Raw genomic sequence first — 57,671 nt, forward strand, 5'->3', positions numbered from 1 at the left:
CCAAATTATTGCTATTCCTGAAAGAGATAATGCCCTATTTATTTCACTTGCTTTGCCTGTATTAAAATAGTAATCTTCTTTGTAATCTTTTAATGTTTTCATTTTTAATGTTTTTTTCGTGGACCTCCATCGCCAGTACCTGTTTGTTTAATCAAACTGTTACTAGCCTTGAATTTTGGAACTTTTTTAGCAGCAATTTTGATTGGTTTTTTAGTTGCAGGATTAATACCTTGTCTAGCCGCTCTTTCAGCTACTGAGAAGGTGCCAAACCCTACAAGGGAGACTTTTCCGTCTTTTTTCTTTAAGGTGGAAGTTACATTTGAAATGAATGATTCTAAAGCAGCTTTAGCTGCAACTTTAGTGATTCCTGCGTCTTTTGCGATTGCATCAACTAATTCTGATTTATTCATAGTATTGTTTTTATCAAATTTAATTAAAATGTTTAAATTATCTGTATTTAATATAATTAATAAGCTTGTTTTTTGAAATAAAGAAATTGTTTGTTTAAAGTAAAATTGGAAACTCAATTCCTTCAGTACGAAATGTATGAGTGTATAAGAAATATATAGAAAAGTCTTCAGCTTTGTTACTTACATAGATCTTTAATTGATTAGATAAGGGCGGAAGGCACATGTCCATACTGCTTTTTGAAGGCCATATATATTTTGTTTAAAATGTCAAATTATTGTGTTGAGAGTTTCAAGGCCATTCTTTACATGTCTATTTAAGTTAATTTCTTTCAATAAGCTGTTAAACTGTTTGTAGATTCCTCAGCGAATAAGTAATTTTGAAAAATTTTCAATTTGAGACCTATTATTTCCATTGTTGTTGCTATTTTCAACCGTAAGGATGAACTTTTTGAACTGCTGAATTCTTTGACTTTTCAGACGGATAAAGAGTTTGAAGTGATTATTGTGGACGATGGTTCTTTTATTGATCTTAAGCCTACCATTCATAATTTTGAAGGAATATTGGATGTCAAATACTTCAGAAAAGACAATTCCGGTCCCGGACTTACCCGAAATTATGGAGCAAAAAGAGCGCAGAATGACTGGCTGCTTTTTGTCGACAGTGATGTGATCGTAGAAAAAGACTATATCGAAAATATTAAAAAAGATATAGAGACCATTCCATGTGATGCTTTTGGAGGAGCAGACAAGGCTCATAAGGGCTTTAATCTGATGCAGAAAGCCATTTCCTATTCTATGACCTCGGTTTTTACAACAGGAGGAATCAGAGGAAGCAAAAAAGCAGTTTCCAGATTTCAGCCAAGAAGCTTTAATATGGGCGTAAAGAAAGAGGTTTTTGAAAAAGTAGGCGGTTTTTCTGAAATGAGGATCGGCGAAGACCCGGATCTGTCCATGACGCTTTGGGAAAACGGCTTCACTACTGCATTTTTTGATGATATTGCAGTATATCATAAGCGAAGAGTGGATTTGGGTAAATTTTCGAAGCAGGTTTATCAGTTTGGGTGTGCAAGGCCTATTCTTAACCAGAGGCATCCCAATTATGTAAAGATCTCATTTGCTTTTCCTACACTGTTTATGCTGGGATATATTTTAGGCTTTATAGAATATTTTATTTTAGGAAGAGGCATTATTCTGGCGTTTTACGGGCTGTATACATTTCTTGTGCTGTTCCATGCTCTGATCGTAACTAAAAACATCAGTATTGCCGGAATGGCGGTGATCTCAACCTATATTCAGATGTTTTCCTACGGATACGGTTTCCTGAAATCCTGGGTACTCCTTAATATTTTCAGAATGAAGCCTGAAGATGCCTTTCCCAAGCATTTCCATATAAAATAGATCATGTTTTCTCATGCAAAGATGTATTTTCATAGTGTTAAGTCTAAGAAATGCAAAGATGAGAATCAATCTTTGATTGATTCGATTAAGTTGCCGGGTAAAGATGTTTCTGATTACTTAAATAAAAAAAATCGATTTCTTTATTATTGTTGTAAGTAAATTGGGATGTCTATTCTTGCAAGTGGCGGAATCGGGGCATTTAACGTTGCGATGAAGTATGGTTTTTATGACATTGTTTATTTCTGGGAAGAGTATCGAATTCGGAGTTGAAATGGATTGATGTATTCTTTTATCTCTCTTTCTTTACAGATTGCTATCATGCTGGTTATGGGATTGATCCCGATTCCAAAATGCTGGCAAAAGAAACAAATAGTATTGTTTAATAAGAAATTAAAGAATAATAGTGTTTTCTGCATGATTTATTATATTATATTGTTATTTTAGAAACCAAATAATTTTATTATACTGTTCAAACATAATATTTGGGGTGAAAAAGTCTATCATTTTTTTTCTAATAATTATACCGTTTTTTCGTTTTCATTCGCAGCAAAATAAGAGTATCGAAATAGACCTGCTGCTTAAGAAATTTGAAGAAGCTACCAAAACAAGCGATCTGAAATCTTTAGAATACGCTCAGAAAGCCTGCCTGATTGTTAAAAGTATAGGAGATGGTGAAATAAATATAAAATTTTGCAGTAAAATGCCCAAGCTTTTAGAAATGATATCAGAAACATTGGAATATAAAGTATTTGAAGAAAGCAAAAACCAGAATGCTGTGCACCCTGTATTGAATGAACAGCAAACCCTGAAACCTAATGAAGAAAATAAAAATCAGATAATATTATTCTCAACGATTGGACTATTATTGATCTTGTCTGTTTTATTATATACAAAATATAGGGATAACCTAAAAAAGAGGAGTTTAATTATTGAGGAGAATAAAGACCTGCTTTACAATAAGAATAAGGTTATCACAGAAAAAGACAGTCCTAATAACCAGTCGGAACAAAAATTAATCCTGACATTAGAGGAGTTGATTGAAGAAGCTAAAAACAACAGTCATTCATTTTATTTGAAATTTCAGGATTTTTACCCTGATTTTCAGATAAAGCTGTTAAAAATTCATCCTTATTTAAATTCAAATGATTTAAAAACCCTTGCCTATGTATATTTGGATTTTTCTACTAAAGAAATTGCACAATATACCTTCAGGTCTTCCAGGACCATACAGTCCAGAAAATATACCCTCAGAAAAAAACTGGGGCTTAATTCTAATGCTGACTTAGGGGTGTGGTTAAGAAAAATGACCTCATAAATATAAGCCTAAAATATTGACTTACTGTAAACCCTGCACTTCTACATTGTTTCTAATTATTATTTTAGAAAGATACTGCGTTTTCACTGCATAAATATTTTAAGTTGCAGAAAATCAGTGTATTATATTTTAATGCTTTTTAAGTATCTGTGTTTTCCTTTTTTACAGAATTAAGTAACATTTTTGTGTATAAGTAATGAAATGCTAAGTTTCCTGGATTTTGGAATTGTAAAAATTCGCAAGTGTAGGGATTTGAGTCTACAGATTAAAAGAAGATTTTCTAACTAAGAATGAAAAACAATGATGAAAAACTATAATTTGAGAAATGTATTTTCAGTAATATTTCTCTTTGCTTCAACTTTATTATGGTCTCAGTCTTTTGGGTGTACTTCTGCAATGTATCTCGCCCAAGGCCCTCCTACAGTATTGTATAGTATAAATACTGCCAGTAATCCGTTTACATATCCACCCATTGGTGGTAATCCTGGTTTTTCTTATAATTCAATAGGGCTAAATCCTTTGGATGGTTTCATCTATGGGATTCGAGGTAATCAACTTATACGCATAGATGCAAGCGGAACGTATACTACTCTGGGAGTTGTTTCAGGATTGCCTGTTACAGCATCAGGATATACTTCAGGTGAGATTGATGATTCAGGTAATTATTATGTGAAAGAAGGTGTTCTTGGTAATCAGTTATATAAAATAAATCTTACTACGCTTACGGCTACGCTCATTACTCTCAATGCAAACATTAATGTTGGGGATATGTGCTATAATGTTGTAACAGGCCTTTTGTACGGTGTGAATGGTGGCAACGGACGATTAGTTAGTATTAACCCTTCTACCGGGACGGTTGTGCAAATAGGAATTGCTCCAGGAGCTGTACAATTTGGAGGAATGTTTGGTTCCAATACCGGAGAAGTGTATGGCGTTAACAATAATGTAGGTGGGTTTTATCAGTTTAATCTGTTGACGGGGGAAAGAACCCTTATCTCCGGTGCTCCTGCAAGCTCAGGAAACGATGGAGCACATTGTGTTACGGCTCCTATCACTTTCGGAGCAGAGCTCTCTGTAACAAAAACCGATGGCAAGACACAATACATCCAAGGAACCACCAATACTTATACTATTGTGGCACAAAACAATGGTCCATTTGGGGTAGTCAATGCTTCTGTAGTGGATAATGTGCCGGCAGGTATTCCTGCTGCCAATGTAAGCTATACTGCTGTTGCATCTGCAGGGAGCAGTACAGGTGTGGTGGGTACACAAACAGGAGCTATTAATGATTTGGTAGCATTACCTGTAGGTGGTACCGTAACCTATACTGTAACTATTGCAATTCCCACCAACTTTTCAGGCGATTTGGTAAATACTGTAAGCATTGCTTCTCCGGTAAACTCTGCAGATCCGGATTTAACTAATAATACCCAGACCGATACTGATACTTTTGGATGCTACAGTGCTCCCAATACAGGCACAGCAGGTTTTGATACCAAATATGGCATAACACTGCTGAAAAGAGCAGGAGCAGATAGCGGCAACTGGCCTATGATCAGGAAATCCGCCCATGCAGTGCTGGAATCCAATACTAAGGGATTTGTAATTACCAGGATGGTATCGCCGGAAACTTCCATAACCAGTCCTGTTGAAGGAATGATGGTATATGATACGGATAATTTATGTTTGAAAATATACGATGGAACAGCATGGAGCTGCTTTACGACACCTGCATGCCCATAATCAGTAAACAATATATATATCCGGAGGAAGTGTACGGCTATTTTCTCCGGAATTTAAAATCAATTAAAATGAAAAAATTAATTACAATTATATTCATAATTTACTTTTCACGGGGATATTCACAGGTCATCATCGGTGATGCTACGGGAACTGCAACAAATAAGACATCTGTTCTATTAGAATTTGCCAATACAGGAAACAAAGGAATTATTTTACCCTATGTAAAAAACCTCCCAAGTGCCCCAACTCCCGGAACTATTGTTCTGGATGCAAGTACCCCTACATCTGCACGCGTAAAATACTACAATGGCAGCTGGATAGATCTAAGCGGACAAGATGCAGATATAAGTACGGCGCTGGTCAATCAGCCAGCCGTTCCGGAAACTGCTGCTGCAAAGACAATAATTGGCTCATCTGGATCCACAGCAGACGGAGTACTGGTATTAGAGTCTTCCGATAAAGCTTTATTGTTGCCTATAGTAGCAGATGTAAACAACATTCCGAGTCCGTCTCCTGGAATGATGGTATACGTGAATAAAGCAGGGGCAAAACGTTTGGCAGTTTTCAATGGGGCTATGTGGTCTTTTTGGAAGCCATAATGCTATCAATTTCTTTCATTTCCAAAACACAAATGGAATGATAGACAACCGGCAAAAGCATATTAGCAAGTAGAAAGACATGGTAATCCTGAGAGTTCGGAATAAGAAAATTAAGGATAATAGGCTGGAAGCTGGAAGAAAGAGGCTTGGAAGTTACTATCAGACCACAATTCTGGCATTATCGTAAAATTTGATGAAACAGTCTTTAAAGGAATAATAAATTATAGGGATGTAACTGGTTTTTCAACCTCAACTCACTTCCCTCTCCCTGCTTCATTACTTATTAAAAACAGAAATGGCTTAACCGGAATTTTAGGTCAAATAATTAAAAAAATAAAAGCTGTCAGAAGTTCCGGCAGCTTTTATCACAATAAATTAGGATATGAATATGGTTTCATGGTTGAGGACGCCTGTTTTTAGCATGCATTCCCGCATTTTTTCATAAGTTCTGGCGATATCATGATCCAATCCGATAGAAAACCTGATCAGCCCATCCGATATGCCCATTGCTTCACGCTCTTCTTCAGGAATTTCAGATGAAGTCGAACTTCCCGAGCATGAAAATAAAGTCTTGTAGAATCCTAAGCTCACTGCCAGGTAGCCTAAGTTTTCCTGCTGCATCATTTCCATCAGTTCATTGGCTTTGTCAGTGGTGCCCGCATCTATTGTCAGCAGACCCCCAAATCCGTATTCCTCGTGCATCATGCTTTTCATCAACTCATGATCCTTATGGGATTTCAGTCCCGGGTAAGATACTTTCAGTCCGTCTTTTTCAAATCTTTCTGCAAGGTACATGGCATTATGGCTGTGCTGCTTCATTCTGATGTGAAGCGTTCTAAGGTTTTTCAGGATACTTGCAGAACGGAAGCTGTCCATGGTTGGTCCCAATAACATACATGCTCCGTTATTTACATTCTTTGTATCATTAATGAATTCCTGTGTTCCGCAGTATACACCGCCTACCGTATCGCTGCTTCCGTTAATGAACTTGGTTAAACTATGAATTACGATATCGGCACCTAATAATGTAGGTGAAACAGAAAGAGGGGAGAAGGTGTTGTCTACGATAAGCTTTAGGTTGTGTTTTTTACAGATTTCTGAAAGTTTTCTAAGATCTGCCACCTCAAGTAAAGGATTGCTTACACTTTCACAGTAGATAACTTTCGTATGGGGAGTTATAGCGTTCTCTATAGACTCAAAGTTGCTGATGTCAACAAAAGTGGTATCAATATGGAAAGGAGGAAGGAAATTTTTAAGAAAAGCATAAGTTCCGCCGTAGATCGTTCGGCTGGAAATAATATGGTCACCGCTTTTACATACCTGCATTAATACAGACGTGATCGCTCCCATTCCGGATGCCGTAACATTCGCAGCTTCTGTGTTCTCCATTTTGGCCAGTGCCTGGGCAAGGTACAGATTCATCGGGGATGAGTGTCTGGAATATAAATAGCATCCCTCAGCATTGCCTTCAAAGGTATCAAACATGGTTTTTGCCGAAAGGAATGTATAGGTAGAGCTGTCAGAAATGGATGGATTTACTCCTCCGAATTCGCCAAAATACTGCAGATCCTGGATCTCATTGGCTGCATTAAAATTTTCCATAAGCATTAGATTTATTTGTCGGCTTAAATATGCTTTGTTTTCAGAATTATTACAAGATATTTTTAAATATGTAGAATATAAATCTATATTTTATGCTTTGAATAGAAAATATGTTTATTATATTTGAATTTGTTAAACTTTCTCCAAAAAAATATCTATGAATTTTGATGAAACGGATAAAAAACTGCTCCTTTTACTCCAGGAAGACTGCAAACAGACCACCAAAGAGCTGTCTTATAAGCTGAACCTGTCGGTAACGGCTGTTTATGAACGCATAAAAAAGCTTGAAAATCTGGGTGTGATCTCAAAATATGTGGCATTGCTGGACCGGCATAAAGTAAGCCGGGATTTTATTGTGTTATGCCATATAAAATTAACCCAGCACAAAAAAGAATTTGTGCTGCAGTTTGAAAGGGAAGTTATGAATCTACAGGAAGTCACAGAATGTTTTCATGTAAGCGGCGATTACGATTATATCCTTAAAATAGGTGTAAAAGACATGGAGGATTACCGTAATTTTATGCTCAGCAAACTCACGACACTTCAGCACATAGCAAGTACCCACAGCTCTTTTATGATCTCTGAAGTGAAAAATACAACAGCTATTGTTCTGTAAATTATACGAGGACTCCGTTCTTTGAAGCGATAGGTTCAGGAAGATCTTCATGTTCCCCGCTCATTTGTAGAAGGTCAATTTCTATAGCCCTGCAGATAGAAAGCATTGGAATATCAAACATTAGTCCGCCGAAAGGATTTTCAGAATAATCGCCTACCAGTTCCATAATAATATAGATCCATCCGATAATAATACAGAAAGGAATGGAAGTCCAGATTCCCCAGTCGCCCAATTTGGCAAATTCATTCACCAAACCTAGTGGAAGCAGAAGAATAAAAAGGATATTAAATACAAATGCAGTGCTTGCAAACTGTCTTGGAGAGGGAAATTTTTTAATCCTTTCTGCCTGTCCCTGATAATTGTAAAACTCGTTGAGGGTGTTTTGCAGCTGTACCTGGTTGAATTCAGAAATAATTTTTTCATTTTTTAATTCATTAATCTCTTTAGCTTGCTTTGAGATCAGATATGTTGCAAAATTTTTGTAATCAGACTGCAGCTCAAATTCTTCTTCGGAAAGATATTTATGCAAAAAGATAGGTGTTCTTCCGTAATCGGGAAAACCTGCTTTGATCATTCGGTGGCGCTTAAGATCAACATTTTTAGAGGTATCTTCTTCATTGCTGATGTGTTCCCATTCTGCGGGAACCAGAAGCTGCTCACGGAAAGTATACAGCCATGCAATATGGCGGTAAATAATTCTTTTTCTCCGGTCTTCCAGATCAAAAGTTCCGACTTCCTCATTCTGAGTATCAAAAGCATAGACCATGGCGCCGAAAGAGCGGCTTGAATTGACTATTCCGCCCCATATTTTTCGTGCTTCCCACAATCTGTCGTAAGCCTGGTTATTTTTAAAACCCACTAAAAAAGCTTCCGCAGTACCAATGAGTGCTACCGGAACCCAGGGAATAATCATCCAGTGCCAGTTGAAAAAGTAAAAGAGAGCGGTAATTAATGTGCACCAAACCGAAATCCAGATCAGATGTATCCCTGAAAGGTTTAGAACTTGTTTATAATTGACATATTTTGTGGTGATCATATTGCTGTATGGAATTTGGTGTGCATATAAACAAAAGAAATACCAAAATGAGCTATTCTAATGCTTATTAAATGTAATAAAAAAAACCTCTAAAAAATTAGAGGCTTCATATATTTAATATTGCTGATTAATATTGCAGCATTTCTTCAATCTTTTTACTCAGTTTTTCAGCATTTGGAAGCATTTCTTTTTCAAGGACCAAATTGATCGGAACAGCAGGCACATCAAGAGATCCCATTGTTTCTACAGGAGCATCCAGATACTTGAAGCAGTTTTTCGAGATACGGTGTGCAAATGCTTCGGCAAATGAATTGTTCAATTGTTCTTCGGTGAGAACGATACATTTTCCGTGTGCTTTTACTCTTTCAAAAACAAGCTCTTCATCCAGAGGGATTATCGTTCTCAGATCGATCACCTCAACTCTTCCGTTAAAGTTCTTCACTGCTTCTTTTGCCCAGTAAACCCCCATTCCATAGGTTACGACCAATAAGGTTCTGCCTTTTTCAGTTTCATTGCGGTCTGCTTCAATGATCACTTTACCTTTTCCGAAGGGAAGGATATAGTCTTCTGCAGGCTCAATGGTTTTGGCATCTTCAGTTCCAGGGACTTTACTCCAGTATAAACCTTTATGCTCCAGCATGATCACAGGGTTTGGATCGTAATAAGCTGCTTTTAACAAACCTTTGAAATCGGCTGCGTTACTAGGATAAGCGATTTTAATTCCTTTAATATTGGCTAAAATACTCTCAACGCTTCCGCTGTGGTAAGGGCCGCCGCCGCCGTAGGCACCGATTGGTACACGGATAATATTGCTTACAGGAAATTTTCCCTGACTTAAATAACTTGATTTTGAAATTTCAGTGATCAGCTGATTGATGCCGGGATAAATATAATCGGCAAACTGAACTTCTACGATAGGTTTTAATCCTACCGCACTCATTCCCACAGTTGATCCGATGATATATGCCTCCTGAATAGCCGTATTGAATACTCTTTTGCTTCCGAATTTTTTTCCTAAAGTCACCGTCTCTCTGAAAACACCTCCGATTCTTTCTCCTACATCCTGTCCGTAAAGAAGAGCTTCAGGATGTTTCCACATTAGTTCCTGAACAGCATGAATAGCGGCGTCTACCATGACGATTTTTTCACCGCCTACAGGTTCGCGGGTTCCTGTTTCCTCAGTAATAGGAGTAGGAGCAAAAACGTGCTGCATTACTGTTTCCGGTTTCGGGTCTTCTGCGTTTTTAGCTCTTTCAAAAGCTTCCTCAGCTTCCAGACGGGCTTTTTTAGTGATCTGCTTTAAAAGATCTTCATCAATTCCTGATTCAAGAAGCTGTTTTCTAAGAATCTCACCCGGATCTTTAGCTCTGTGTTTGGTTAAATCTTCTTCATCTCTGTAGAACTCTCTTCTTACTCCGGAAGTATGGTGACCTATAAGAACTGTTTTAGCACAAACTACTAAAGGTTTTCTTTCGGTTCTTACAAAATCTACAGCCTTCTTCATGGCTTCGAAGCTTTCCACAAAATCTGTTCCATCTACACGCATTCTGCTAAGGCCTGTGAAACCGGCTACAAAATCGTAGGCATCACATGTTCTTGCTTCTTCTTTAGTTACGGAGATTCCCCATTCATTATCCTGTACAAGGAATATGATAGGAAGCTGGTGAAGAGCAGCAAACTGCAAAGCTTCACTTACCTCACCTTCTGTCACCGAATTATCTCCCAGACTGCATACTACAACCGGGTTGTTTTCGAAATTCTGTAAATTAAAATCCTGAATATATTTTATCCCCTGTGCAACACCTGTGGTGGGAATGGTCTGCATTCCCGTAGCTGAGCTCTGGTGAATAATTTTAGGCTTGTTCTCATCTCTGCTCGATGGATGTGAGTAATACGATCTTCCCCCTGAAAAAGGATCTTCGGCTTTTGCGAGAAGTTGCAACATCAGTTGGTAGGGTTCAAAACCGATTCCTAGAAGAATACTTTCATCACGGTAATAAGGAGATACCCAGTCTTCTTTTTTTAACTGATAAGCTGTTGCCAGCTGGATGGCTTCATGGCCTCTTGACGTACTATGAACATATTTACAGATATTCCTGTTTTCTTCGTAGATATCTGCCATAGCTTTGGCCAGCATCATATGATTGTACGCTTTAAGCAAAATATCCTGAGAAACTTTTTCGTGAAGTGTATTTTCCATAGGAAGCAAATATACACAAAAAACAAAATACTAACAAGTGTTAGTATTTTGTGTAAATTCTATGTATTTTAAGGATTATTCCTTGATTACTTTTTTAGAGATAACATCTTTGTCTGTTCTTACTTCAATGATATAAATACCTTTGGTGTAAGTAGATAGATCTACAGATTCTTTCTCAGTATTGATGACTCCATTCTGTAATTTTTTTCCAGAAAGATCATAAATTACGAAAGTAGACTTTTTAGGGGCTTTCAATATATTAACAATGTCCTTTGTAATGGTTGGAGCTATTGCGAGACCGCTTAATGCGTTGGCTTCACCTGTTCCTAAAACAGCTTGCGTCTGGCCTGTAGCTATAATAGAGTAGTTTTGTGGAGCATTGGCGCCAGCATTGTTTTTTAAGGTTCCTTTGTTAGTAATCTCAATTCGGTAAGTTCTACCGGCAACAGGGGTATCTATAACCACTTGTTCTACATTATCTACTGTATTATCCGCCTTAGTTGCAGGGGTCATCGGAGAAGTAGCATTCAGTTTCCAAGGATAATAAATCGTATTGTTTGTTGTATCTATAATTCTTAAATCTAAATCATTTACTAATCTTGATGCTCTGTTGTTATATGCATCAGCCCACGTTAGGTTGGCAGGAATAACGTATTCAGGATCAATCCATGAAATTGTAACTTTCAACGGCTCAGTACCAGATGCTACAACATTCTTTGTGTTTGGAGTACCGCTGGTTAATGTTTCGTTATTAAATATAACAGTATTGTTAGCTTTTCCCACTAATAATTCAGCACCTTTTTTAGCATTGATGTATCCCCATCCAAACCATGGATCCGGACCTACATTCCCCGCTTCAGAAGCTGAATGAATCATTAAGGTTTTTGCACTTGCTGCATTTAATACCTGATTTGAGAAAAGTTCTTTATTTACTTGTGTCCATAGCCCGATAACTCCGGTCACTACCGGTGCAGAATAAGAAGTTCCACTTCCGTAGCTATATGTTGTACTGCCAACAGTATCTTCTGCTGTCGCTGCAGAGAATACATCAGTACCTGTAGTTGAAATATCCGGTTTAATTCCTCCGTCATCTCTAGGTCCTGCACTGCTGTAATCAGAATGAACAACATCAGAAGCAGTAGTATATTTAAAGTTATTGGTAGAAATTACATCCGTGGCTCCAACAACGATAATGTTTTTGGCTAAAGATCCAGGTCCGATACAATCAGCTCCATTGCTGCAGTTTGTTGTAGGAAGTGTATCTGTTGCTGCAAACTGAACTGGGAGACCATTATCATCGGTGTAATATTTAGGAAAAGCAGATGTTCCTGGATAATCAGGTCCGTAACCAAAATAATTACCGGAAGATTTCACAATGATATATGAAGGGTTGTTATATACAATCTGATCATAGTTCTGATCATTACTGAAATATGTTCCCTGTAAATCAAAAGCGGCAGAAGGAGCATCAAAAGCACCGTTCCATACCCATGCATTGGCACCATTAACTGTTTTTACATCCCATCCAACATTACTTCCGTAAGAGTGGTTAGATAGGTTAGGCTGAGCTACAAGTATTTTTTGAAATACAGTACTAGTGGTAGTATTACCAGGTAATGTAGTCGTTGCAAATCTGTAAGAATCCATTGTAGAATTTATAGCAACTCCTTTTGTATTTCCACTAAGACCACCACCACTTACGTTTATACTTTTACCACCGATAAAACTGGCTACACCTGTTGCGTGTGCACTGTAAATTTGTGTTGTAGCTTCTTTATTAGTAATTCTTCCTGCCATATTATCGAAAGCCAGGTGAGCAGCATACACTCTACCACCGTCGAAAATTGTATACTTAATACCTTCACCATTATAGGCGTTAGTTAATCCTGCTACGCCACCTGCTGTATTAAGATTATCAGCATTGGCATTCGCAACCTGTCTGCTATCTTCCTTTTGATAAAAGAAAGGCTTACCATTTGGAGTAAAACCCGCTAAGTTACTTCTCTGCTCTTCAATTTCTCTTAAAGTCTCCGAAGATCTGTCTGCTCCGTAATGCTTTGAAACATACGAGTCAAACTTTGCAGAATTCTCTTTGTTTTGTTTTTCAAACTCTCTTTTTAATCCTTCATTGTTTTGCGCACTTATTAATGTAATTGCTAAAGTGCTGACCAAAAGTAAATGTTTCTTCATAATGGTTCAGTAAAATATTAAAATTTATAGATTAGCAAATATATACTAAAATCTTTAATCGTCTTGTTTTTAGCCTGTAAAATTTTATTATTTTGGTTAATTTTAATAGATTTATATTGATTTTTGATGAATTTTTGTTTCTTTTTATATGTTTCATATTTTATGAATTTTAAAATTGAAATTCAAAAAAAGAAATTTTCCGATACCTTTTGAACCGAAATCATGATGTTCATTATTAGAAAAATTGAAGTAACTTTACATTCTCTTTTTTAAAAAAGTTAGAAATTTATATGTATTTAATTTTTGACACAGAAACAACCGGATTACCTAAAAATTTCAATGCACCGCTTTCAGATTCCGATAACTGGCCAAGAATGGTTCAGATCGCTTGGCAGGTTCATGATGATGAGGGTAATTTAATTGAAAATCAGGATTATATAATAAAACCTGAAGGGTATGATATTCCCTTCAATGCTGCAAGGATTCACGGAATTACCACAAAGATTGCGAATGAAGAAGGACGGGATCTGCAGGAAATCCTGGAAGAATTTTCTAAAGTTCTTGACAGGGTAAGAATAGTTTCCGGGCACAATGTAGAATTCGATTACAATATTGTAGGAGCGGAATTTTACAGGAAAAATTTAAAAGATAATCTTCAGGATAAACCTAAAGCCGATACAATGGTTTTGGGAACAGACTATTGTAAACTTGGAGGTGGAAGAGGAGGAAGATATAAGTCTCCGAAACTGGAAGAGCTGTATGAAAAGCTTTACGGGCATAAATTTGACGAAGCGCACAACGCTGCTGCCGACGTTAATGCGACTGCCAGGGTATTCTTTGAAATGATGAGGATAGGAGTAATTCCTGCTGAAGTACTGAAGATTTCCGAAGATCAGCTGAGTTACTTTAAAACTCTTTATCCGGATCCGATAAAGCCGTTTAATATTGTTATCAGAAGACAGGTTGCTGAATTTAATAATAAGAAAAAGCAGTCTGATTTTGGAAGTATAGATGAAATTGATCTCGGAAAATATTTCAATTTTAACAGTCACAGTGTTTTCTCTACGCTGATGGCCACTTCAAGCATTAATGATCTGATCAAAAAAGCTTCCGATGAAAACTTTCCCGCTGTGGGCATGGTAGATATCGGAAATATGATGGGTGCTTTTAAATTTGTTTCAGCAGTAGAATCTGCCAATTCGGACCGTTCAAAAAAGTACAAAGAGTTTCTCGCCAAAAAACAGGAAGCTGAAGAAAATGGAACAGAATTTACCGAGCAGGAACCTGTTTCAACGCCTCTTATTCCTGTCGTAGGTTGTGAATTTTATATTTCAGACCGATATGAGCAGAAGCAGTTTACAAAAGATGACCCGGACAGAAGAACCCAGGTAGTACTTTTGGCAAAGGATTTTAACGGCTATAAAAATCTGGCAAAACTTTCTAGTATAGGTTTTTTAAAAGGATTTTATTTTGGAGTTCCAAGGATCAGCAGAGAGCTGATCGCGGAGTATAAGGAGGGATTAATAGCCCTTACATCCGGTATTTTAGGGGATATTCCTGATGCAATTCTTAATACCGGGGAACAAAAAGGGGAAGAACTTTTTAAATGGTGGAAAGACACTTTCGGAGATGATTTTTATGTACAGCTTCAAAATCATAAATTGCCTGAAGAAGAGCACTTAAATGAAGTTTTATTGTATCTGGCAGATAAATATAATACTAAAATCCTGGCTCAGAATGAAACTTTTTATACTCATAAAGAGGATGCAAATATCCAGGATATTGTAAGCTGTATCAAAGATGGTGAAAAATTAACCACACCTGTAGGAAAAGGCTTCGGAAAACGTAAAGGGCTTACTACAGGAGAGTATTATATGAAAAGCAGTGATGAGATAAAGGAGGCGTTTCTGGCTTATCCGGATGCTTTTGAGGCTTATGACGAATTTCTCGCAAAATTCAGTCCCTATACTTTAAAAAGGGATGTTCTCCTTCCTAAGTTTGATATTCCGGAAGAGTTTATTCATGCAGAAGATGCTGTGGATGGAGGGAAAAGAGGGGAGATGGCATATCTTACCCACTTAACATATGAAGGAGCGAGAAAAAGGTATGTTATGACCGGAATTACAGACGAGATTAAAGAACGTTTGGATTTCGAACTTGACGTAATTGCGAATACCGGTTATCCGGGATACTTCCTTATTGTGCAGGATTTCTGTAACGAAGCCCGGAATATGGGTGTTTGGGTTGGCCCCGGAAGAGGTTCGGCAGCTGGTTCTGCAGTAGCTTATTGTATTGGAATTACCAACGTTGACCCCATCAAGTACGATCTCCTTTTTGAGAGATTCCTGAATCCGGAAAGGGTTTCGATGCCCGATATTGATATTGACTTTGACGATGAAGGGCGTGACAGAGTTATTAAGTGGGTGATTGAAAAATATGGACAGAGCCAGGTAGCCCAGATTATTACCTATTCGGTGTTGGGTGGAAAATCTGCCATTAAGGATGCCGGAAGAGTATTGGATCTGCCGATTCCCGATACGAATAATATCGCCAAACTGATTCCTGCCAGTCCAGGAATGAATATTGCCAAAGCTTTGGCTAAATATGATAAGCTGAAGCCTGAAGAGCAGATGCTGGTAGATGAGATGAGAATGGTTCTGGACAACCCGGATGATCCCCGTTTTGATGTACTGGCAAGTGCCAGGAAAATGGAAGGCTGCATCAGAAATACCGGGATTCACGCCTGTGGAGTAATCATTACTCCCGAGGATGTAAGTAATCTTGTTCCGATAACAATTGCCGCAAAAGACGCCGATATTTTGGTTTCCCAGTTTGATAACTCGGTGGCGGAAAGTGCTGGACTTCTTAAAATGGACTTCCTGGGGCTTCGAACGCTGACGATCATTAAAGATGCCATGAAGCTGGTTAAGCAAAGGCATAATGTAGATCTTGATCCGGATGAAATTCCGTTGGATGATACCAAAACTTATCAGTTATTTAAAGAAGGAAGGACGATCGGGATTTTCCAGTATGAAAGTCCGGGGATGCAAAAATACATGAGAGAGCTTAAGCCTACCGTTTTTGCCGACCTTATTGCCATGAATGCACTTTACCGTCCTGGTCCAATCAAATATATCCCGAACTTTATCAACAGAAAGCACGGAATTGAAGAAATTGTTTACGACTTACCGGAAACCGAAGAATATTTAAAAGAAACCTACGGAATTACTGTTTACCAGGAGCAGGTAATGCTTTTGTCCCAAAAGCTGGCCAACTTTACCAAAGGTGAAGCTGATACGCTGAGGAAAGCGATGGGTAAAAAGCAGATCGACGTTCTGAATAAAATGTATCCGAAATTCATTGAAGGAGGAAAGAAAAACAACCTTGATGAAGACCGTTTAAATAAAATCTGGAATGACTGGAAGGCTTTTGCCGAATATGCCTTCAACAAATCCCACTCCACCTGTTATGCTTTGATTGCCTACCATACCGCTTATCTGAAAGCCAATTATCCGGCTGAATATATGGCGAGTGTGATGAGTAATAACATTAACAATACGGACTCTATCACCATGTTTATGGAAGACTGTAAAAGTATTGGAGTTGATGTTTTAGGTCCGGATGTGAACGAATCCCAGTATAAATTCTCCGTAAACGAAAAAGGGCAGATCCGTTTTGGTTTAGGAGCAATTAAAGGAATAGGAGAAGGGCCAAGTGAGGCTATCACGCGAGAAAGGGCCAATGGCAGATTCAGAAATATCTATGATTTCTTTGAAAGAATCCCACCTTCCCAAATGAATAAAAGAGTAGCTGAAAGTTTAGTGCTTGCCGGAGCTTTTGATGAGCTCGGTTCCTATCACAGAGGGCAGTATTTTGATATTGATATGGCTGGAAAAACGAACCTGGAAAGATTGATCAGATACGGACAGAGCTTCCAGGAAAGCAAAAATGAAATGGAGCACTCTCTTTTTGCTGATTTTGCTGATGAAGTGCAGATTGAGCAGCCTAAACTGCTGCCATGTCCGGAATGGCCCAATATGCATAAGCTTAACAAAGAAAAGGAAATTATCGGTTTCTACCTTTCTGCTCACCCGCTGGATGAATTTAAATATCAGTTTCAGTTTATGCAGGGCAGGCTTTCCAAAAAGACTGTGCTTGAAAAAGACGAGGAAAAAGTGGTTCCGGATGAAGTTCCGATTTTAGAAAAAGATTCCCAAGATGAAACGGTGGATCTTATTGAGATTGTCTCGGATGATCTTTCGATAGGAGAAGAGGAAGTTATAGAAGAAGTAGTGAAAAAAGCTGAACCGAAGGGTAATTTTCTGTTTTTAAACCTTGATGAGGTAGATGCATACAAGGAGCAGGCTTTCTCCAATAAACAGGAAGAGCTTTTTGAAGAGAAAAAGAAAGATTGGAAAACGCTTCAGAAAGAAAGAGAGAACGGCGGTGGCGGAAAGGAATATACGGTAGCCGGACTGATCACTGAATATAGAGTACAGGATGGATTCAGAAGTGGTGAAAAAGTAGCTTTTGTTACTTTGGAGGATTATTCGGGATCCTATTCTTTCAGGCTAGGCGACAGGGATTATATGCGTCTGAAGGAGAAATTAGAAGTTCAGAGGTTCGTTATTTTTAAAATAAAATTTGCACAGGTAAAGGATGGACGGGTTTTTGTGAATGTGATTGATGTTATCGAACTTCAGGAAGCTTTTGAAAGATTTGCAAAAAGCATTTCCCTGGTTATGGATGTCATGGATGTCCGCCCTGAAGATCTTGATTTTTTCAAAAAGGTTCTTGACCGGAATAAGGGAAATCAGAAACTTAAATTCTTTATAAAAAATATTGAAGATGATTCACAGATTGAAGTTCAATCTATGAAACATTCCGTTGATCTGAATGGAGATCTCATTAAGGAAATTCAGCTCCTTAATAAATATGAGTTTTATTTGAATTAAGAAAAGGGAAATATGAAATAGAAAAGCGGCATTTTTGTCGCTTTTTTTTTATTGATTTTAAATCGTCAATTGGTGAAAAAATAAATATTTTTTTATGTTAAATCAAAATTTATCCACTATTTGGGATTTTTATTTATAATTTAATTCATTGTAAATCAATTATTTAAATTATATTCAATTATTGATGATTTAATGTTAAAATTAATCATGGGTTTTATTTTAGACAATAAAATTATTTATTTATGATTTTTTATTTATTGTTTTAAGATAATTTTTGATTTTATATTAAATATTGATTACTTTTACCGTCTAATTTTACTTTTACTACATATGAAAAAACTATTATTTTTGATTTTAGGTTTGCCAGCTTTAAGCTTTGGGCAATGGACTGAAAACTTTGACACAGGCACGACAATGCCAGCCGGTTGGGCCGTGATTAACGGAGGGGATACAAATGGCTGGGGCTTTGGAGTACCTGGAGCTGGAACTGCTCAATCAGGGAGTAATGTTGCTACTATTACATATGGATCAACAGCTCATGATGACTATTTAATCACAAAAGCTATTACAGTAACCAATGCAGTAAGTAATAGACTGTCTTTTTATGTAAGGTCCAGAAGCTCAAGTTTTCTTGAAAACTATAATGTTCTGCTTTCTACGACAAATCAGACACAGGCAGCTTTTACAACAACACTTAAATCTACAGCAAAGGCTCCGAATACTTGGACGAAGTTGACATTTGATTTATCTGCTTATAATGGTCAGACCGTTTATGTAGCTGTTCATGCTATAGATACGAATCAGTTTGAGCTATATTCAGATACATTCGTTGTAGATGCAATGCCAACAACACCTCCGGCTTGTACTACACTTACTACTCCTGCAAACGCTGCAACAGGTGTTTCTATAACACCAACACTTACTTGGAGTGCTTCTGCAGATGCTTCGAGTTATCTGATTAACTTAGGAACAACACCTGGAGGAACAGATATAATGAATGGAACAGATGTAAATAACGTAACTACATATACAGTTCCTTCTGCATCAGCTCTTATGTATAATAAAACATATTATGTTACAGTTATTCCTAAAAACAGTAATGGAAATGCAACAGGATGTACTGAGACATCATTTACAACTATTAATGTACCATGTCCTAGCGTAAGTGCTCCTTCAAACAATGCAACTGGTCTTTCATTGAAACCTACAATTTCTTGGTCTTCGGTTACAGGAGCAACAGGATATAGGCTTTCTGTTGGAACTACAACTGGTGGAACTGATATATCGAATAATATAGATTTAGGAAATGTTCTAAGCTATACATTTGCTTCTAATTTAAATGTAAGCACTATGTATTATTATACTGTAAATGCTTATCAAGGTGCAAATATTTCGGCTTCTTGTACTGAAAGAAAATTCACAACCGGATCAGTTACTCCTCCAGCTAATGATGATTGTGCCAATGCAGTAGGATTAACTGTAAACCCTGATCTTAGCTGTGGTACTACAACTCCAGGAAACACATTAGGAGCAACAAATTCTAATGTTTCTGTAGGAACTTGTAGCGGAAATCCTGATGATGATGTTTGGTATTCTTTTGTAGCTACAGGAACTTCTCATGTTGTGACTCTTTCTAATGTTGTTTCTACGGGAACAACTTCAACTACAGATATGTATTTTCAGGTATTAAGCGGAGTATGTGGTGCTCAGACAAGTATAACATGTTCAGATCCTGATACAGCTACTTTAACTGGTTTAACACCGGGGCAGAAATATTATGTAAGAGTATATACATTTTCTGGTGCCGGAAATAATGCTAGTTTCAATATTTGTATTGGAACGCCACCTCCACCTCCGGCTAATGACGAATGTGCAGGTGCAGTTGCTTTAACATTAGGCTCTACATTTGCTCAAAATCCTACTACAGGAACTAATCTTAGTGCTACTGCAACTACAGATGCTACAGCTGTGCATGCTTGTCAGCCAACGGGTTATAAGGATGTCTGGTATTCTGTTGTAGTCCCTGCAAGTGGAAATGTAACCATAGAAACTGCTGCTGTTACTGGTAGTAATGTTACCGATACTGTTATGGGAGTTTATACAGGTTCTTGTGGTACATTAACGTCAGTTGGATGTAGTGATGATATTTCAGCTGGGACAAATAATTTCTCTAAAGTTTCATTAACAGGACAAACTCCTGGAACTACACTGCTTGTAGGTGTATGGAATTATTCATCAACTACAACAGGGCAATTTAAAATCGCGGCTTATGATGCATCAGTATTAGCAACTTCAGAAGTTTCAGGTGCTAAAAATGAGATCAAAGCTTATCCAAATCCTTTCGCAGATGTCCTGAATATTTCCGATATCTCTAAAGTGAAATCCGTATCAGTTGTTGATCTTGCAGGAAGAGTTGTAAAAACTATCGAAAATCCTTCATCAGCTCTTCAGTTAGGAAATCTGAAACAAGGAATGTATTTAGTAACATTAAACATGAAAGACGGATCAAAACAAACGATCAAAGCAATTAAGAAATAGAATCTTATTAATCATACTTATAGAATAGCAGCTGAAAGGCTGCTATTTTTATGTTATATTATCTGTTCAGTGTTGATGATAGGTAGAATTGGCAGATGCATTTTCAGTTTTTTTGCTGATGAAATTGAAAGTTGAGAATATATCATTAAAGAGACAGATTTTTAACTGTCTCTTTTTCTATTTGATAAAGTTTTAATGTATTTTTTTTATTAGATTTGTTTAAACCATAAAAAAATATTACATGAAAAAGCTTTTACTTGTGAATTTAATAACGATTGGCGCATTTGCCTTTGCTCAGACCTATTGTACACCGGTATTTCCGAGCGAATGCAGTGGGGGAGATATGATCGACAGTTTTACGATTCCATCAGCAGGATTCAGCCATCTTGATACGGGATGCTCCCAAAGCTCATATGGAGACTATACGGCCCAGACAATTAACCTGAATGCAGGTCTCAATTACGCATTTTCTGTTACCCATGAATATTCCAGTCAATATGTACGTATCTGGATAGATTTTGACAATAACGGAACTTTTGATGATGCAGCCCCGGAGCTGGTAGCAACTGGAAGCAGTACGGGACCGGATGATAATTCAGTTACCAATGGCAATATAACCATTCCGGCAACAGTTACACCGGGAACTTACAGAATGAGAGTAGGCGACCGTTTTAATAATGAACCGGAGCCATGTAATACTTTAGGCTATGGAGAAGCACATGATTATACTGTAGTGATTGGTGCTGCACCGAGCTGTCTGGCACCAGGTAACTTGTCTGCGGGTACCCTGACTGCCAACTCAGCTGTTATTTCATGGGCAGCTTCTACAAGTATAGTAGGAGTAGGTTATGAATATTATTATTCCTCAACGAATACAGCTCCAACAACTACTACTGCACCATCAGGAAGTGTAGGAGCCTCGGTTTTATCTGCACCTTTATCCGCATTAACTCCTGCCACCACTTACTATGTATGGGTAAGGTCTGTATGCAGCACTTCCGATAAAAGCGCATGGTCTTTAAGTGCATCCTTTACAACTGATTGTGCTGCAATAGTTCCTACTGTTGCCTATACCAATGATTTTTCAACCTTCCCCGGAAATTGCTGGGAACAGGCTTCCGGTGGAGACCCGGCTACAGGGCCTACTGATGCAGATGAATTATGGTCTGATGGAGACTTCCTGAATGACGGAAATAATAACACTTCTGCTAAAATAAATCTTTATTACAACGAAACCAAAGCATGGCTAAAGACAGTACCTTTCAACCTTTCAGCAGGAGGATACAGAGTAAAATTCGATTATGGAGTAACAGAGTATTTAGCTACCACTGCTTCCGCTATGGGATCTGATGATGTGGTTCAGTTCTTGGTTTCAAATGACGGAGGCACTACATGGACCGTTCTGCAGACATGGAATGCAGCTAATGCACCATCCAATACCTCTACTACCTATTCTTATGATCTTACATCCTATACAGGAGCCAATACTGTATTTGCATTTTATGCTTCCGAAGGTACTGTAAATGATTCTGAAGATTATGAATTCTTTGTTGATAATTTTAAAGTAGAGACTGCAACATTAGCAACATCCGAAGTTTCCAAAGCAAAAGAGGAGATTAAAGCATACCCTAATCCTTTCACTGATGTATTGAATATTTCAAAAGCAGATCTTGTAAAATCACTTTCTGTATCTGATGTTTCCGGACGACTGGTGAAAACTGTTGAAAATCCATCTTCTGCTCTTCATTTAGGGGATCTTAAACAAGGATTATATTTCATTACTTTAAACATGAAAGATGGCTCAAGGCAGATGATCAAAGCGATCAGGAAATAATAAAATAACCATATTAAACTAAAAAGACGGCAATTGCCGTCTTTTTTATATTACTGTCACTTGTTGGGTACTGGTTGTATATCTCCTGTGTTCATTTGTTCAAAGACGGCAGGGAAAAACATCACGAGTATAAAATAAATAATGATCATTAATACAACTAAAGAGAAAAGAATAATGACGAGGCTGTTAGGCTTGTTTTTCTTTTGTGGTTCCATGATTTTTTTGGTATTTGGTTAACAGATTAATATCAATACCAAATACTAAGCTAATTTCTTGCCACACTGTTTACAGTATCGTGCATCATCATCTATATCTTCATTGCCGCATTGGTCGCAGATCTTCTCCAGATTCTGTCTTTTGTTGCGCATTTCTGCTGTTACAATTCCAGTAGGAACTGCAATAATAGAATAACCTGCAAGCATTAAAATAACAGCAAAAAATTTCCCCATCGGAGTGATAGGAGAGACATCTCCATAACCAACGGTAGTTACCGTAACCACTGCCCAGTAAATAGACTGTGGAATCGTTTCAAAACCAGGTCTTCCGCCTTCCACCATAAACATCAGCGAGCCTACGATCACTGAAAAGATAATCAGGAACAAAAGGAAAATATAGATCTTTCTGGAGCTGTTCTTTAAGGCTCGGACTATAAGGTAGCCATCGTTCATAAAATCCAGAAGATTGAAGATCCTGAAAATTCTCAGCATCCTCAGCATCCTGAAGATTAAGAAATACTTGGTAACAGGAAAGAAAAAACTAAGGTAAAAAGGAACCAGTGCAAGAAAATCTATAATTCCGAAAAAGCTGAAAATATAATTTTTTTTATTCTTCACAACACTGATGCGCATCCAGTATTCAATTGTGAAAAAAATAGAAATAATCCATTCCAGGATCAGAAATGTATAGTGAAATTTTTTGTCAAGCTGAGGGACACTCTCCATCATAATAATGGCAGTGCTTATCAGGATAAGAGATAATAATGTAATGTCGAATAACTTTCCTAACCTGGTATCTGCACGGTAGATTACCCTGTAAAGAAATCTTTTCCAAAACTTATCTTCGGGAACAAGATTATGCTCTCTTTCCATTTTTAATGTTTTTCAAAATTAACAAATTATCGCTATTTTCGTAGCAAACATACAGAATAAAATGACAATACGTGAAGTGATTTCAAAAATAGAAAACCGTATTCCCCTGCAGCAGGCAGAAGATTTTGACAATGTAGGGCTGCTGTGTGGAGTTCCCGACCGAAATGTCAGCGGAATACTGGTATGCCACGATGCTCTGGAGAATGTTGTGGATGAGGCTATTCAGAAAAACTGTAACCTGATTGTATGCTTTCATCCTATTATTTTTTCCGGATTAAAATCTCTGACCGGGAGAAATTATGTCGAAAGAGCCGTATTAAAAGCGATTGAAAATAAAATTGCCATTTATGCCATTCATACGGCATTTGATAATGATTTCTTTGGAGTCAATCATGAAATCTGCAATCAGTTGGGATTAAAAGATCTCAGGATTCTTCAGCCTAAGAAAAATAATTTAAAACAGCTGAGTGTATTTGTTCCGAAAGACTATTCGGAAAAAGTGAAAGAAGCACTATTCACTGCAGGAGCAGGAAATATAGGTTTTTATGACGAATGCAGCTTTACTCTGAATGGAAACGGAACATTCAGGCCTGTTGAAGGTTCAAATCCGTTCTCCGGACAGCAGAACATCCGTGAAAATGCTGATGAAGATATGATCTCTGTTATTTTTGAAGATTATAAAAAAGGAAAGATCATTTCAGCAATGAAAGCTGCCCATCCCTATGAAGAAGTAGCTTATCAGGTATATCAGCTGGATAATGAAAATCAGCATTCAGGCCTGGGAATGTACGGGGAACTTGCCGAGGAAATGGATGAACAGGATTTTTTAAGAATGGTCAAAGAAAAATTCGAACTCGAAGTCATTAAACATTCCGACTTTACAAGTAAAAAAATCAGAAGGGTAGGCGTTCTTGGAGGATCCGGAGCCAGCGGAATAAAAGCTGCCTTATCACAAAAATGTGATGCTTATCTTACCGGGGATATCAAATACCATGACTATTTCCAGGCAGAATCCAGAATGTTGATCTGTGACATAGGCCATTATGAATCCGAACAATTTGTAACTCAACAATTATTTGAAATTTTGTCACAAAAATTTAGTACATTTGCAATTTCAAAATCTATTGAAAAAACAAACCCAGTAAATTATTTCATTTAAATATGGCAAAAACCAACGATATTTCAGTTGAAGAAAAATTAAGAGCTTTATACGATTTGCAGATCATTGATTCAAGATTGGATGAAATCCGAAATACTAGAGGAGAATTGCCAATTGAAGTTGAAGATCTTGAAATTGAGATCGAAGGACTTGAAAAAAGAGCTGAAAAATTTCATGCAGATATCAAAGATCAGGAAGACCAGATCAAAACAAAGCATGAAGTAATTAACCATGCAAAAACTTTAATTGAAAAGTACAAATCTCAGCAGGATAATGTAAGAAACAATAAAGAGTTTGAAGCATTAGGAAAAGAAATGGAATTCCAGGATCTGGAAATTCAGCTTGCTGAAAAAAGAATTAAAGAATTCGGAGTTAAAATTGCTCACAAAAATGAAACTTTAAGCGAACTTAACGAGAAAATCAAAGATCTGAAAAACCATTTGAAATTCAAAAAAGAAGAATTGGATGATCTTGTATCTGAAACTCAGAAAGAAGAAGAATACTTAATAGAGCAGTCTAAAGAGTATGCAAGTAAAATTGACGAAAGATTACTTTCTTCATATAACAGAATCAGAAAGAGCTCTATCAACGGACTGGCTGTTGTAGGATTAGAAAGAGGAGCACCAAAAGGATCATTCTTTACAATCCCGCCTCAGAAGCAGATGGAAATTGCTCAGAGAAAGAAAATCATTATTGATGAGCACTCTGGAAAAATCCTTGTAGATGACGAATTGGTAATGGAAGAAAACGAAAGAATGAAATCGGTAATTAAATTCTAATTACAATTTAAAATAATAAAAATGTGCTTCAGAAATGAAGCACATTTTTTTTGTTTAATATAACCAGAGATGAATGTTGGCAGGCTTTAATCCCGTCACAATATGAGGATATTAAAAAAGCTGCTTCATTTCTGAAACAGCTTACTGTATTTTACTCGTGATGCTCGTACATTTTATTGTACAGATCTATGAATTTCTCTTTTATTGCTTTTCTTTTAAGCTTTAAAGTTGGGGTAAGCAATCCGGTGTCGATGGCCCAGACTTCAGGGGTAAGCTCAATTTTTTTGATCTTTTCCCAGTTGCCGAGGTGTTCATTAATGCCTTCCATCTCTTTTTCAATTCTTTGCTTTAATTCAGGGCTTTTTGCAATTTCTGCAGGCGTGGAACCGATATTCAGGTTGTTTCTCATGGCCCAGTTTTTAGCAAACTCAAAATCAGGCTGTACCAAAGCACACGGCATTTTTTCACCATCTCCTACCACCATGATCTGTTCGATGAATTTTGAAGATTTTGCCTGGTTTTCAATTGTTTGAGGAGCAATGTATTTCCCGCCTGAAGTTTTAAACATTTCTTTTTTACGGTCAGTAATCTGCAAAAATCCTTCACTGTCGACATGCCCTATATCTCCTGTTTTGAAAAAACCGTCCTCCGTAAAAGCTTCTCTGGTCATTTCTTCGGCTTTAAAATAACCTTTGAAGACAGAGGGGCCTTTTACCGTAATTTCACCATCTTCCTGGATTTTTACCTGGAGATTGTCCAGCGGTCTGCCGACGGTACCGATTTTCATTTTATCAAAACTGTTTACAGAAATAACCGGTGACGTTTCAGTTAAGCCATACCCTTCTAAAATAGGGATCCCGGCATTCTGAAACATCAGGTTTAATCTTGTGGACAGAGCTGCTGAACCGGAAACCAAAGTAATGATTTCCCCGCCCAGACCTTCTCTCCATTTAGAGAATACCAGTTTATCTGCAATGATTCCCTGCAATCCTGAAGGTTTGGAGATTTCTTTTTTCTTGCTGATTAAATTTAAAGCCCAGAAGAATATCTTGGATTTCAGCCCGCCGGCTGAAGAACCTGTATTGTAGATCTTGTCATATACCTTTTCTACCAGTCTCGGTACAACACTCATGTAATGCGGCTTTACTTCTTTTACATTTTCACCCATTTTATCAATGCTTTCTGCGAAATAAACAGAAAAACCACTGTACTGGAAAAGATAAAAAAGCATCCTTTCAAAAATATGACAGATAGGAAGGAAGCTCAGCACCCTTGTATCTTTGTAATCCAGGCTTTTTTTCTTAGGAATTCTTGGAAAAGATCCCAATACATTAGACACAATATTATGGTGGGTAAGCATTACACCTTTTGGCCTTCCCGTTGTTCCGGAAGTATAAATGATGGTTGCCAGATCTTCGGAATTAATGGCATTGGAAAGGTCGTCCACTTCAATCTGAGTAGAATCGTCCTCACCAAGATCCAGGATTTCCCTCCAGTTGGCTGCTCCGCTTATTGTGTCAAAGGTGAAAATTCCCTGTAGTGAAGGAATATTATGTTTCACCTTCATCACTTTATTTAGCAATTCTTTATCCGATACAAAACAATACTGTATTTCAGCATTATTGAATATAAATTCATAATCTTCAGCAGAAATACTCGGATAAACAGGAACGGAAACCACACCGATCTGAGACAGTCCAAAATCCATAACTGCCCATTCTGTACGGGAATTGGTGGTGATCAGAGCAATCTTGTCCCCAGGTTTTATACCCAGTTTCAAAAGCCCCCTGGATATTTTATTTCCCTGATTGATAAATTCTAGTGTTGAAGTTTTTTTCCATTCACCCTGATATTTAGTCACAAACATATCTGTTTTAGGAAATTTTTCCAAAGCATAATGTGGAATATCGAATAATCTTTTGATTGTCATGATTTTTTAAGCAATTTTTAAAGAATTTTAAATATAAGCATTTTTTTTAACTGTAGTAATCAGAATTTATCAATTGACAATTAATTGAATGCCTGCCATAATATCAGAAGCTTTCACCGGTCATTCTGCGGAAATTTCAAGCAGTCTGTCCCATACTTCTAATTCTATTTTCAGATTTGGTTAAAAAGTGTAAATTTACGCCTATCTAATTATTATTTTTTATGGACTTTAATTTATCGGAAGAACAGCTGATGATTCAGCAGGCTGCAAGAGATTTTGCACAAAATGAACTATTACCTGAAGTTATAGAAAGAGACCGCGATCAGAAATTCCCTACAGAACAAGTAAAGAAAATGGGAGAAATGGGGCTTTTGGGAATGATGGTAGACCCTAAGTACGGAGGAGCAGGGATGGATAGCGTTTCTTACGTTTTGGCAATGGAGGAGATCGCAAAAATAGATGCTTCAGCAGCTGTGGTAATGTCCGTAAATAATTCTCTGGTATGTGCAGGTCTTGAAAAATTTGCTTCCGAAGAACAGAAAGTGAAATATCTTACTCCTCTTGCCAGTGGAAAAGTAATTGGTGCTTTTGCATTATCCGAGCCTGAAGCAGGTTCTGATGCTACTTCCCAAAAAACAACTGCAGAAGATAAAGGAGATTATTACCTTTTAAATGGTATCAAGAACTGGATCACAAACGGAGGAACAGCTTCTTATTATATTGTCATTGCACAGACAGATCCTGAGAAAAAACATAAAGGAATTAACGCTTTCATCGTTGAAAGAGGTTGGGAAGGTTTTGAAGTGGGTGTAAAAGAAGATAAATTGGGAATCAGAGGAAGTGATACACATTCTTTGATCTTCAATAACGTAAAAGTACCGAAGGAAAACAGAATCGGGGAAGACGGATTCGGATTCAATTTTGCAATGGCAGTATTGAACGGAGGAAGAATCGGTATTGCTTCTCAGGCATTAGGTATTGCTTCAGGTGCTTATGAATTGGCTTTAAAATATGCTAAAACAAGAAAAGCTTTCAAAACCGAGATCATCAATCACCAGGCGATTGCATTTAAATTAGCAGATATGGCTACACAGATCACTGCAGCAAGAATGTTATGCTTCAAAGCAGCTTTTGAGAAAGATGCAGGTAAAGATATCTCTGAAAGCGGAGCAATGGCAAAACTATATGCTTCCCAGGTGGCAATGGATACTACCATTGAAGCAGTACAGATCCATGGCGGATATGGATACGTGAAAGAATATCATGTAGAAAGAATGATGAGAGATGCGAAGATCACGCAAATCTATGAAGGTACTTCTGAGATTCAGAAAATTGTGATTTCCAGAAGCATCGCAAAATAAATTAATATAAAAACACACTGCTTATGAAAAAAACTTTGTGGATCAGCCTCGGGGTAGTACTTCTTCTGATAGGGGTAATAGTATGGTATAAATATTATTTCGTCTTTGGAGAAGGGGTAAAGTCCGGCTATCTGAATTATGCCATGAAAAAAGGCTATGTTTTCAAAACCTATGAAGGAAAACTCATCCAGGAAGGTTTTGGAAAAGGAAAGACAGGAACCATTACAAGCTATGAATTTGAATTTTCTGTAGAAGATCCTGAAATTTTTAAACAGCTGGAAACCAACAGCGGTAAAACTTTCGATCTGCATTACAAAGAATACAACGGAGCGCTTCCATGGAGAGGAAACACAAAGTTTATCGTAGATAAAGTAGTGAATATGAAATAGCGAAAGGCTCCCATCGGGAGCCTTTCTTCTTGCAAACCACTTTTTATAATATACCCTTTAACCAGGCTTAAAACATCCATGCATACTGTTGATCCATACTTATTAAATTCCTATGAAATAACTTCCGTACTGGCCCATACAATCATTCAGGAATATTTAAATATACGAAGAACAGGTTGGCCCGGATTTGATTTTTATTAAAATAATATTAAAAATCCATCGAAAGATGGATTTTGTTTTTATTGGGCACTGTTGTCCGTAGTTTTTTTGTTTTTCTTTTTGTAGAAATAATATCCAATTCCACCGATCAGAAATAAAGGCCATAGCGGGAGAATAAAAAGAAAGACCGAAGTAATTACGTCCCAGCCTGATGAAACTGCGGCCAGTGATTTTTCGCCGAAAGTTTCAGGCTCTTTTTCGAAACTCGATTTATCGGTAAGAGTCACCGTTATTGTACATAAGGTATTTTCTGCGTAGTTATTTCCGGAAACCTGTATGCTTTTAGTTTCAATATCACCAATCTCACTCAGGTCATTCATTAAACTGTCAAAATTACGGAGAGGAACTTTAACGTCCATATAATACACCTTTTGACTGTTTTCTGTGTAAGAGGAGCTTCTGTCGACTGCTTCTGTAGTAGTATAAGAAAGCTCTTCACTTTTTACATAACCATTATTTTTTACAGTTTCTTCCTTTACAAGTTCTTTTACCGTTTCTGCGTTATCAGCTTTTACAGAAAGAATACCCGTTTTTACCATTTTGTTTTTCAGCTCATAGCTGTCATTTTGGGGTTTGTCTTTGTATACGATCTTGGTTTCTTTGATCACTTTCGGAGCCGGAACATTCACAACGATCTTTTCAGTTTTTTTCTCTGCTGAATCTTTCTTCTCAATCTTCGATTCCAGTTTTGTTGAAGCGATTTTATCGGTTAGAGAATCTACCATCTTGGAAGTGTTTTCTATTTTCTGCTGAATTTCGCCTTTGGCATCTTCAAAATCTTTTATTCTGACACTGGCTGAATCCAGAACTTTGTCTGCGGCAGTATTGATGGAAGTGACAGTTTCATTCACAGCAGCAGCTGTACTGTCTGCAGCATGAATTGTATCTTCTACCTGGGATTTTGCTGCTTCTGCCTTTTTACACATAATGAACGTGCCTGATACGGTCACCAGTAATATGAACTTTTTCATAAGATTAATTTTTTGATGAAGTAAAATTAGCGGTGAACAGAGGCAGACTTTTGTAAAAGAAAAGTATTATTCTGGTAAAATCTTAAATGATTAAAAACCATTGTTTTATATTTGTTTTACAATTGTTTTACAAACTGTTTTTGATATCAGAAATATGATGACACAGATAAGCTTTCAAAAAGAAAATATTTGCTTATTGTCTCATTTTAAGAGTTTTAATGATTGGAATGATAATAGAAATAAGAATTTTATGTCTGAAAATTTTTTATATTTGTTATTATGGGTTTATTTATTAAAAGTTTTCTTTTTTTGAATTTTTTCAGCTTTTTGCTGATTAACTGTGCTGATTATAAAAATATGACGCAGATGAATTATCAGCATAAAAATCAGGATAAAGTAGAATTTACTGAAATCAGAAGACTTAATCTTAAAACTGATCTGAAAGAATATACAGTCATTACTTCCACAAAAGGAATCAAAGATCTGTACATGAAACTCAATGATTCAAAATATTCCAGATCAGCCCCGATTCCTGTTTTAGAAGAAGGAGAGTACTTTTTGGTCTTAAAACCTAAACTGAAAAAAATAAAAAACGGCGATATTGAAATTGAAAAACTGGAAACGAACACTTCCATGCTTAACGTTTTTTATAAAGAAGTCGAAAATCAGGAATACACTGACAAAAAACAATCTGATCCCATACTGATCGTGAAAATTATGGGAAGTCCTAAAAAAATTAAATTAACCATACAATAATATTATATAATGAAAAGAAAATTATTACTTCTGACAAGTCTTTTTGTTCTTTCAGGAACAGCTATGGCACAGCAGAATACCTGGAGCAGAGCCTTGCAGAAAAATGTAAAAGAAACAAGAGAAAGAGGCGTAAGAACTGTAGACTATCAATTGGTCAATCTGAATACTGACGAGCTGAAACATCAGCTTTCTCTGGCTCCGGACAGAAGTCGTCTTTCCTCAGAGAAGGGAATTTTCGTAAAGTTTCCCAATGATCAGGGAACATTTGACACATACGAAGTATTTGAAGCATCTGTAATGCATCCGGACTTACAGTCAAGATATTCTGATATAAGATCTTATGTGGGAAAGAGGGTAGGAGATCCTGCTACCAATATCAGATTTACTTATGATCCGTATTTCGGGCTTAATGCTGTAGTAAGAGGAATAAAAGGAATGTACTATATAGATTCATATTCGCAGGATAACAAAACGTATATTGTATATGACAGAAAGAATGCGGTTTCTCAAAACCGATTCGACTGTCTGTTTAAAGGAGATTCGCCTTTAATTGATCTTGCTCCCGATATACATGGTAAAACAGTTGTAGACGGCTTAATGCGTAAATATAGATTGGCTATTACTACAACCACTGAATATACAGCCTATGCTGCCCAACAGGCCGGCGTAGGTGCCGGAACAGATGCCCAGAAAAAAGCAGCTGTACTTGCAGCAGTTAATTTAGCAGTAGCACGCCTTAATCAGGTATTTGAAAATGAAATTTCAGTATCTCTGCAACTTGTTGCTAATACGGATCTGTTGTTTTTCATTGCTTCAGATACTTTTGATGCATTGGATGCTGATCAGATGATTGACGAAAACATTACAGTGACTAATAATGCAATTGGCGTCAATAATTATGATATCGGACATGTATTTTTCCAGGCTACTCAGGGTAATGATAATGGGCTTGCTTATACTCCTGCAATTTGTGGTAGTGTGAAAGCCGGAGGTGTTACAGGTTCAGCAGCTCCTGTGGGAGATCCTTTTGTCATTGATTATGTGGCACACGAAATGGGACATCAGTTTGGTGCCAATCACACACAGAATAATGGCTGTAACAGAAACACGGCAACATCGGTAGAACCAGGGAGTGCAAGTTCCATCATGGGATATGCAGGTATCTGTTCTCCAAATGTACAGAATAACAGTGATGCTTATTTCCATGCCGTAAGTATTCGTGAGATGTATACAAGAATTACGGGAGCAGGAGGAAATTGTTCTGTGAATACAGCAACAGGAAACAATGAGCCGACTGCAAATGCCGGACCTGACAGAACAATTCCAATGGGGACTCCATTTGCTTTAACAGGTGTAGGCTCCGATCCGGATGGCGACGCAATTACCTATAACTGGGAGCAAATTGATACGGGCGCTGCAACAATGCCTCCAAGACCAACCAATGCAATAGGCCCTATGTTCAGATCGATGTGGGCGACAACATCTCCTACAAGATATTTCCCAAGACTCTCAACAATTGTGGAAGGATATGATCCTACGATTATTACAGCAGGAAACTATAGAGCGTGGGAGAAACTGTCTACAGTCGCAAGACCTTTAACTTTCTCCTTATTGGTGAGAGATAATAAACCGATTGGCGGGCAAACAGGACGTGATGATATCCAGCTTACAGTATCTACAGCTGCCGGACCATTTACAGTGACCTCTCAAAATGCAGGCGGTATAGTGTGGAATGTAGGGACACCACAGACCATTACCTGGAATGTTGCCAATACAAATGCAGCTCCGGTAAATACAGCAAATGTAATGATCCTTCTTTCCATAGATGGAGGACTCACGTTCCCTCATACGCTTGTGGCGAGCACGCCAAACAACGGTTCTTACACATTCAATGTTCCGGGTGGCTTGGGAACCAGCTCAACGGCAAGAATAATGATCAAAGCGATTGATAATGTATTCTTAAATGTGAATACAACCAACTTTACGATCAATTCTACATTAGGAACCAGCGAAACTGAAAAAGCGGAAGAAGGAATAAAGATCTATCCGAATCCATCAAAAGGAATCTTTACTATCGAAGCGGAAGGAGGCAATGGCATTTCGTATACGGTATATGCAATGGACGGAAAACTAGTTAATGCGACTAAAGAGGTAAAAGGAGGTAAGATTCGTGAAGAAGTTAACCTGTCTTATCTTCCTTCAGGTGTTTACATTGTTCAGGTAGATAAAGACGGTCAGAAAATTTCCAAAAAACTGATTATTAAAAAATAATACAAGTTTTTGTTATAAAAGAAACCGTTCAACATCACATTGAACGGTTTTATTTAATTTAAATCTTACTCATAACAAGCTGTTTACGGGTACATTTTATAAAAGTAGACGGTTGGGCAATTGCTTTTGTTCTTGAACTGATCATTTCTTTTAACAATTATGTTATTTTAACGACTCATTATTATGTTTTTGGGTTGATTTAACAGTTATTTGATAATTTTTAAAAAAATATTCATAATTAGCATTTTGAATATTTACCTTTGCTTTTTAAGATTCTATAATGAAAGACATGTATTTTGTTCTTGTTTTTAATAGTGCAATCATCAATATTTGTTGATGATGAAATTATATTATTTGATATTAAAAAGATAAGCACAGTAATAATAAGTTTAAAAAAAGAAAAGTAATTTTACACCTCTTAATATTAAAAAAAGGAAAAACTATATGAAAAAACAATTATTTTTGATGGGGATATTTCTTATTTCCAATGTTTTTTTAGCACAAACAAGCCAACTTTGGAAGGAAGTGTCTCAAAAAAATACTTCTGAAATCTTTGAAAATAAGACCAGCATTCTTCACCCCAAAATTTATAATCTTGATTTTGATAATTTAAAGAATGTTTTAGCGAAAGCGCCCAAAAGATTTGCTGTTAAAGGAAAGTCTGATGTTATTGTTTCTTTTCCAAATTCTAATGGCAACTTTGAAAGTTTCAAAGTAAGAGAAAACTCAAATTTCGATCCTGAATTGGCAGCAAAATATCCGGATATTAAATCTTATGTTGGTGTAGGTGAAGATGACCCTAGTTCTACTATTTATTTCAGTATTTCACCATTGGGATTATCTTCAATGGAGATTTATGGAAACAGATCGGCGGTTTTTATCGAGCCATATACAAAAGATCTTTCAACTTATGTTGTTTATAAAAAATCAGATAAAAAAGAGAGCTTAGATAAGTTTGAATGTACTGTGCTGGACGTTGCTCAAAAAGGTCTGGATAATTCTAATCTTGCCGCAAGACCCAATGCTGATGATGGAAAATTAAGAACTTTCAGATTAGCCTTATCTTGTACAGGTGAATATACAACCTATTTCGGAGGAACAGTAGCGGGTTCATTGGCAGCGATGAACAATACAATGACTCGTGTAAACGGGGTTTTTGAAAAAGATTTCTCTGCAAGAATGATCATTATTGCAAACAATAATGCTGTAATTTATACGAATGCAGCTACAGATCCTTATTCTCCATCAGCCCAAATGAATAACTGGAATGCTGAGTTACAGAATACTTTAACCGCAACGATTGGAGAAGCCAACTACGATATCGGCCATTTATTCGGAGCAACTGGAGGTGGTGGAAATGCTGGATGTATTGGTTGCGTTTGTACCAATGGATCAAAAGGAAGTGGATATACTTCGCCGGCAGATGCTATTCCATCTGGTGACAATTTTGATATTGATTATGTTGCCCATGAAATGGGACATCAGTTTGGAGGGAATCATACATTTTCTCATAATATTGAATCAGCAGGGGTAAATATGGAGCCTGGTTCAGGATCTACAATTATGGGATATGCAGGGATTACCAACCAGGATGTGCAACAACATTCAGATCCGTTTTTCCATGCTATAAGTATTCAGCAGATTACCAATAATATTAAAACAAAAACCTGCCCTGTAGTTACCAATACCGGAAATGCTATTCCTACAGCTGATGCAGGATTAGATTATATCATTCCGAAGGGCACTCCATTTGTGCTTACAGGAACGGGTACTGACGCAAATGGAGATACTCTAACCTATATTTGGGAGCAGATGGATAAAGCTGTTTCTGGACAAACCGGAGCAAATTCTGCGGCAACTGCATCAAAAGCTTCTGGTCCTACTTTCAGATCTTGGACTCCACAAACTACTCCTATTAGATATTTTCCAACAATGACTTCAGTATTAGCTGGAAGCACGACCACTCAAGGTTCAGAAATTGCTGTAGAAGCTTTATCAAATGTTGCCAGAAACTATAACTTCAGGTTTACCACTCGTGACAATAGAGCGGGAGGTTCTGGAAACAATTCTGATGATATGGTAGTTACAGTGGATGCAACTGCGGGTCCGTTTACAGTAACTTCACAAAATACTGCAGGGGTTGTTTGGAATGAAGGTCAGTCATATCTAATTACATGGAGTGTCGCCAATACAACAGCCGCTCCTGTAAGCACACCTAATGTAACAATTCTTTTGTCAAAAGACGGCGGTCTTACTTTCCCAACTGTTTTGGTTCAAAGTGCTCCTAATAATGGTTCTTATAATTATACCGTTCCGGGCGGTCTTGGAACAATTTCCAACAATGCCAGAATTATGGTGAAAGGTGTGAATAATATATTCTTTAATGTCAATTTACAGAACTTTACAATTAATTCATCAGTAGTAGTAACCCCAAATCCCGGAAATCCGGTAATAGTTCCTACAAGAATTTACCAGGGTCTCATGATATATCCTGTACCTTCCAATGATGGTTATGTGTATATTAAAGCAGATTTTCCTAGACAGGTTCCGCTGCGTCCTTATGTTATTAGCTACGAATTATTTTCAATGGATGGAAAACTGATTGTTCCTAAAAAGACCAAATACATATTTGATCAGGATCTGGAACAGATTAACTTGAAACATTTGCCTACTGAATCCTATATGATTCATGTTACTGTAGATGGAGAAAAAATTGTTAAGAAACTAATGATGATACCTAAATAAATCATCCAAATAGATTGCATAAAAAAACCGTTCATCTGAACGGTTTTTGTTTTTTTATTATCAATTTAGTCATGTTGAAATTCACTGATGAAATGCAGCTTCACATTCGGGAATTTTTCCTGCGTCATATGAATTGTGAACGAAGAATCTGCCAGGAATACAAGCTGATCATATTTATCTCTGGCAAGGAAACGCTGCTTTAATCTTGCAAATTCCTTAAACTCCTCAGATTTTTCATCCGCTTCCACCCAGCACGCTTTGTGCATGGAAAGAGGTTCATAGGTACATTTGGCACCGTATTCATGCTCCAGACGGTATTGGATAACCTCATACTGAAGTGCTCCCACAGTTCCAATGATCTTTCTGCCGTTCATTTCAAGAGTAAATAACTGGGCCACCCCTTCATCCATCAGCTGATCAATACCTTTGGCCAGCTGTTTGGCTTTAAGCGGATCGCTGTTATTGATATAACGGAAATGTTCCGGAGAGAAGCTTGGAACTCCTTTGAAGCTTAGTTTTTCACCTCCTGTCAAGGTATCACCGATTCTGAAGCTTCCGGTATCATGAAGACCGACAATATCGCCGGGGAAACTTTCATCTACCACTTCTTTTTTGTCTGCGAAGAATGCATTTGGAGAAGAGAATTTCATTTTTTTGCCTTCTCTTACCAACAGATAATTTTCATTTCTTCTGAATGTTCCCGAAACAATTTTCACGAACGCAAGTCTGTCTCTGTGCTTTGGATCCATATTCGCGTGGATCTTGAAAACGAATCCTGTAAAGTTATTTTCTTCCGGCTTTACAAGACGTATATCACTTTCTTTCGGCTGTGGCATTGGAGCAATTTCAATAAATGCATCCAATAATTCACGGACTCCAAAATTATTTAAAGCCGAACCAAAGAAAACCGGCTGTAAATCACCGTTCATATATTCTTCACGGCTGAATTCAGGATAAACAGACTGTACAAGCTCAAGCTCATCTCTCAGGTTTTGAGCAGCTTTTTCACCGATCACCTCATCTATTGAAGGATCATTGATATCGTCAAACTTAACCGTTTCACCAACCCTTTGTTTCTTTTCTTCAAGAAACAGTTGAATATTATTTTCCCAGATATTATAAATCCCCTGGAAATCGCTTCCCATCCCGATCGGGATAGATAGCGGAACCACTCTTAGCCCCAATTTCTGTTCCACCTCATCCAGAAGATCAAATGCATCCTTACCCTCACGGTCAAGTTTATTGATGAAAACAAGCATCGGGATGTTTCTCATTCTGCAGACTTTTACCAATTTTTCAGTCTGTTCCTCAACTCCCTTTGCAACGTCGATTACGACGATCACAGAGTCTACGGCAGTTAAAGTTCTGTAAGTATCTTCAGCAAAGTCTTTGTGACCAGGTGTGTCAAGGATATTGATTTTGTGATTTTTATATTCAAAAGCCAATACGGAAGTCGCTACGGAGATCCCTCTCTGTCTTTCGATTTCCATAAAGTCGGAGGTAGCTCCTTTCTTTATTTTGTTGGATTTTACCGCACCGGCTTCCTGGATAGCACCCCCGAAAAGAAGTAATTTTTCCGTAAGGGTTGTTTTTCCGGCATCCGGGTGGGAAATGATCCCGAAAGTCTTTCTTTTTTGTATTTCTTTGATTAAGTCTGACATAGTGTATTTTGAAGTTGCAAAAATCGGGATTTTTTGCGAGGTTTCAAATAATTTGGAGAATAAGTTGTGGGATTTGGGTTTGAATGTGGGAGAGTGGAAAGGTTTTTAGAGTTTTTAGTTTCGAGTTTCGGGGTACAGGGTGTGCGTTGCGGTTACAGGATTTTATACTGGATTATGAGATAGAAAACATACTGATACTTTAAATATGTTATTCTAAATATTTAAACTCTAAAACATTCAAACCTAAAAAAAACCAACCATGAAACCCAATCCTGAATCTCGCACTCCGTAATCCGCATCTCGAAACCCACACCCCGCACCAAGAATTTCCCTTTTTAGTTGCTCATGGCTTTCAAAAAAATTATCTTTGTTTTTACAAACTTACAGAGAAAAGTATGGAGAATAGCAGGTATCCGAAGTTTACCTTTACATGGATCGGCGGTCTTGTTTTACTGGCAGGATTATTTATAGGAACAATGGCTGTTTCTTTTTTTGGTAGTTTCTGGAAAATTGCTTTCAAGGAAAACCTCGAACTGAAAGACTGGTTCATGATGGTAACCAATGCAGCAGGTTTTTTAACTGCTATTGCTTTTTTCGATTTTTTCATCGTCAGACCTTCAACCGGGAAAAAACTGAACTTCAATTTTTCTACTACGAATTTCTCCACCTATCTCCTGATATTTCCTATGATGATAGGAATGATGCTGATCTCAGAATTTATCACTTCTCTTATTCCTACCACAGGTCCGTTTTGGGGAAAATATTATGAGTTTTTCTCGCAGCTTATGGAGCAGCTCACCTTCGAGCCGGTTATCATGATCATCATGACGGTGATCACGGCCCCTATTTTTGAAGAGATTATTTTCAGGGGTATTATTCAGAAAGGGCTTATCAACAAAGGAGTGGACCCACGGAGAGCTATTTTTTACGCATCCATTATCTTTGGGCTGGTTCACGCAAATCCATGGCAGTTTGTTGGAGCCGTATTGCTGGGATGCGTATTGGGACTGGTCTATTATAAAACAAAATCCCTGTTGCTGCCGATGTTGCTACATGGGTTCAATAACCTGTGCTCTTCATTGCTGGTTACTTATACCAAAAGCGAGAGTTTTGCAGACGCTTTCAAAATTTCCGAATGGGTTATTCTGGCGGTTGGGATTGTACTTTTTTCTTTGTTCTGTTATCTTTTTACAAAAAAATATAAGGTGCATTACGCTGAAATATAATAAAATTCGGATATAAAATTAACCGTAAATGGTACGGAAAAACAAATTGAGCAAAAATGAATATAGATATGGAATTATTGGTTGCCACACACAACGAACACAAAAAAGAAGAAATCCAGCAGATCCTGGGAAATAGTTTTACAGTAAAAAGTCTTACCGATTATCATATTCATGAAGAGATTGTAGAAGATGGTGATTCCTTCAATGCCAACGCCCTGATTAAAGCGAAATACTGTTTTGAAAAAACCGGAATTCCAAGCTTAGGGGACGACAGCGGTCTTGCTGTTGAGGCTTTGGATGGCAGACCCGGAATTTTTTCCGCACGCTATGCAGGAGACCATGATTTTGCTAAAAATATCGAAAAGGTTTTAAGCGAGCTGGAAGGTCAGGACAATAGAAAAGCCTATTTCATTACGGTTCTATGTTACTATGACGAAAATGGAGCGCGTTATTTTGAAGGAAAAGTTCACGGAAATTTACTCACAGAAAATAAAGGACACAAAGGCTTTGGATATGATCCTATCTTCGTTCCCGAAGGATATGACAGCACTTTTGCAGAAATGAATCCGGAAGATAAAAACAAGATAAGCCACCGCAAACAGGCACTGGATCTGTTTCTGGATTTCCTTAAAGTAAAAGAATAATTATTCTATGCTGGTTCTATTTAAACTTACATCCAAAAAATATGTTTAAATTTTCTGTCGTACATTTGTTATAATAAACTATTGATTTGAGTACTTATTTAACGATACTAGGCTTTAATTCAGCTATTCCGACCATTAATTCTTCCCCAACGGCGCAGCTGCTGGAAATGGAAGAAAGACATTTTCTGATCGATTGCGGAGAAGGAACCCAGGTACAGCTGAGAAAGGCGAAAGCGAGATTTTCAAAGATCAATCATATCTTTATATCACATCTTCACGGCGATCATTGTTTCGGTCTTCCCGGTCTTATTGCCTCTTTCCGTTTGCTCGGAAGGGACAATCCTCTGCATGTTTATGGTCCGAAAGGAATCAAAAAAATGCTGGAAACCATCTTTACCATTACGGAAACGCATCGTGGTTTTGAAGTGATTTATCACGAGCTGGACAAAGACTATTCCGAAAAAATCTATGAAGACAGCAGGGTAGAAGTATATACCATCCCGCTGGATCACAGAATATATTGCAACGGCTATCTTTTCAAGGAAAAACCTAAAGACAGGCACCTCAATATGAAGGAAATTGCCAAATACAGCGAAATAGAAACCTGTGATTATCATAATATAAAAGCAGGAAAAGATGTTGTGCTGAGCGATGGTTATGTCCTCAAAAATGAAGTACTAACCTTAGATCCGGCACCTCCTGTTTCCTATGCTTTCTGCAGCGATACCCGGTATCTTGAATCAGTGCTCCCCATCATTAAAAATGTTACGGTTCTGTATCACGAATCCACTTTCCTTCACGACCTGAAAGAAATGGCAGACTATACCGGACATTCAACAGCTTTGGAGGCGGCAACGATAGCTCAGAAAGCTGAAGTGGAAAAATTGATCCTTGGGCATTTCTCAAACCGGTATGCAGACCTTACCGTATTTACGGATGAAGCCAGAAATGTGTTTCCCAACACCTTCCTTCCAAAAGCACTGGAAAGTGTAAAAATTTAAAAACCTGTATGCTTAATTTTGAAGAATTGAAAAGCTTTTTGAATGAAAAGGCAGACCAATACAACAGCCCCGATTTTATAGAAGATGATCCTATACAGATTCCGCACCGTTTCAGTTTAAAACAGGATGTGGAAATTGCAGGTTTTTTAGCTGCAACTATTTCCTGGGGTAACCGGAAGTCAATCATCAGATCTGCAGATAAAATGCTTGACATTATGGGGAATTCACCTTATGATTTTGTCTTGAATTATTCTGAAAAAGATCTGGATATCCTTCAGGACAAAAGTATCCACAGAACTTTTAACGGTCAGGATTTTGCATATTTTATCAGGCAGTTCAATAAGATTTATAAAGAAAATGAGAGCCTGGAAAACTTATTTAAAGTAAACGATCAGGAAACTAATTTTCAGCACGCTATTGAAAGGTTCAGAAGCAGTTTTCTGGAACCTGGGAAACACAGAAGCCACAAACATATCAGCTCGCCTTATAAAAACTCTTCCTCCAAAAGAATTATAATGTTTCTGAGGTGGATGGTGCGAAAAGACAAACATGGCGTAGATTTTGGTATTTGGGAAAATATAGATCAGAAATACCTCTCGATCCCGTTAGATGTACATACAGGAAATATTTCCAGAAAGCTCGGTCTGGTTTCCAGAACACAGAATGACTGGAAAACTGTGGAGGAACTGGATGTAGCCATCAGAAAATTTGATGAAAATGATCCTGCTAAATATGATTTCGCCCTATTTGGGCTTGGAGTGACCAAAGAACTCTTATAACACTAAGAAAGGATGAAAAAAGAAACTGAAAAAATAGACGCTTTAGAAAAAATTGCTAACGGTATTACCTGGTGGGTAGGCTCTATCCCGTCACTCATTGTTCATACTTTATTTTTTATCACTTCATTTCTTTTGCCGATACTCAATATTGTTGAGTTTGATAAGATGCTTCTGATCCTTACAACCGTAGTTTCTCTGGAAGCCATTTACCTGGCTATTTTTATTCAGATGTCTGTCAACAAGAGTCATGAAAAGATTGAAGATATCCAGGAAGATATTGAAGACATTCAGGAAGATATCGAAGAGATCAGCGAAGATATTGAAGAGATCAGCGAGGATATCGAGGAGATTAATGAAGACATTGAAGATATCCAGGAAGATATTGAAGAGATCAACGAAGATGAAGATGAGGAAGACCATAATGAAAGGGCCAAGAATGTCATTCTGAAAAGCAATGTCAATTCCAATAAAAATGAGATCAAGGCTTTAAAAGATATCATCAGCCAGCTTCAGACAGAAATAGATCAGCTGAAAAAGGAATAATATAACCTGAGTTCGGGTTAAGATATTCTGTTTTTAATAAGTAAGGAAGCCGGGAGTGGGAAGTGAGTTGAGGTTGAAAAACCAGTTACAAAATTTAACTTCCAGCCTGTTATCCTTAATTTTCTTATTACGAACTCAGGTTAATACAAATTATAAATGAGAATAGTTTTCAAATTAAAAGCAGACCATCCGTACAGTTGGTCTGCTTTTTTATGCTTATTTCCAGGTTTAAAATTAAATTCTACTAATTTTGTGGAATATGTAATTATAAAATAAATTTATTACTAATATAGATGTTAAATTAATTGGATTGACGGGAAAAGAGTGTTTTTTATTGTTATTTTTGTTACATTTGAACAAATAAAAATAAAATGTTCAATTATAGACTGAATAATTACTTTTTAGTTACCATGTTTCTATTGACTTCTGTTTCTGCATTTTCCCAGAAAGTGAACAGAAAGCCACAGTCCGAAAAGTTTAGCATCCAGAGTAAAAAAGCCGGTGCATTTATTGATGTAAATGTGCCTACTTATGCACCTTCTGCGTTTACCATAGATCAGCTGGTGAAAAATGTACTGATCTCCGGAGGATCTGTCTGTGCGGCACCCAATGTGAGCAATGTAACCATATCTCCCAATCAGCCTCCAACAGATACGGAAAGGGCATGGGGATATTTTCATAAGGGAACCACTAATTTTCCTTTTACTGATGGAGTTGTGCTTGTTTCCGGTAAAGCAAGAAGAGCAGGAAACGGGTTGGAAGCCTCTACATTAAGTGATATTGTTCCTGGAGCCGGGATGAATGATCCTGATCTGGTAGCTGCTATTAATCCACCGGATGACCTTAAAGATGTTGTGTCTCTGGAATTTGATTTCGTTCCGAACAGCAACCAGGTGAAATTTAATTATTTATTTGCCTCGGAAGAATATACAAGCGGATTCCCATGTGGTGATTTTGCAGATGGTTTTGCTCTCCTCTTGAAAAAAGTAGGGGACCCAACCTATGAGAATTTAGCCGTTCTTCCCAACGGAGCAGGACCGGTAAGTGTTCTTAATATTGTGCCATTGGGGGTGGGATGTGATGGAGAAACCATTAATGAACAGTACTTCGGAGGATTGAATACTCAGAATATCGAAACCAATTTCATAGGACGAACTATACCTCTTACAGCAGTGGCCACGGTTGTTCCGGGCCAGACCTATCATTTTAAAATGGTAATGGCAGATGCAGTTGATAATAGTTATGATTCTGCAGTATTTCTGCAGGGTGGATCATTTGACATCGGAATGACTATTGTGGATGGTAATGGAAATCCTTTGGGAGAAACCCTGAATATGTGTGATAATACTCCACAAACTTTAAAAGCACAGGTATCAACCGTACCGGGAATGACCTACAAATGGTACAAAAACGGTGTCGTGATTCCTAATGCGACCAGTGCTGTATATATAGCCACTTCGCCCGGAGTATATGAAGTAAAAACTTTTGTGAGCGGAACAGAATGTCAGAAAGCAAGCATTACCATTATAGGAGGAACTTCTCCCACCGCTCAGAACGCAACACTGAAGCTTTGTGCTACTCCTACTTTGAGCACATTCAATTTAGAAGACGCAAAGCCACAGATAAGTACAACACAAGGTGCGGTATTTCGTTTTTATGCCAATCAGGCGGATGCGCAGGCTCAAAACAACAGCTTTATTACCAATCTTACCAACTACAACGGCACCGATGGACAGATTATCTATGTAGTGGTTTCCAATGGTGCATTTTGCAGCAAAATGGTGACCCTGACGCTAAAAAGAGAAGAAACACCTGTTGCTCAGATTACTGCTCCGAGAATGAGGATCTGCGAAGGAGAATCTCTGATACTGACAGCTGCTGGCGGTGTAACCTATCAATGGGGAGATACTTCTTCTACCGGAGGAGTAAGAACAGTAAGTCCAACCCAGACCACAACCTATACCGTATATGCTATTGGTGCACAGGGCTGTAAGTCACTGCAACCCGCATCCATTACCATTGATGTAGTTCCGGCTATCGTATCTACACTGAAAGGAGGGCAGATCTGTGAAGGAGATATGATCCTTTTAGATGCCGGATCAGGACCGGGCTATACTTATGAATGGAGTACAGGAGAAACCACTCAGGGCATTACTGTATCAACACCGGGTGAATATACCGTTATGATCAGTAACGGAGTATGTTTAAAAGAATTTAAGACTCAGGTAATACGTGCTGTAGTTCCCGAAATTATAAAAGTTGATTATAATGACAGCGGAACAATGGTTCTTACGGCAAGTAATCCTAGTAACGGTACATTAGAATATTCTGTAGACAATGGCTTTACTTGGCAGGCATCCAATGTATTCTCCAATGTTCCTAAGAATACCGTAATATCCATCCGTGTCAAAGTGAAAAATACCAGCTGTGTAGGATTCCTGGAATACTTTACATTTGTTATGAAAAATGTAATTACACCAAACGGAGACAACGTAAACGATATTATTGACTTTAGCGGAGTAAGCAGTTACAAAGATTTTCAAGGTTTCGTTTTTGACCGTTACGGAAGAGAAGTGTTCAAAGCCGGCAAAACAAGGCCGTATTGGGATGGCTATTTCCAGGGCAAACGTCTCCCTACCGCATCTTACTGGTATCAGGTGACCTATCAGGATCCTGCCAGTAAACAGACGGCAGTGAAAACAGGATGGATTCTTCTTAAAAATTTAGAATAATCTTTTATATAATTTATAGAAAGGCTGGCGTTTTTGTCAGCCTTTCTTATTATTTTCAAACAAAGCAAATTTATATTGCAGAATAAATAAACTTGCATTAGTGATAATGTAAATTGTGCTAAATTAAGTTTCAATCAAAAAAAATAGTATTTTTGTTTAAAATACTATAAAATGTTAAATAGGAGGATTGGAAATTTATTTTTGGCGTTATTTTTTGCATTCATCGGCAGTTTGGTTTTTGCTCAAAACACAGACAGAGCAGCGATACCTGCAAAAAAAGCTAGTGCCACCTCTTTGAAAGCAGGTGTTTTTATAGATGTAAATACACCCAATTATCCAGAGTCCGGCTACAGCATTACACAGCTGGTAAAAGACGTCTTGATTTCCGGAGGAGCATGTTCCACGTCCAATGTAAGCAACGTGACTGTTTCCCCCAATTTATCAATAAATGATCCTGGGCGAAGCTGGGGATTTTTTAATAAAGGAACTACAGCTTTTCCTTTTGCAAAAGGAATTGTTCTTTCCACAGGATACGCTGCAAAAGCAGGGAATAATTATCAGGGAATTTTAAGTGACGGCCTGAATACTTTTGGAGATACAGACCTGGCTACGGCTTTGGGAATCAATAATGGTGAACTGAGAGATGCTACCTACATAGAATTTGATTTTGTACCGGCTTCTACAGAGATTACATTCAGATACCTGTTTGCTTCCAAAGAATATGCTCCCGCATTCCAGTTTGCATGTACCAAATCAGACGGATTTGCTTTACTGTTAAAAAAAGCAACTGATCCTAACTATACCAATCTCGCAGTACTTCCCAATGGAGCAGGCCCCGTGAGTGTAACTAACATACATCCTGCAATTTCCGGGAGTTCTGGCTGTGGACCTATAAACGAACAGTATTTCGCTGGGATCAATAACCCTATTGTTGAAACTAACTTTGACGGACGTACAATTCCCTTGACCGCAAAAGCGACTGTAATTCCCGGCCAGACCTATCACTTCAAAATGGTCTTGGCGGATTTTAGTGACAGGAGTTATGACTCAGCCGTATTTCTGGAAGCAGGATCATTTGATATCGGTGTGAAAATTCTTGATCCTGCCGGAGTGCAGCTTCCTGATACAGTCTATATGTGCGACAATACACCTCAGACATTTACAGCCTCTGTTCAGGTTCCTAACGTTACCTATCAGTGGTTTTTAAATAATAACCCTATTCCTGGCCAAACCGGAGCTAGTTATACTGCTACGCAACCCGGAGTATACAGTGTTCAGGTATTCATCCAGGGAAATACATGCCCGGGAACAGGAACCATTACAGTAGTAGGAGGGACTTCCCCTACAGTACAGAATGCCACCCTGACAGCCTGTTACACTGTTGGAAATGCAACTTTTAATTTACCTTCTGCAGACGCTTCTATAAGTACAACACCCGGTGCAACATTTACATACTACTTAAACCAGGCAGATGCGCTTGCCGGAAATGCCAATACCATTCCCGGCCCTACAGCCTATTCAAGCCCGGGAGGACAAACAATATATGTTCGCGTTAAAAATGGCTTCTGTTTCAAAGTAGCTGAATTGCAGCTGGTAAAAGCACCTCAGATGACTGCATCAATTTTGCCGCCTGCGGTATTAACCTGTGCCAGCTCTCAGACCACCTTAGATGCTTCGGCTTCTGTTTATCCTGCAGGATCTACTTTTAACTGGACGACAACCGGTGGAAATATAGTTTCCGGAGGAAATACATTAACTCCGGTGATTAATGCCCCGGGAACCTATACTTTAACAATATCAAAAACTTATCAGCCGGGACCGGTTACCTGTACCGCTGTTGCTAATGTTACAGTTACAGGAGACAGCGCACCACCTGTAACAGGACTTACTGCAAGTAAAACCCAGATATGTAGTGGCGAATCGGTAACTTTAACAGCATCCGGAGGCACGACCTATAACTGGACGGGACTTCCAGGGACAGGTAATACTCAGACAGTATCACCTACTACAACTACTACATACACAGTAACTGCTGTAGGCGCCAATGGATGTGTGTCTCAAAGCCCTGCCACGATTACTATTGAAGTATCGCAGCCCATCACTGTACAGAATGCTATATTGCATAAATGTTATGCTCCTGGACTTACTTATGATCTGACCACTGCTCAGAGTCAGATTACTTCTGCAGGGGCAGGTGTTACTTTTACTTATTATATCAATCAGGCTGATGCTCTTGCAGGAAATGCTAACTTTATTGCCACGCCGACAACCTATTCGCCTCCGGGAAATCAGACTATATATGTATTGGTGAAAAACGGAGGATGTCATTATGTGGTTTCCCTTCAGTTACTGACAACAGCCGAAACAACACTTACCATTGCAGCACCACAGCAAATAACCTGTACTACGCCTCAGACCACATTAAATGCTTCGGCATCTGTAGTGCCTGCCGGATCTACCATTGCATGGACAGCAGCAGGAGGTGGAAATATAGTATCAGGTGCCAATACACTTAATCCTGTAGTTAATGCAGGAGGAACCTATACACTTACCGTTACCAATGTATCCCAGCCGGGAAATTTAACCTGTACCTATACAGCAACAGTTACTGTAACGCAAAATACAACATTGCCAACAACTACCGTTGTATCCTCTCAACCTAGAATATGCGTTGGAGAGTCAGTAACGTTAACTGCTTCAGGAGGTGCAACCTATAACTGGACGGGTCTTCCCGGAAACGGAAATACCCAGGTGGTTTCTCCGGTTGTTACTACCGTTTATCAAGTATTTGCCGTAGCAGCTAACGGATGTGTTTCCGCAACCCCGGCCACAGTTACTGTAATAGTTGGGCCACCAACAGCGGGTATATCCGCATCCAAATCAAAAATATGTGCCGGAGAGTCCGTTACCCTTACGGCTACCGGAGGAATTACCTATAACTGGGTAGGGCTTCCAGGAAACGGAAATACTCAGGTAGTTTCGCCAACCGTTACTACAGAATATTCGGTTTTTGCATTGGGAGGTAATGGCTGTAGCTCAGTACTGCCTGCAAAAATAACCATCGAAGTGGTTCCGGCTATTGTCTCTACATTAGAGGATGTATATGTATGTGCCGGAGATACGGGAGTTCTGGATGCCGGTGTTGGTACTAACTATACTTATTTATGGAGTACGGGTGCAACTACGCAGACCATTTCTACCAATGTTCCAGGAACCTATACCGTTACTATCAGTAATGGAGTATGTTCTAAAACTTTCACCGGAAAATTATTGAATCCTGATCTTCCTCAGTTTACGAATATTGTATATGATAATCATGTGCTTACCCTTACAGCAAGCAACCCTACGGGAGGTGAATTGGAATATTCAATAGACGGAGGTGTAGTATGGCAGTCGTCCAATATATTTTATAATGTTTTAAATAATACAAATTACCATGTGATGGTAAGGGTAAAAGATGCAAATTGTAGTACCTCACTGGATTATTTCACATTTGTAATCAATAATGCCATAACGCCTAATATGGATGGAGTAAATGATACCATAGATTTCTCAGGACTTAGAGGATATAATAATTTTGCGGCATCAGTTTTCGACCGGTATGGTGCGGAACTTTTCCGTGCAACCAAAACCGATGCTATCTGGACCGGTTCTTTAAAAGGAATGAACCTACCGACAGGCACTTATTGGTATAAGGTACAGTGGGAAAATCCGGCCAGCAAAAAACTGGAGCAGCGATCAGGCTGGATATTGCTAAAAAACAGAAACTAATAGATAAACCTTCCATATTTGGGAGGTTTGTTTTTTTTATATTAAAAATTTTATAAAAAATATAGGATATATTTGGAAATAAATTAAATTTGTTGAAACAAAAGTATTATGCGAAGAAATCTACTATTCCTTTTATTTTTCTTAGTCGTTTCGACATTTTTATTTTCACAGACAACTGGCCCCCGAAAACCTCCTAAAGACAAGCCTGCCGGATCAGTTACCCAAAAAGCAGGCACTTTTATTGATGTGAATACTCCGGGATATGCAGAATCCGGCTATTCCATTACACAGCTGGTAAAAGATGTCCTGATCTCTTCAGGAACAAACACTTGTGTGACACCTACTGTATCCAATGTGAAAATTACACCTAATCATGCCGTAACAGATGCTGACAGATCCTGGGGATATTTCCATAAAGGAACTACCAATTTTCCTTTCAAAGATGGGATTGTACTTTCTACAGGAAAAGCAAGAAGAGCAGGTAACGGACCTGAAGGAAACCTGAGTGATAATAATGGTGGTGGTACAGATTCAGATCTTGCACAGGCTATTGGATCTACCGGAACGCTAACGGATGGTGTTCTTTTGGAATTTGACTTTGTCCCTACAACATCACAGATTAAATTTAATTATATTTTGGCTTCGGAGGAGTACTCCGGCTCATTCCCATGTCAATATGCAGATGCTTTTGCCATTTTGCTTAGACCGACATCAGGAGGACCTTATCAGAATATGGCAGTGCTTCCGGGCGGTGCCGGTCCTGTAAGTATTACCAATATCCACCCGCTAATTCCTGGCGGAGGCGGTTGTGCTGCGATTAATGAGCAGTATTTTGCAGGATATAATACAGGCAATGTTGAAACCAATTTTGAAGGAAGAACAATTCCCCTTACTGCAACTGCGACTGTAATGGCAGGACAGGAATATCATTTTAAAATGGTTGTTGCTGATTATGCACCGGGAAGCTTTGAAGATCATGGCTGGGATTCTGCTGTATTTCTGGAAGGAGGATCATTTAATATCGGTGTAGAGCTTCTGGATCCCAGCGGTGCTACATTACCTTCTGAAATCAATGTCTGCGATAATGAACCGCAGGTGATCACAGCGTCAGTAAGTGACCCTAACTTATTATACCAATGGTACCTGAACGGAGCTCCGATAACGGGTGCCACTACCAATACGATTACGGCTGTACATCCCGGAACATACACTATCGAAGTAAGTGTTCCTGGAAATCCTTGTCCGGGTAAAGCAAGCATAGAAATTCATGGAGGAACCACTCCGCAGGCACAGGATGCTACGCTTCTGCTGTGTTCTACGCCGGATATTACCACTTTTGACCTTACTAATGCCATGCCGTCAATAAGCCCGACGCCTGGAGCTGTGTTCAGATTCTATGTAAATCAGGCTGATGCTGTGGCTCAGAACAACAATTATATTCAGAATATTTTAAATTATAACGGTACGGATGGGCAGATTCTTTATGTTGTCGTTTCAAACGGAGGTTTCTGCAGTAAGCTTATAGAATTAAAATTACTCAAAGAAACTACGCCTAAGGCAGGTATAAAATCTTCCAGAATTAAAATATGTCCGGGAGAAACAGTAACTCTTACAGCTGATGGAGGTGTTACTTATCAGTGGGTTAATTTTCCGGGTACAGGAAATATACAAACCGTAACCCTCTATCAGACCACTACATTTTCAGTTTATGCAGTGGGGACAAAAGGATGTCGTTCTTTAAATCCTGCTACCATAACCGTAGAGGTTACTCCGGAGATCACTTCACCTCTAAAAGATGTTGAAATGTGTCTTGGGGACCGTGTTACTTTAGATGCGGGTGCAGGACCTAATTATAAATATTTATGGAGCACGGGAGCTACAACGCAAACCATTACTGCAGACAGCTGGGGCGTTTATACAGTGGAGGTTGATAATGGATTCTGTAAAAAGATATTCACAGCCAAAGTAGGAGGAGCTGCCACCCCTTTCGTGACAGCAGTGAACTATGAAAGTGCTAAAAAAACAGTGACGATTATTGCGGAGAATCCTATGATGAACAATACTCCAAGTACTTTAGAATATTCTATTGACAATGGAATCACATGGCAGGAGTCTAATATTTTCACAAATCTTTTAGACAATACAAATTATACCGTATTGGTGAGAAGAGTGGGAACTCATTGTATAGGAACCTTTGATTTCTACACGCTGCAGATCAATAACATCATTACGCCTAATGATGATGGTATAAATGATGTTCTGGACCTTAAAGCATTGGTTGGATTCAAAAATTTCACAGGATCTGTTTTTGACAGATATGGTGTGGAAATGTTCAGATTCTCTAAAGAAAAACCTGTATGGGACGGAACAGTGGGAGGAAAAAAACTGCCTACAGCAACTTACTGGTATAAATTTAATTTCGAATATCCTAAGTCAAAAATTCAGATGAACTGGTCCGGATGGATCATGCTTAAGAATCGGGAATAAGATATAGAAATCATGCATAAAAAAAGCCTTTCAAGTACACTTGAAAGGCTTTTTATTTTTTAATAATGGTTTTATTGATTTTGTTTCCAGAGATTGGCAAAGCCTATAAAATCCAGAACGCTGAGCTCCTCCGCTCTTTTGTCCAAAAATTCGTGGGTTTTTAAAGCTTCAGGAATATTCAATACTTTCAATGAGTTTGAAAGCTTTTTCCTTCTCTGGTTAAATCCTGCTTTTACGATCTGCTTAAAAAGAACCTCATTTCCGGCCAGGCCTTCTTTAGGGTTTCTTGTCAGTCGGATCACTCCTGATTTTACTTTTGGAGGCGGATTAAACACATTCTCATGAACGGTGAACAGATAAGATACATCATAATAAGCCTGGATCAGAACAGAAAGAATACCGTAATCTTTAGTTCTGGGTACTGCAGCCGTTCTTTCTGCAACTTCTTTCTGGAACATTCCTACCATTTCAGGGATCTGCTGATAATAATCAACGATCTTAAAAAGAATCTGTGAAGAAATATTATAAGGAAAATTACCAATAATGGCAAGCTGCTCTCCATGGATAAAATGGAAGTCCTGTTTCAGAAAATCCCCTACAAAAGTATTTTCTGTGATCTTTGAATAATTCTTTTTCAGGTATTCAATAGATTCTGTATCTATCTCTGCCAGATAGATGGTCTGCTCTTTTTCAAACAGATATTTGGTAAGGACGCCCATTCCGGGACCTACTTCCATGACATTTTTATAGTCTTCAAAACTAAGACCTTCCACGATTTTCCTCGCGATATTTTCATCTGTCAGAAAGTGCTGTCCAAGATGTTTTTTTGCTTTTACACTCAAAGTTTTTTATGATTTTATTAACAATGATTTTCTTTAATTGGTCCCAAATTTCGGAAGATTTTTTCTAATTTAGCCAAAAATTTTAATATTAATGGCTAAATCTGTAGATGAGTTTAATAAGAAAAGGCTTCGGTCAAGCAATATTACAGTCGTAATAAGTATCGCATTAGTGTTATTTTTGTTAGGATTAATGGGGCTTATTTTAATTAATGCCCAAAAGTATTCTGACTACATTAAAGAGCAGCTCGTAGTGAATGCTTATTTTGATGAAAACTATGATGCAAAGGATTCTGTAAAAATTGCAAAACTGGAAGAGGAAACTTTTAAAAAGGTACAGACCTTAGCTCCTGTAAAAAAAGCAACCTATATCTCGCGGGATATGGCGGCTAAAGAAGCCAAAAAAACAATGGGGATAGACAGTGATGCTCTTTTTGAGGAAAATATTTTTCCTTCATCCATTGAGGTGGCATTAAAACCCGAATACGTAGATCCGGCAAAAATTGACGGTGCGATTAAAGTGATCAAAGCCGTTCCGGGTATTGTAGATGTTAAGAACGACAGTACTTTGATGGTGGATGTATACAACAACCTCAGCAGAATCTTGAAATGGATCCTCGGATTCTCTATTCTGTTCCTGGTGCTGGCAGTAGTGCTGATCAACAACTCGATCAGACTCAAAATATTCTCCAAAAGATTTATCATCAAAACCATGCAGCTCGTTGGCGCAAAAAGGAGATTTATCCTTAAGCCGTTTATCATCGAAGCTATTATCCTGGGGGCTATCGGATCTGTAATAGGTCTTCTTGCACTGGGTGGAGTATGGTATTATTTTACAAGCCAGATTGGTTCAGCTTTCGTACAGGATAACAACCAGTATTTCTGGCTGATTGTTTTAGTACTTGGGGTAGGAATTTTTATTTCTGTTTTAAGCACCATTTTCGCTACATGGAGGTTCTTAAAATCAAACGTTGACGATCTATATTACTCTTAATAATGAGCAAAAAAACAAATAAATTTGCCGCTTCAGAGTTTGGCAAGGAAACCGAAGTACCACAGGAAAATACCTTTTACTTCGGACAGCAGAACTTCAGGTGGATGCTGATTGGGCTGGCTTTTATCGTAGTGGGTTTCCTGCTGATGATGGGGCCGGATGCTAATACAGTAGATGGTAAATTTGATCCCAATGCATGGAATGACGGTATTTTTTCCATCCGAAGGATCAGAATTGCACCACTGTTTATAGTAATAGGCTTTGTAATAGAAGTTTATGCTATTTTAAAAAGAAAATAATTAAAATATTCTTTATTTAAAGATTAAAGGGTTAGGGGATTTAGAAAGATTTCTAAATTTCAGAATCTTTTGATCTTTAAGTTTTTATACACACAAAATATGGATTTAATCAAAGCAATCATTATTGCTATTATTGAAGGACTTACAGAGTATCTTCCTATTTCTTCTACGGCACACATGGGATTTGCAGCGAACCTTTTGGGTCTGCAGGATGATGAATTTCTGAAAATGTTTCAGGTGTCTATTCAGTTTGGTGCTATTTTATCGGTTGTAGTGGCGTACTGGAAGAAGTTTTTTGATCTGAATAATCTTCAGTTTTATTATAAGCTTGCTTTTGCCGTTGTTCCGGCATTGATTCTGGGGTATTTATTTGATGATAAAATTGAAGCTGTCCTTGGAAACCAGATTGCCATATCTTCCGTGCTCGTATTGGGAGGCGTAGTCCTGCTTTTCGCAGACAAATGGTTCAAAAATCCTACCATTGATGATGAAAAGGGAATTACCATAAGAAAAGCAATCACAATAGGGTTCTGGCAGTGTCTTGCGATGATGCCGGGAACAAGCCGCAGTGCTGCTTCTATTATCGGAGGGATGTCGCAGGGACTTACCAGAAAAGCGGCAGCAGAATTTTCTTTCTTCCTGGCAGTTCCAACAATGTTGGCTGTTACTGTATATTCCGTTTTCCTGAAAACATGGGGAAAAGAAACCGGAAATCCTCAGAAAGGATATGAAATGATCATGACATCTCAGGATCACATTATGATCTTCGTAGTAGGAAATATTGTAGCCTTTATTGTGGCGCTGATCGCTATTAAAGCATTCATCGGAGTACTCAACAAGTATGGTTTCAAACCCTGGGGTTGGTACCGTATCTTTGTAGGAATTGCTCTGTTGATTTATTTCTATTTCTTTAAATAAACTATGAAAAGTAATATTTTAAAAATATTGGCTTTTTCCGGCCTCATTGTTTCCTGTACTCCGGCACATACGCTGTTCGTGAAAAATAATACCGGAGAAAGGATAGAATTTTTCGTTGAGCTTAAAGAAAAGAACCTTGCTGAAGATCTACTGATCTGTAAAGAGCTTGTACCGGACGAAAAACTGGATCACAAACCTTTTATTGAATATTCCAAAGAAGGAAAATGCTACCGTCAGAAAATTACATCTGTGAGCAAAACCAGCTATAAATTTAATTTGCCTGAAAATTACACGGTGAACATTGCTCCGAATAATTCAGTATACCCCTTTCAGAATATATATTACTTCATTGGTGATAAAAAATGTTTTGTGAATGTAGAAAACGGACCTGACTGCAAGCAGAAGGTCAATAAGCTGCCAAGCCTTGTAAGTATCACCGAAATTTTAGAATAATGACAGCTGAAGAACTGCAATCAGGATATGTGTTTTTATTGGACAAACCTTTGGACTGGACCTCTTTCCAGGCTGTCAATAAAATGAAATATAAGCTCAAAAGAGAATTTAATCTTCCCAAGAAATTTAAAATAGGCCACGCCGGAACCTTAGATCCGAGAGCAACAGGACTGCTTATTGTCTGCTGTGGGAAATTTACGAAGAAGATTCCCGAAATCCAGGACGCTCCTAAAGAATATTGGACCGAGATCAAAATAGGAGTTCAGACCGAATCCTATGACACGGAAAAACCTGAAATTCTTCACCAGGATATTGCCCACATTACAGAAGAGCAGATTAAAGAAGCTCTTGAAAAATTTGTTGGGGAAATAGAACAGAAACCTCCGGTGTACTCAGCAATAAAGATAGATGGGCAAAGGGCTTATAATCTGGCCAGAGCAGGAGAGGAAGTGGAAATGAAATCCAGGAAAACGACGATTTTTTACATTAAGGATATTAAAATTGATCTTCCTTTGGTCAGTTTTATGGTAGGGTGCTCAAAAGGTACCTATATCAGAAGTCTGGCTCATGACATTGGGCAGGAGCTGGGAGTGGGAGCTTATCTTACACAGCTTAGACGCACAAAGATCGGAGATTATACGATTGAAAATGCGACTGCTGATTTTCTGGAGAATGAATACAGATTCGAAAGCTTATGATAAAAAATTTCCTCTTTCTTTTAAGCCTGTTATATACCGCTACTTGTTTTTCGCAGGAAACAGAGACTAAAAAAGTTAAAATGGATTTTTACCTCAATCCATCACTCAATATCGGCTATAATCTTCAAAACAGAGATAATCAGTTTACAGATTCACAGTATATTGAGCCAAAAAGGATTGGTAAAATAACATATGGAATATCAGCAATAGGCGGTTACAATTTTCTTCCTAACTTTGCACTCGGAACAGGATTTAAATACAGTTTTATAGAAGACAATTACCATCTGGTCTACTGGATGATCCAGCCGAAGATCATATTCAGCCCGGGTGACCGTCCTTTTTATATTGATTTAAATTATGGAAAGCAGCTTAATCACTCGGTGATTTCTGATTCCGAATTTTGGGGAGCAAGATTAGGAATCATGGTTTCCTACTCAAAAAGACTGAGCCAGGAAGGTGGAATTACTTTTGAAGGGCATCAGCTGAATGGTAAGTCTAATGGCTTTTTCATTGGATTAAGTTACGGAATTACTATTTTCAGCAATAAAAATTATACAGGTTACGGAGAAGATTAATGGAAAAAACGCGCATCAATAAATATTTATCAGAAGTTGGCTATTGTTCAAGAAGAGCCGCTGATAAACTTTTGGAAGAAGGAAGGATAACAATTAACGGAAAGGTCCCGGAAATGGGAACCAAAGTTTCTGATGAAGATCTCGTGGAAGTAGATGGAAAACCGATCCGTGAACCGCAGGATAAGCCTATTTACATCGCTTTTAACAAACCTGTGGGGATTGTGTGCACTACAGATACCAAACGTGAAAAAAACAATATCGTTGACTATATCAATCATCCGAAAAGAATTTTCCCGATCGGAAGACTGGATAAGCCCAGCGAAGGCCTGATTCTTTTGACCAGCGACGGAGATATCGTAAACAAAATTCTCCGGGCAAGAAATAACCACGAAAAGGAATATATCGTACGGGTAGACAAACCAATTTCGCCCAAATTTCTTGAAAAAATGAGAAATGGAGTCCCGATCCTCGATACTGTCACCAAAAAATGTGAAGTGGAAAAGATAGATGATATGACTTTCCGTATCATCCTCACCCAGGGGCTAAACAGGCAGATCCGAAGAATGTGCGAATTCCTTGGCTATGAAGTGAAAAAGTTAAAGCGTATCCGCATCATGAATATCAAACTGGATCTCCCGGTAGGAAAGTGGCGTGATCTTACAGAAGAAGAATTTAATACGCTCAACAACCTCCTTTCTGATTCTATCAAAACAATCGACTAAGATTATATCATTAATAATAAAAAGTAAGCAGGAATATTTTCCTGCTTACTTTTTATTATCTTTTTTGTGTTAAACAAATCTGAGCTTCTATATCCGGCTAATCTATTTGAAGAAGTAATAGAAAAATGTTAAAAATGTTGCTATTTAATAATATTCACACATTGGTGTAATATTTTTAATTTGTTAGTGAAAAAATATTATATTTATAATACTAACTAATAAAACTAAAAACCATGAAATTAAAATTTAATCTAGTTTCACTTATTATTTTAATAACATTTTCTAATTGTCAAAATGATAACCATAATTCAGATCTTCCGCACGATTCTTCTTTTTACATTGACTACAGAAGCTTGAAAGGATTACCAGATGGAATAGCGGTCATTGAGCTTGATCCTGAAGCCCCGAACTTTGGACATATTAACAGCAAACTTGAATTGGGCACTGGTGTCCTGCCTCATCATCTCTATTATAATCAGAATGCAAACAAATTATTTACCACTGCTTTAGGAGGTAAATACCTTTACCAGATAAAAACGGAAAAAGACAAAAATGGACAGCCGATATTAGTTGACGCAACACCTATCGATACAGGTGAGAATACAGTAGGCGAAAATTTGTTTTTTACCAATGATGGAAGGTATTTTATGACTTTTATGGGAGGGGCAGGAGGACCAAGAGATGGCAGTATAGGTGTTTTTAATGCCAATAACAACCAGCTTATCAAAACTATTAAAGCGCCGGTGCAGACCAATCCAAATCAATTTATTATGTATCCGCATGGTATTTCTGTTAATGAGGAAAAAGGAATAATGATGGTCACCTCAACCATTCACCCGGATCTTACTACCGGAATGGGAAATACCTGTACTTTATTGGATCTGAATACCTATGAATTAAAAGAAACCTATCTGGTAGCAGACTCACAAACGGATATGTCCAGTCCTGTCGAGGTTCTGTTGCTACGTGGAAAATTTCCACAATATGCCCTTGCCACGACAATGCTGGGTGGCGACATATGGATTGCTCCATACAATGCTGCAACCAAGAAGTATGATGCTTTTAGTAAAATATTTGACGGAAGTACACAAGGATTAGGCTGGGCACTCGAGATGTACATTGATGATAACAGCAAGCTTTATGTAAGTTTTGCAGACCCCGGAAAAGTTTTAGTCTTTGATATAAGTAATCTTCCTCAGCTAAAGCTTTTAAAAACCCTTACCGC

Annotated in this window: 42 protein-coding genes (2 of these 42 running past the window's edge); 31 read left to right on the top strand and 11 right to left on the bottom strand. The window is 38.0% G+C overall.

The features are described 5' to 3' along the window. Together AC4IFE_RS10745 and AC4IFE_RS10750 are read right to left on the bottom strand one after the other, a co-directional pair. Positions 1-102 carry the 5' portion of a hypothetical protein gene (locus tag AC4IFE_RS10745; RefSeq protein WP_490756964.1) on the bottom strand. It extends 297 nt beyond the left edge of the window, so 102 of the gene's 399 nt are visible here — the first part of the coding sequence; its start codon is at positions 100-102; its stop codon lies off the left edge, out of view. A gap of 2 nt (positions 103-104) precedes the next feature. Next, a complete protein-coding gene (locus AC4IFE_RS10750) occupies positions 105-434 on the bottom strand; it encodes an HU family DNA-binding protein (RefSeq protein WP_490757056.1) in 330 nt (109 codons plus the stop codon). Between the two features lie 369 nt (positions 435-803). Between AC4IFE_RS10750 and AC4IFE_RS10755 the strand changes: the two genes are divergently transcribed. The 4 genes from AC4IFE_RS10755 (at position 804) to AC4IFE_RS10770 (ending at position 5,465) form a co-directional block, all read left to right on the top strand. Continuing rightward, positions 804-1,808, top strand: a complete 1,005-nt coding sequence (locus AC4IFE_RS10755; protein WP_490756966.1) for a glycosyltransferase family 2 protein — start codon at positions 804-806, stop codon at positions 1,806-1,808. 700 nt (positions 1,809-2,508) lie between these two features. Next, complete coding sequence (locus AC4IFE_RS10760) at positions 2,509-3,123, top strand: helix-turn-helix transcriptional regulator (protein WP_490756968.1); 615 nt, start codon at positions 2,509-2,511, stop codon at positions 3,121-3,123. A 300-nt stretch (positions 3,124-3,423) separates the two neighbouring features. Further along, complete coding sequence (locus tag AC4IFE_RS10765) at positions 3,424-4,866, top strand: DUF11 domain-containing protein (RefSeq protein WP_490756970.1); 1,443 nt, start codon at positions 3,424-3,426, stop codon at positions 4,864-4,866. 68 nt (positions 4,867-4,934) lie between these two features. Then, a complete protein-coding gene (locus AC4IFE_RS10770; protein ID WP_490756972.1) occupies positions 4,935-5,465 on the top strand; it encodes a phage tail-like protein in 531 nt (176 codons plus the stop codon). A gap of 375 nt (positions 5,466-5,840) precedes the next feature. Here the strand turns inward: AC4IFE_RS10770 and AC4IFE_RS10775 are convergent, their stop codons facing one another. Continuing rightward, positions 5,841-7,067 carry an aminotransferase class I/II-fold pyridoxal phosphate-dependent enzyme gene (locus AC4IFE_RS10775; RefSeq protein WP_490756974.1) on the bottom strand — a complete coding sequence of 409 codons (1,227 nt, stop codon included), beginning with the start codon at positions 7,065-7,067 and terminating at the stop codon, positions 5,841-5,843. A 157-nt stretch (positions 7,068-7,224) separates the two neighbouring features. On the opposite strand from AC4IFE_RS10775, the gene AC4IFE_RS10780 reads away from it, so the two are divergent. Then, positions 7,225-7,683 (top strand): Lrp/AsnC family transcriptional regulator, encoded by a 459-nt coding sequence (locus AC4IFE_RS10780; protein WP_490756976.1) that lies wholly within the window; start codon positions 7,225-7,227, stop codon positions 7,681-7,683. A gap of 1 nt (position 7,684) precedes the next feature. Here AC4IFE_RS10780 and AC4IFE_RS10785 read toward each other — a convergent pair whose 3' ends face one another. From AC4IFE_RS10785 to AC4IFE_RS10795, 3 genes are all read right to left on the bottom strand, one after another. Beyond that, a complete protein-coding gene (locus tag AC4IFE_RS10785) occupies positions 7,685-8,719 on the bottom strand; it encodes a bestrophin family protein (RefSeq protein ID WP_490756978.1) in 1,035 nt (344 codons plus the stop codon). Positions 8,720-8,846: 127 nt separating this feature from the next. Further along, a complete protein-coding gene (locus AC4IFE_RS10790; protein ID WP_490756980.1) occupies positions 8,847-10,919 on the bottom strand; it encodes an alpha-ketoacid dehydrogenase subunit alpha/beta in 2,073 nt (690 codons plus the stop codon). 75 nt (positions 10,920-10,994) lie between these two features. Further along, positions 10,995-13,109, bottom strand: coding sequence for a S8 family peptidase (locus tag AC4IFE_RS10795; protein ID WP_490756981.1), 2,115 nt, complete (start codon positions 13,107-13,109; stop codon positions 10,995-10,997). Between the two features lie 290 nt (positions 13,110-13,399). On the opposite strand from AC4IFE_RS10795, the gene dnaE reads away from it, so the two are divergent. The 3 genes from dnaE to AC4IFE_RS10810 all read left to right on the top strand — a co-directional run bounded on the left by dnaE (position 13,400) and on the right by AC4IFE_RS10810 (position 22,436). Beyond that, complete coding sequence (gene dnaE / locus AC4IFE_RS10800; protein ID WP_490756982.1) at positions 13,400-18,064, top strand: DNA polymerase III subunit alpha; 4,665 nt, start codon at positions 13,400-13,402, stop codon at positions 18,062-18,064. Between the two features lie 330 nt (positions 18,065-18,394). Further along, on the top strand, positions 18,395-20,602 hold the full coding sequence (locus tag AC4IFE_RS10805) for a choice-of-anchor J domain-containing protein (RefSeq protein ID WP_490756983.1): 2,208 nt from the start codon (positions 18,395-18,397) through the stop codon (positions 20,600-20,602). Between the two features lie 241 nt (positions 20,603-20,843). Next, on the top strand, positions 20,844-22,436 hold the full coding sequence (locus AC4IFE_RS10810) for a GEVED domain-containing protein (RefSeq protein ID WP_490756984.1): 1,593 nt from the start codon (positions 20,844-20,846) through the stop codon (positions 22,434-22,436). A 260-nt stretch (positions 22,437-22,696) separates the two neighbouring features. Here AC4IFE_RS10810 and AC4IFE_RS10815 read toward each other — a convergent pair whose 3' ends face one another. After that, entirely contained in the window at positions 22,697-23,524 is an 828-nt protein-coding gene (locus AC4IFE_RS10815; RefSeq protein ID WP_490756985.1) for an ion transporter, read from the bottom strand. A gap of 61 nt (positions 23,525-23,585) precedes the next feature. On the opposite strand from AC4IFE_RS10815, the gene AC4IFE_RS10820 reads away from it, so the two are divergent. Together AC4IFE_RS10820 and AC4IFE_RS10825 are read left to right on the top strand one after the other, a co-directional pair. Further along, a complete protein-coding gene (locus tag AC4IFE_RS10820; protein ID WP_490756987.1) occupies positions 23,586-24,683 on the top strand; it encodes a Nif3-like dinuclear metal center hexameric protein in 1,098 nt (365 codons plus the stop codon). Positions 24,684-24,685: 2 nt separating this feature from the next. Further along, positions 24,686-25,462 (top strand): zinc ribbon domain-containing protein, encoded by a 777-nt coding sequence (locus tag AC4IFE_RS10825; protein WP_490756988.1) that lies wholly within the window; start codon positions 24,686-24,688, stop codon positions 25,460-25,462. Positions 25,463-25,613: 151 nt separating this feature from the next. Here the strand turns inward: AC4IFE_RS10825 and AC4IFE_RS10830 are convergent, their stop codons facing one another. Then, positions 25,614-27,392, bottom strand: coding sequence for an AMP-dependent synthetase/ligase (locus tag AC4IFE_RS10830; RefSeq protein ID WP_490756989.1), 1,779 nt, complete (start codon positions 27,390-27,392; stop codon positions 25,614-25,616). A 221-nt stretch (positions 27,393-27,613) separates the two neighbouring features. Between AC4IFE_RS10830 and AC4IFE_RS10835 the strand changes: the two genes are divergently transcribed. Both AC4IFE_RS10835 and AC4IFE_RS10840 read left to right on the top strand, forming a co-directional pair. Further along, on the top strand, positions 27,614-28,753 hold the full coding sequence (locus AC4IFE_RS10835; protein ID WP_490756990.1) for an acyl-CoA dehydrogenase: 1,140 nt from the start codon (positions 27,614-27,616) through the stop codon (positions 28,751-28,753). 23 nt (positions 28,754-28,776) lie between these two features. Beyond that, positions 28,777-29,142, top strand: a complete 366-nt coding sequence (locus tag AC4IFE_RS10840) for a hypothetical protein (protein WP_490756991.1) — start codon at positions 28,777-28,779, stop codon at positions 29,140-29,142. 239 nt (positions 29,143-29,381) lie between these two features. Here AC4IFE_RS10840 and AC4IFE_RS10845 read toward each other — a convergent pair whose 3' ends face one another. Continuing rightward, positions 29,382-30,332 (bottom strand): DUF4349 domain-containing protein, encoded by a 951-nt coding sequence (locus AC4IFE_RS10845; protein ID WP_490756993.1) that lies wholly within the window; start codon positions 30,330-30,332, stop codon positions 29,382-29,384. Between the two features lie 366 nt (positions 30,333-30,698). Between AC4IFE_RS10845 and AC4IFE_RS10850 the strand changes: the two genes are divergently transcribed. The 3 genes from AC4IFE_RS10850 to AC4IFE_RS10860 all read left to right on the top strand — a co-directional run bounded on the left by AC4IFE_RS10850 (position 30,699) and on the right by AC4IFE_RS10860 (position 36,104). Next, positions 30,699-31,088: a hypothetical protein gene (locus AC4IFE_RS10850; RefSeq protein WP_490756995.1), complete on the top strand. Its 390-nt coding sequence runs from the start codon at positions 30,699-30,701 to the stop codon at positions 31,086-31,088. Between the two features lie 9 nt (positions 31,089-31,097). Next, the gene (locus AC4IFE_RS10855) at positions 31,098-33,359 is read left to right on the top strand and encodes a zinc-dependent metalloprotease family protein (protein ID WP_490756997.1); all 2,262 of its coding nucleotides are present in this window, start codon (positions 31,098-31,100) and stop codon (positions 33,357-33,359) included. A gap of 444 nt (positions 33,360-33,803) precedes the next feature. Then, complete coding sequence (locus AC4IFE_RS10860) at positions 33,804-36,104, top strand: reprolysin-like metallopeptidase (RefSeq protein ID WP_490756999.1); 2,301 nt, start codon at positions 33,804-33,806, stop codon at positions 36,102-36,104. 65 nt (positions 36,105-36,169) lie between these two features. Here AC4IFE_RS10860 and AC4IFE_RS10865 read toward each other — a convergent pair whose 3' ends face one another. Then, positions 36,170-37,765: a peptide chain release factor 3 gene (locus AC4IFE_RS10865; RefSeq protein WP_490757000.1), complete on the bottom strand. Its 1,596-nt coding sequence runs from the start codon at positions 37,763-37,765 to the stop codon at positions 36,170-36,172. A 395-nt stretch (positions 37,766-38,160) separates the two neighbouring features. On the opposite strand from AC4IFE_RS10865, the gene AC4IFE_RS10870 reads away from it, so the two are divergent. From AC4IFE_RS10870 to AC4IFE_RS10905, 8 genes are all read left to right on the top strand, one after another. Then, positions 38,161-38,991 carry a CPBP family intramembrane glutamic endopeptidase gene (locus AC4IFE_RS10870; protein ID WP_490757001.1) on the top strand — a complete coding sequence of 277 codons (831 nt, stop codon included), beginning with the start codon at positions 38,161-38,163 and terminating at the stop codon, positions 38,989-38,991. A 56-nt stretch (positions 38,992-39,047) separates the two neighbouring features. Continuing rightward, on the top strand, positions 39,048-39,635 hold the full coding sequence (gene rdgB / locus AC4IFE_RS10875; protein WP_490757003.1) for an RdgB/HAM1 family non-canonical purine NTP pyrophosphatase: 588 nt from the start codon (positions 39,048-39,050) through the stop codon (positions 39,633-39,635). Between the two features lie 86 nt (positions 39,636-39,721). After that, entirely contained in the window at positions 39,722-40,636 is a 915-nt protein-coding gene (locus AC4IFE_RS10880; RefSeq protein WP_490757004.1) for a ribonuclease Z, read from the top strand. Positions 40,637-40,644: 8 nt separating this feature from the next. Beyond that, a complete protein-coding gene (locus AC4IFE_RS10885; RefSeq protein WP_490757006.1) occupies positions 40,645-41,415 on the top strand; it encodes a TIGR02757 family protein in 771 nt (256 codons plus the stop codon). A 12-nt stretch (positions 41,416-41,427) separates the two neighbouring features. Beyond that, a complete protein-coding gene (locus AC4IFE_RS10890) occupies positions 41,428-41,958 on the top strand; it encodes a DUF1003 domain-containing protein (protein WP_490757008.1) in 531 nt (176 codons plus the stop codon). Between the two features lie 371 nt (positions 41,959-42,329). Then, positions 42,330-44,690, top strand: a complete 2,361-nt coding sequence (locus AC4IFE_RS10895) for a choice-of-anchor L domain-containing protein (protein WP_490757009.1) — start codon at positions 42,330-42,332, stop codon at positions 44,688-44,690. Positions 44,691-44,861: 171 nt separating this feature from the next. Next, entirely contained in the window at positions 44,862-48,461 is a 3,600-nt protein-coding gene (locus tag AC4IFE_RS10900; RefSeq protein WP_490757011.1) for a choice-of-anchor L domain-containing protein, read from the top strand. Between the two features lie 108 nt (positions 48,462-48,569). Continuing rightward, entirely contained in the window at positions 48,570-50,948 is a 2,379-nt protein-coding gene (locus AC4IFE_RS10905; protein WP_490757013.1) for a choice-of-anchor L domain-containing protein, read from the top strand. Positions 50,949-51,019: 71 nt separating this feature from the next. On the opposite strand, the gene rsmA is transcribed toward AC4IFE_RS10905, so the two are convergent. Further along, the gene (gene rsmA, locus AC4IFE_RS10910; RefSeq protein ID WP_490757014.1) at positions 51,020-51,790 is read right to left on the bottom strand and encodes a 16S rRNA (adenine(1518)-N(6)/adenine(1519)-N(6))-dimethyltransferase RsmA; all 771 of its coding nucleotides are present in this window, start codon (positions 51,788-51,790) and stop codon (positions 51,020-51,022) included. A gap of 91 nt (positions 51,791-51,881) precedes the next feature. Between rsmA and AC4IFE_RS10915 the strand changes: the two genes are divergently transcribed. The 8 genes from AC4IFE_RS10915 to AC4IFE_RS10950 form a co-directional block, all read left to right on the top strand. Then, positions 51,882-52,781: a cell division protein FtsX gene (locus AC4IFE_RS10915; protein ID WP_490757016.1), complete on the top strand. Its 900-nt coding sequence runs from the start codon at positions 51,882-51,884 to the stop codon at positions 52,779-52,781. A 2-nt stretch (positions 52,782-52,783) separates the two neighbouring features. Next, a complete protein-coding gene (locus tag AC4IFE_RS10920; RefSeq protein WP_490757018.1) occupies positions 52,784-53,080 on the top strand; it encodes a DUF3098 domain-containing protein in 297 nt (98 codons plus the stop codon). A 99-nt stretch (positions 53,081-53,179) separates the two neighbouring features. Next, positions 53,180-53,998 carry an undecaprenyl-diphosphate phosphatase gene (locus AC4IFE_RS10925; RefSeq protein WP_490757019.1) on the top strand — a complete coding sequence of 273 codons (819 nt, stop codon included), beginning with the start codon at positions 53,180-53,182 and terminating at the stop codon, positions 53,996-53,998. 3 nt (positions 53,999-54,001) lie between these two features. Next, complete coding sequence (locus AC4IFE_RS10930; protein ID WP_490757021.1) at positions 54,002-54,451, top strand: hypothetical protein; 450 nt, start codon at positions 54,002-54,004, stop codon at positions 54,449-54,451. Then, positions 54,451-55,149 (top strand): tRNA pseudouridine(55) synthase TruB, encoded by a 699-nt coding sequence (gene truB / locus AC4IFE_RS10935; protein WP_490757023.1) that lies wholly within the window; start codon positions 54,451-54,453, stop codon positions 55,147-55,149. The genes AC4IFE_RS10930 and truB overlap by 1 nt, the downstream gene beginning before the upstream one ends. An 80-nt stretch (positions 55,150-55,229) precedes the next feature. Beyond that, positions 55,230-55,724 carry a hypothetical protein gene (locus AC4IFE_RS10940; RefSeq protein WP_490757025.1) on the top strand — a complete coding sequence of 165 codons (495 nt, stop codon included), beginning with the start codon at positions 55,230-55,232 and terminating at the stop codon, positions 55,722-55,724. Then, entirely contained in the window at positions 55,724-56,446 is a 723-nt protein-coding gene (gene rluF / locus AC4IFE_RS10945) for a 23S rRNA pseudouridine(2604) synthase RluF (RefSeq protein WP_490757027.1), read from the top strand. The genes AC4IFE_RS10940 and rluF overlap by 1 nt, the downstream gene beginning before the upstream one ends. 233 nt (positions 56,447-56,679) lie before the next feature. Continuing rightward, a protein-coding gene (locus AC4IFE_RS10950) for a hypothetical protein (protein WP_490757029.1) crosses the window boundary here: on the top strand, positions 56,680-57,671 show its 5' portion. The gene runs 229 nt beyond the window's last position; the window shows 992 of its 1,221 coding nt (coding positions 1-992); the start codon lies at positions 56,680-56,682; the stop codon falls past the right edge of the window.

Source organism: Chryseobacterium sp. UF-81 (assembly GCF_058245105.1).

Bases quoted from the DNA above. Each gene is read 5' to 3' on its own strand.
- AC4IFE_RS10895 (WP_490757009.1), top strand. From the start codon at position 42,330: ATGTTCAATTATAGACTGAATAATTACTTTTTAGTTACCATGTTTCTA.
- AC4IFE_RS10825 (WP_490756988.1), top strand. From the start codon at position 24,686: ATGGCAAAAACCAACGATATTTCAGTTGAAGAAAAATTAAGAGCTTTA.
- AC4IFE_RS10805 (WP_490756983.1), top strand. From the start codon at position 18,395: ATGAAAAAACTATTATTTTTGATTTTAGGTTTGCCAGCTTTAAGCTTT.
- AC4IFE_RS10850 (WP_490756995.1), top strand. From the start codon at position 30,699: ATGAATTATCAGCATAAAAATCAGGATAAAGTAGAATTTACTGAAATC.
- rdgB (WP_490757003.1), top strand. From the start codon at position 39,048: ATGAATATAGATATGGAATTATTGGTTGCCACACACAACGAACACAAA.
- AC4IFE_RS10870 (WP_490757001.1), top strand. From the start codon at position 38,161: ATGGAGAATAGCAGGTATCCGAAGTTTACCTTTACATGGATCGGCGGT.
- dnaE (WP_490756982.1), top strand. From the start codon at position 13,400: ATGTATTTAATTTTTGACACAGAAACAACCGGATTACCTAAAAATTTC.
- AC4IFE_RS10835 (WP_490756990.1), top strand. From the start codon at position 27,614: ATGGACTTTAATTTATCGGAAGAACAGCTGATGATTCAGCAGGCTGCA.
- AC4IFE_RS10830 (WP_490756989.1), bottom strand. From the start codon at position 27,392: ATGACAATCAAAAGATTATTCGATATTCCACATTATGCTTTGGAAAAA.
- AC4IFE_RS10890 (WP_490757008.1), top strand. From the start codon at position 41,428: ATGAAAAAAGAAACTGAAAAAATAGACGCTTTAGAAAAAATTGCTAAC.
- AC4IFE_RS10920 (WP_490757018.1), top strand. From the start codon at position 52,784: ATGAGCAAAAAAACAAATAAATTTGCCGCTTCAGAGTTTGGCAAGGAA.
- AC4IFE_RS10820 (WP_490756987.1), top strand. From the start codon at position 23,586: ATGACAATACGTGAAGTGATTTCAAAAATAGAAAACCGTATTCCCCTG.
- AC4IFE_RS10790 (WP_490756980.1), bottom strand. From the start codon at position 10,919: ATGGAAAATACACTTCACGAAAAAGTTTCTCAGGATATTTTGCTTAAA.
- AC4IFE_RS10855 (WP_490756997.1), top strand. From the start codon at position 31,098: ATGAAAAGAAAATTATTACTTCTGACAAGTCTTTTTGTTCTTTCAGGA.
- AC4IFE_RS10885 (WP_490757006.1), top strand. From the start codon at position 40,645: ATGCTTAATTTTGAAGAATTGAAAAGCTTTTTGAATGAAAAGGCAGAC.
- rluF (WP_490757027.1), top strand. From the start codon at position 55,724: ATGGAAAAAACGCGCATCAATAAATATTTATCAGAAGTTGGCTATTGT.
- AC4IFE_RS10815 (WP_490756985.1), bottom strand. From the start codon at position 23,524: ATGGAAAGAGAGCATAATCTTGTTCCCGAAGATAAGTTTTGGAAAAGA.
- AC4IFE_RS10915 (WP_490757016.1), top strand. From the start codon at position 51,882: ATGGCTAAATCTGTAGATGAGTTTAATAAGAAAAGGCTTCGGTCAAGC.
- truB (WP_490757023.1), top strand. From the start codon at position 54,451: ATGACAGCTGAAGAACTGCAATCAGGATATGTGTTTTTATTGGACAAA.
- AC4IFE_RS10810 (WP_490756984.1), top strand. From the start codon at position 20,844: ATGAAAAAGCTTTTACTTGTGAATTTAATAACGATTGGCGCATTTGCC.
- AC4IFE_RS10785 (WP_490756978.1), bottom strand. From the start codon at position 8,719: ATGATCACCACAAAATATGTCAATTATAAACAAGTTCTAAACCTTTCA.
- AC4IFE_RS10940 (WP_490757025.1), top strand. From the start codon at position 55,230: ATGGATTTTTACCTCAATCCATCACTCAATATCGGCTATAATCTTCAA.
- AC4IFE_RS10860 (WP_490756999.1), top strand. From the start codon at position 33,804: ATGAAAAAACAATTATTTTTGATGGGGATATTTCTTATTTCCAATGTT.
- AC4IFE_RS10765 (WP_490756970.1), top strand. From the start codon at position 3,424: ATGATGAAAAACTATAATTTGAGAAATGTATTTTCAGTAATATTTCTC.
- AC4IFE_RS10840 (WP_490756991.1), top strand. From the start codon at position 28,777: ATGAAAAAAACTTTGTGGATCAGCCTCGGGGTAGTACTTCTTCTGATA.
- AC4IFE_RS10775 (WP_490756974.1), bottom strand. From the start codon at position 7,067: ATGGAAAATTTTAATGCAGCCAATGAGATCCAGGATCTGCAGTATTTT.
- AC4IFE_RS10795 (WP_490756981.1), bottom strand. From the start codon at position 13,109: ATGAAGAAACATTTACTTTTGGTCAGCACTTTAGCAATTACATTAATA.
- AC4IFE_RS10905 (WP_490757013.1), top strand. From the start codon at position 48,570: ATGCGAAGAAATCTACTATTCCTTTTATTTTTCTTAGTCGTTTCGACA.
- AC4IFE_RS10760 (WP_490756968.1), top strand. From the start codon at position 2,509: ATGCCCAAGCTTTTAGAAATGATATCAGAAACATTGGAATATAAAGTA.
- AC4IFE_RS10780 (WP_490756976.1), top strand. From the start codon at position 7,225: ATGAATTTTGATGAAACGGATAAAAAACTGCTCCTTTTACTCCAGGAA.
- AC4IFE_RS10845 (WP_490756993.1), bottom strand. From the start codon at position 30,332: ATGAAAAAGTTCATATTACTGGTGACCGTATCAGGCACGTTCATTATG.
- AC4IFE_RS10925 (WP_490757019.1), top strand. From the start codon at position 53,180: ATGGATTTAATCAAAGCAATCATTATTGCTATTATTGAAGGACTTACA.
- AC4IFE_RS10900 (WP_490757011.1), top strand. From the start codon at position 44,862: ATGTTAAATAGGAGGATTGGAAATTTATTTTTGGCGTTATTTTTTGCA.
- AC4IFE_RS10770 (WP_490756972.1), top strand. From the start codon at position 4,935: ATGAAAAAATTAATTACAATTATATTCATAATTTACTTTTCACGGGGA.
- AC4IFE_RS10865 (WP_490757000.1), bottom strand. From the start codon at position 37,765: ATGTCAGACTTAATCAAAGAAATACAAAAAAGAAAGACTTTCGGGATC.
- AC4IFE_RS10930 (WP_490757021.1), top strand. From the start codon at position 54,002: ATGAAAAGTAATATTTTAAAAATATTGGCTTTTTCCGGCCTCATTGTT.